This window comes from Cytobacillus sp. T106, assembly GCF_040492155.1.
GTDB lineage: Bacteria > Bacillota > Bacilli > Bacillales > Cytobacillaceae > Bacillus_AB > Bacillus_AB infantis.
Genome location: NZ_JBEUMK010000009.1, coordinates 1 through 56,670 on the forward strand (window position 1 = coordinate 1; position 56,670 = coordinate 56,670).

At 42.9% G+C, this 56,670-nt stretch carries 62 protein-coding genes (1 of these 62 only partly in view); 16 read left to right on the top strand and 46 right to left on the bottom strand.

The window, feature by feature from the left end:
• Nucleotides 1-121: 121 nt before the first annotated feature.
• Complete coding sequence (locus ABU165_RS15870) at nucleotides 122-586, top strand: glycine zipper domain-containing protein (protein ID WP_318060415.1); 465 nt, start codon at nucleotides 122-124, stop codon at nucleotides 584-586.
• Nucleotides 587-886: 300 nt separating this feature from the next.
• Here the strand turns inward: ABU165_RS15870 and ABU165_RS15875 are convergent, their stop codons facing one another.
• From ABU165_RS15875 to ABU165_RS15930, 12 genes are all read right to left on the bottom strand, one after another.
• Nucleotides 887-1,423 carry a CBO0543 family protein gene (locus tag ABU165_RS15875; RefSeq protein ID WP_318060416.1) on the bottom strand — a complete coding sequence of 179 codons (537 nt, stop codon included), beginning with the start codon at nucleotides 1,421-1,423 and terminating at the stop codon, nucleotides 887-889.
• Nucleotides 1,424-1,898: 475 nt separating this feature from the next.
• On the bottom strand, nucleotides 1,899-2,318 hold the full coding sequence (locus ABU165_RS15880; RefSeq protein WP_318060417.1) for a protein-tyrosine phosphatase family protein: 420 nt from the start codon (nucleotides 2,316-2,318) through the stop codon (nucleotides 1,899-1,901).
• Between the two features lie 14 nt (nucleotides 2,319-2,332).
• Nucleotides 2,333-3,280, bottom strand: coding sequence for a thioredoxin-disulfide reductase (trxB, locus tag ABU165_RS15885; protein WP_253616356.1), 948 nt, complete (start codon nucleotides 3,278-3,280; stop codon nucleotides 2,333-2,335).
• Between the two features lie 13 nt (nucleotides 3,281-3,293).
• Nucleotides 3,294-5,066, bottom strand: a complete 1,773-nt coding sequence (gene arsA, locus ABU165_RS15890; RefSeq protein ID WP_318060418.1) for an arsenical pump-driving ATPase — start codon at nucleotides 5,064-5,066, stop codon at nucleotides 3,294-3,296.
• Between the two features lie 15 nt (nucleotides 5,067-5,081).
• Complete coding sequence (gene arsD / locus ABU165_RS15895; RefSeq protein WP_318060419.1) at nucleotides 5,082-5,441, bottom strand: arsenite efflux transporter metallochaperone ArsD; 360 nt, start codon at nucleotides 5,439-5,441, stop codon at nucleotides 5,082-5,084.
• Between the two features lie 91 nt (nucleotides 5,442-5,532).
• On the bottom strand, nucleotides 5,533-5,952 hold the full coding sequence (gene arsC / locus ABU165_RS15900) for an arsenate reductase (thioredoxin) (protein ID WP_009792031.1): 420 nt from the start codon (nucleotides 5,950-5,952) through the stop codon (nucleotides 5,533-5,535).
• Nucleotides 5,953-5,980: 28 nt separating this feature from the next.
• Nucleotides 5,981-7,276, bottom strand: a complete 1,296-nt coding sequence (locus ABU165_RS15905) for an arsenical efflux pump membrane protein ArsB (protein ID WP_035401616.1) — start codon at nucleotides 7,274-7,276, stop codon at nucleotides 5,981-5,983.
• 17 nt (nucleotides 7,277-7,293) lie between these two features.
• On the bottom strand, nucleotides 7,294-7,638 hold the full coding sequence (locus tag ABU165_RS15910) for an ArsR/SmtB family transcription factor (RefSeq protein ID WP_009792033.1): 345 nt from the start codon (nucleotides 7,636-7,638) through the stop codon (nucleotides 7,294-7,296).
• A gap of 356 nt (nucleotides 7,639-7,994) precedes the next feature.
• On the bottom strand, nucleotides 7,995-8,516 hold the full coding sequence (locus tag ABU165_RS15915) for a hypothetical protein (protein WP_148950435.1): 522 nt from the start codon (nucleotides 8,514-8,516) through the stop codon (nucleotides 7,995-7,997).
• A 300-nt stretch (nucleotides 8,517-8,816) separates the two neighbouring features.
• Entirely contained in the window at nucleotides 8,817-9,200 is a 384-nt protein-coding gene (locus ABU165_RS15920; RefSeq protein ID WP_318060420.1) for a hypothetical protein, read from the bottom strand.
• Between the two features lie 153 nt (nucleotides 9,201-9,353).
• Nucleotides 9,354-9,512, bottom strand: a complete 159-nt coding sequence (locus ABU165_RS15925) for a hypothetical protein (protein ID WP_180827392.1) — start codon at nucleotides 9,510-9,512, stop codon at nucleotides 9,354-9,356.
• Nucleotides 9,513-9,690: 178 nt separating this feature from the next.
• Nucleotides 9,691-9,930 (bottom strand): hypothetical protein, encoded by a 240-nt coding sequence (locus tag ABU165_RS15930; RefSeq protein ID WP_009792038.1) that lies wholly within the window; start codon nucleotides 9,928-9,930, stop codon nucleotides 9,691-9,693.
• A 337-nt stretch (nucleotides 9,931-10,267) separates the two neighbouring features.
• Here ABU165_RS15930 and ABU165_RS15935 point away from each other — a divergent pair, with 337 nt between their 5' ends.
• Together ABU165_RS15935 and ABU165_RS15940 are read left to right on the top strand one after the other, a co-directional pair.
• Entirely contained in the window at nucleotides 10,268-11,164 is an 897-nt protein-coding gene (locus tag ABU165_RS15935; protein ID WP_318060421.1) for an EamA family transporter, read from the top strand.
• Between the two features lie 106 nt (nucleotides 11,165-11,270).
• Nucleotides 11,271-11,444: a hypothetical protein gene (locus ABU165_RS15940; protein WP_318060422.1), complete on the top strand. Its 174-nt coding sequence runs from the start codon at nucleotides 11,271-11,273 to the stop codon at nucleotides 11,442-11,444.
• 151 nt (nucleotides 11,445-11,595) lie between these two features.
• Here ABU165_RS15940 and ABU165_RS15945 read toward each other — a convergent pair whose 3' ends face one another.
• Entirely contained in the window at nucleotides 11,596-12,225 is a 630-nt protein-coding gene (locus ABU165_RS15945; RefSeq protein WP_318060423.1) for a hypothetical protein, read from the bottom strand.
• Nucleotides 12,226-12,569: 344 nt separating this feature from the next.
• On the opposite strand from ABU165_RS15945, the gene ABU165_RS15950 reads away from it, so the two are divergent.
• A complete protein-coding gene (locus tag ABU165_RS15950) occupies nucleotides 12,570-13,220 on the top strand; it encodes a hypothetical protein (RefSeq protein WP_318060424.1) in 651 nt (216 codons plus the stop codon).
• A gap of 184 nt (nucleotides 13,221-13,404) precedes the next feature.
• On the opposite strand, the gene ABU165_RS15955 is transcribed toward ABU165_RS15950, so the two are convergent.
• The 6 genes from ABU165_RS15955 to ABU165_RS15980 all read right to left on the bottom strand — a co-directional run bounded on the left by ABU165_RS15955 (nucleotide 13,405) and on the right by ABU165_RS15980 (nucleotide 19,136).
• The gene (locus ABU165_RS15955) at nucleotides 13,405-14,298 is read right to left on the bottom strand and encodes a sensor histidine kinase (protein ID WP_318060425.1); all 894 of its coding nucleotides are present in this window, start codon (nucleotides 14,296-14,298) and stop codon (nucleotides 13,405-13,407) included.
• 21 nt (nucleotides 14,299-14,319) lie between these two features.
• Nucleotides 14,320-15,069, bottom strand: a complete 750-nt coding sequence (locus tag ABU165_RS15960; protein ID WP_318060426.1) for an ABC transporter permease — start codon at nucleotides 15,067-15,069, stop codon at nucleotides 14,320-14,322.
• Nucleotides 15,062-15,985, bottom strand: a complete 924-nt coding sequence (locus ABU165_RS15965; protein ID WP_318060428.1) for an ABC transporter ATP-binding protein — start codon at nucleotides 15,983-15,985, stop codon at nucleotides 15,062-15,064. Before ABU165_RS15965 ends, ABU165_RS15960 begins: the two co-directional genes overlap by 8 nt.
• Nucleotides 15,986-16,082: 97 nt before the next feature.
• A complete protein-coding gene (locus ABU165_RS15970; protein WP_318060429.1) occupies nucleotides 16,083-16,775 on the bottom strand; it encodes a response regulator transcription factor in 693 nt (230 codons plus the stop codon).
• A 494-nt stretch (nucleotides 16,776-17,269) separates the two neighbouring features.
• On the bottom strand, nucleotides 17,270-18,520 hold the full coding sequence (locus ABU165_RS15975) for an MFS transporter (RefSeq protein WP_318060430.1): 1,251 nt from the start codon (nucleotides 18,518-18,520) through the stop codon (nucleotides 17,270-17,272).
• Between the two features lie 22 nt (nucleotides 18,521-18,542).
• Nucleotides 18,543-19,136 (bottom strand): ArsR/SmtB family transcription factor, encoded by a 594-nt coding sequence (locus ABU165_RS15980; protein WP_318060431.1) that lies wholly within the window; start codon nucleotides 19,134-19,136, stop codon nucleotides 18,543-18,545.
• 440 nt (nucleotides 19,137-19,576) lie between these two features.
• Between ABU165_RS15980 and ABU165_RS15985 the strand changes: the two genes are divergently transcribed.
• Nucleotides 19,577-20,698: a hypothetical protein gene (locus ABU165_RS15985; protein WP_318060432.1), complete on the top strand. Its 1,122-nt coding sequence runs from the start codon at nucleotides 19,577-19,579 to the stop codon at nucleotides 20,696-20,698.
• 39 nt (nucleotides 20,699-20,737) lie between these two features.
• Here ABU165_RS15985 and ABU165_RS15990 read toward each other — a convergent pair whose 3' ends face one another.
• The 5 genes from ABU165_RS15990 to ABU165_RS16010 all read right to left on the bottom strand — a co-directional run bounded on the left by ABU165_RS15990 (nucleotide 20,738) and on the right by ABU165_RS16010 (nucleotide 25,200).
• Nucleotides 20,738-22,054: a replicative DNA helicase gene (locus tag ABU165_RS15990; protein WP_318060433.1), complete on the bottom strand. Its 1,317-nt coding sequence runs from the start codon at nucleotides 22,052-22,054 to the stop codon at nucleotides 20,738-20,740.
• Nucleotides 22,005-22,313, bottom strand: coding sequence for a hypothetical protein (locus ABU165_RS15995; RefSeq protein WP_318060434.1), 309 nt, complete (start codon nucleotides 22,311-22,313; stop codon nucleotides 22,005-22,007). The genes ABU165_RS15990 and ABU165_RS15995 overlap by 50 nt, the downstream gene beginning before the upstream one ends.
• Entirely contained in the window at nucleotides 22,310-23,203 is an 894-nt protein-coding gene (locus ABU165_RS16000; RefSeq protein ID WP_318060435.1) for a hypothetical protein, read from the bottom strand. The genes ABU165_RS15995 and ABU165_RS16000 overlap by 4 nt, the downstream gene beginning before the upstream one ends.
• A 678-nt stretch (nucleotides 23,204-23,881) precedes the next feature.
• Entirely contained in the window at nucleotides 23,882-24,052 is a 171-nt protein-coding gene (locus ABU165_RS16005; protein ID WP_318060436.1) for a hypothetical protein, read from the bottom strand.
• Nucleotides 24,053-24,123: 71 nt separating this feature from the next.
• Nucleotides 24,124-25,200 (bottom strand): hypothetical protein, encoded by a 1,077-nt coding sequence (locus ABU165_RS16010; protein WP_318060437.1) that lies wholly within the window; start codon nucleotides 25,198-25,200, stop codon nucleotides 24,124-24,126.
• Nucleotides 25,201-25,295: 95 nt separating this feature from the next.
• Here ABU165_RS16010 and ABU165_RS16015 point away from each other — a divergent pair, with 95 nt between their 5' ends.
• The 3 genes from ABU165_RS16015 (at nucleotide 25,296) to ABU165_RS16025 (ending at nucleotide 27,848) form a co-directional block, all read left to right on the top strand.
• Nucleotides 25,296-25,484 carry a hypothetical protein gene (locus tag ABU165_RS16015; RefSeq protein WP_318060438.1) on the top strand — a complete coding sequence of 63 codons (189 nt, stop codon included), beginning with the start codon at nucleotides 25,296-25,298 and terminating at the stop codon, nucleotides 25,482-25,484.
• A gap of 421 nt (nucleotides 25,485-25,905) precedes the next feature.
• Nucleotides 25,906-27,279 carry a Sau3AI family type II restriction endonuclease gene (locus ABU165_RS16020; RefSeq protein ID WP_318060439.1) on the top strand — a complete coding sequence of 458 codons (1,374 nt, stop codon included), beginning with the start codon at nucleotides 25,906-25,908 and terminating at the stop codon, nucleotides 27,277-27,279.
• Nucleotides 27,280-27,413: 134 nt separating this feature from the next.
• Nucleotides 27,414-27,848: a very short patch repair endonuclease gene (locus ABU165_RS16025; protein WP_318060440.1), complete on the top strand. Its 435-nt coding sequence runs from the start codon at nucleotides 27,414-27,416 to the stop codon at nucleotides 27,846-27,848.
• A gap of 21 nt (nucleotides 27,849-27,869) precedes the next feature.
• Here the strand turns inward: ABU165_RS16025 and dcm are convergent, their stop codons facing one another.
• The 3 genes from dcm to ABU165_RS16040 all read right to left on the bottom strand — a co-directional run bounded on the left by dcm (nucleotide 27,870) and on the right by ABU165_RS16040 (nucleotide 31,747).
• Nucleotides 27,870-29,132, bottom strand: coding sequence for a DNA (cytosine-5-)-methyltransferase (gene dcm, locus ABU165_RS16030; protein ID WP_318060441.1), 1,263 nt, complete (start codon nucleotides 29,130-29,132; stop codon nucleotides 27,870-27,872).
• A 472-nt stretch (nucleotides 29,133-29,604) separates the two neighbouring features.
• On the bottom strand, nucleotides 29,605-31,317 hold the full coding sequence (locus ABU165_RS16035) for a DUF262 domain-containing protein (protein ID WP_318060442.1): 1,713 nt from the start codon (nucleotides 31,315-31,317) through the stop codon (nucleotides 29,605-29,607).
• A 28-nt stretch (nucleotides 31,318-31,345) separates the two neighbouring features.
• Nucleotides 31,346-31,747: a hypothetical protein gene (locus ABU165_RS16040; protein WP_318060443.1), complete on the bottom strand. Its 402-nt coding sequence runs from the start codon at nucleotides 31,745-31,747 to the stop codon at nucleotides 31,346-31,348.
• A gap of 409 nt (nucleotides 31,748-32,156) precedes the next feature.
• On the opposite strand from ABU165_RS16040, the gene ABU165_RS16045 reads away from it, so the two are divergent.
• The 3 genes from ABU165_RS16045 to ABU165_RS16055 all read left to right on the top strand — a co-directional run bounded on the left by ABU165_RS16045 (nucleotide 32,157) and on the right by ABU165_RS16055 (nucleotide 34,075).
• Nucleotides 32,157-33,077, top strand: coding sequence for a DNA/RNA non-specific endonuclease (locus tag ABU165_RS16045; RefSeq protein WP_318060444.1), 921 nt, complete (start codon nucleotides 32,157-32,159; stop codon nucleotides 33,075-33,077).
• Nucleotides 33,078-33,437: 360 nt separating this feature from the next.
• Nucleotides 33,438-33,683, top strand: a complete 246-nt coding sequence (locus ABU165_RS16050) for a helix-turn-helix domain-containing protein (protein WP_318060445.1) — start codon at nucleotides 33,438-33,440, stop codon at nucleotides 33,681-33,683.
• Between the two features lie 113 nt (nucleotides 33,684-33,796).
• The gene (locus tag ABU165_RS16055) at nucleotides 33,797-34,075 is read left to right on the top strand and encodes a hypothetical protein (protein ID WP_318060446.1); all 279 of its coding nucleotides are present in this window, start codon (nucleotides 33,797-33,799) and stop codon (nucleotides 34,073-34,075) included.
• A gap of 147 nt (nucleotides 34,076-34,222) precedes the next feature.
• On the opposite strand, the gene ABU165_RS16060 is transcribed toward ABU165_RS16055, so the two are convergent.
• From ABU165_RS16060 to ABU165_RS16080, 5 genes are all read right to left on the bottom strand, one after another.
• A complete protein-coding gene (locus ABU165_RS16060) occupies nucleotides 34,223-35,281 on the bottom strand; it encodes a PIN domain-containing protein (protein WP_318060447.1) in 1,059 nt (352 codons plus the stop codon).
• Nucleotides 35,282-35,606: 325 nt separating this feature from the next.
• The gene (locus tag ABU165_RS16065) at nucleotides 35,607-35,858 is read right to left on the bottom strand and encodes a hypothetical protein (RefSeq protein ID WP_318060448.1); all 252 of its coding nucleotides are present in this window, start codon (nucleotides 35,856-35,858) and stop codon (nucleotides 35,607-35,609) included.
• A 150-nt stretch (nucleotides 35,859-36,008) separates the two neighbouring features.
• The gene (locus ABU165_RS16070; RefSeq protein ID WP_318060449.1) at nucleotides 36,009-36,794 is read right to left on the bottom strand and encodes an ABC transporter permease; all 786 of its coding nucleotides are present in this window, start codon (nucleotides 36,792-36,794) and stop codon (nucleotides 36,009-36,011) included.
• Nucleotides 36,794-37,558, bottom strand: coding sequence for an ABC transporter permease (locus ABU165_RS16075; RefSeq protein WP_318060450.1), 765 nt, complete (start codon nucleotides 37,556-37,558; stop codon nucleotides 36,794-36,796). Before ABU165_RS16075 ends, ABU165_RS16070 begins: the two co-directional genes overlap by 1 nt.
• Before the next feature lie 4 nt (nucleotides 37,559-37,562).
• Nucleotides 37,563-38,507, bottom strand: coding sequence for an ABC transporter ATP-binding protein (locus ABU165_RS16080; protein WP_318060451.1), 945 nt, complete (start codon nucleotides 38,505-38,507; stop codon nucleotides 37,563-37,565).
• 253 nt (nucleotides 38,508-38,760) lie between these two features.
• Between ABU165_RS16080 and ABU165_RS16085 the strand changes: the two genes are divergently transcribed.
• Nucleotides 38,761-40,314: an ABC-F family ATP-binding cassette domain-containing protein gene (locus ABU165_RS16085; protein ID WP_148950477.1), complete on the top strand. Its 1,554-nt coding sequence runs from the start codon at nucleotides 38,761-38,763 to the stop codon at nucleotides 40,312-40,314.
• Nucleotides 40,315-40,470: 156 nt separating this feature from the next.
• Here the strand turns inward: ABU165_RS16085 and ABU165_RS16090 are convergent, their stop codons facing one another.
• The 7 genes from ABU165_RS16090 to ABU165_RS16120 form a co-directional block, all read right to left on the bottom strand.
• Nucleotides 40,471-41,169: a DarT1-associated NADAR antitoxin family protein gene (locus ABU165_RS16090; RefSeq protein ID WP_318060452.1), complete on the bottom strand. Its 699-nt coding sequence runs from the start codon at nucleotides 41,167-41,169 to the stop codon at nucleotides 40,471-40,473.
• Nucleotides 41,170-41,180: 11 nt separating this feature from the next.
• A complete protein-coding gene (locus ABU165_RS16095) occupies nucleotides 41,181-41,798 on the bottom strand; it encodes a DarT ssDNA thymidine ADP-ribosyltransferase family protein (protein ID WP_318060453.1) in 618 nt (205 codons plus the stop codon).
• Nucleotides 41,799-42,314: 516 nt separating this feature from the next.
• Nucleotides 42,315-43,709, bottom strand: a complete 1,395-nt coding sequence (gene rlmD, locus ABU165_RS16100; RefSeq protein WP_318060454.1) for a 23S rRNA (uracil(1939)-C(5))-methyltransferase RlmD — start codon at nucleotides 43,707-43,709, stop codon at nucleotides 42,315-42,317.
• 18 nt (nucleotides 43,710-43,727) lie between these two features.
• Nucleotides 43,728-44,573 (bottom strand): DNA-3-methyladenine glycosylase family protein, encoded by an 846-nt coding sequence (locus ABU165_RS16105; RefSeq protein ID WP_318060545.1) that lies wholly within the window; start codon nucleotides 44,571-44,573, stop codon nucleotides 43,728-43,730.
• Between the two features lie 114 nt (nucleotides 44,574-44,687).
• Nucleotides 44,688-45,485 carry a delta-lactam-biosynthetic de-N-acetylase gene (gene pdaA / locus ABU165_RS16110; protein ID WP_318060455.1) on the bottom strand — a complete coding sequence of 266 codons (798 nt, stop codon included), beginning with the start codon at nucleotides 45,483-45,485 and terminating at the stop codon, nucleotides 44,688-44,690.
• A 112-nt stretch (nucleotides 45,486-45,597) separates the two neighbouring features.
• Complete coding sequence (locus ABU165_RS16115) at nucleotides 45,598-47,121, bottom strand: fumarate hydratase (protein WP_396349983.1); 1,524 nt, start codon at nucleotides 47,119-47,121, stop codon at nucleotides 45,598-45,600.
• A 374-nt stretch (nucleotides 47,122-47,495) separates the two neighbouring features.
• Complete coding sequence (locus ABU165_RS16120; protein WP_009792096.1) at nucleotides 47,496-47,681, bottom strand: SE1561 family protein; 186 nt, start codon at nucleotides 47,679-47,681, stop codon at nucleotides 47,496-47,498.
• Nucleotides 47,682-47,860: 179 nt separating this feature from the next.
• Between ABU165_RS16120 and ABU165_RS16125 the strand changes: the two genes are divergently transcribed.
• A complete protein-coding gene (locus ABU165_RS16125; RefSeq protein ID WP_353762672.1) occupies nucleotides 47,861-48,370 on the top strand; it encodes a DUF421 domain-containing protein in 510 nt (169 codons plus the stop codon).
• Nucleotides 48,371-48,409: 39 nt separating this feature from the next.
• On the opposite strand, the gene ggt is transcribed toward ABU165_RS16125, so the two are convergent.
• Both ggt and ABU165_RS16135 read right to left on the bottom strand, forming a co-directional pair.
• Nucleotides 48,410-50,098, bottom strand: coding sequence for a gamma-glutamyltransferase (ggt, locus tag ABU165_RS16130; RefSeq protein ID WP_318060458.1), 1,689 nt, complete (start codon nucleotides 50,096-50,098; stop codon nucleotides 48,410-48,412).
• Between the two features lie 169 nt (nucleotides 50,099-50,267).
• A complete protein-coding gene (locus ABU165_RS16135; RefSeq protein WP_318060459.1) occupies nucleotides 50,268-51,131 on the bottom strand; it encodes a hypothetical protein in 864 nt (287 codons plus the stop codon).
• Nucleotides 51,132-51,287: 156 nt separating this feature from the next.
• Here ABU165_RS16135 and yfkAB point away from each other — a divergent pair, with 156 nt between their 5' ends.
• Together yfkAB and ABU165_RS16145 are read left to right on the top strand one after the other, a co-directional pair.
• Nucleotides 51,288-52,403, top strand: coding sequence for a radical SAM/CxCxxxxC motif protein YfkAB (gene yfkAB / locus ABU165_RS16140; RefSeq protein ID WP_318060460.1), 1,116 nt, complete (start codon nucleotides 51,288-51,290; stop codon nucleotides 52,401-52,403).
• A gap of 67 nt (nucleotides 52,404-52,470) precedes the next feature.
• Nucleotides 52,471-52,791: a hypothetical protein gene (locus ABU165_RS16145; protein WP_318060461.1), complete on the top strand. Its 321-nt coding sequence runs from the start codon at nucleotides 52,471-52,473 to the stop codon at nucleotides 52,789-52,791.
• A gap of 44 nt (nucleotides 52,792-52,835) precedes the next feature.
• Here the strand turns inward: ABU165_RS16145 and ABU165_RS16150 are convergent, their stop codons facing one another.
• The 3 genes from ABU165_RS16150 to ABU165_RS16160 form a co-directional block, all read right to left on the bottom strand.
• Nucleotides 52,836-53,195 (bottom strand): hypothetical protein, encoded by a 360-nt coding sequence (locus ABU165_RS16150; RefSeq protein ID WP_148950492.1) that lies wholly within the window; start codon nucleotides 53,193-53,195, stop codon nucleotides 52,836-52,838.
• 67 nt (nucleotides 53,196-53,262) lie between these two features.
• Nucleotides 53,263-54,069, bottom strand: coding sequence for a 2-phosphosulfolactate phosphatase (locus ABU165_RS16155; protein WP_318060462.1), 807 nt, complete (start codon nucleotides 54,067-54,069; stop codon nucleotides 53,263-53,265).
• A 169-nt stretch (nucleotides 54,070-54,238) separates the two neighbouring features.
• Nucleotides 54,239-55,252, bottom strand: a complete 1,014-nt coding sequence (locus tag ABU165_RS16160; protein ID WP_318060463.1) for an NAD(P)-dependent alcohol dehydrogenase — start codon at nucleotides 55,250-55,252, stop codon at nucleotides 54,239-54,241.
• Nucleotides 55,253-55,427: 175 nt separating this feature from the next.
• On the opposite strand from ABU165_RS16160, the gene ABU165_RS16165 reads away from it, so the two are divergent.
• Complete coding sequence (locus tag ABU165_RS16165) at nucleotides 55,428-55,883, top strand: AraC family transcriptional regulator (RefSeq protein ID WP_318060464.1); 456 nt, start codon at nucleotides 55,428-55,430, stop codon at nucleotides 55,881-55,883.
• Between the two features lie 42 nt (nucleotides 55,884-55,925).
• Here ABU165_RS16165 and ABU165_RS16170 read toward each other — a convergent pair whose 3' ends face one another.
• Entirely contained in the window at nucleotides 55,926-56,468 is a 543-nt protein-coding gene (locus tag ABU165_RS16170) for an HAD-IIIA family hydrolase (protein WP_318060465.1), read from the bottom strand.
• Nucleotides 56,465-56,670, bottom strand: partial view of a GNAT family N-acetyltransferase gene (locus ABU165_RS16175; RefSeq protein ID WP_311225024.1) — the end only. 280 nt of this gene lie beyond the right edge of the window; the window shows 206 of its 486 coding nt (coding positions 281-486); its start codon lies off the right edge, out of view; its stop codon occupies nucleotides 56,465-56,467. The genes ABU165_RS16170 and ABU165_RS16175 overlap by 4 nt, the downstream gene beginning before the upstream one ends.

Sequence of the window (56,670 nt, forward strand, 5' to 3'; positions counted from 1 at the left end):
ACAGACCCCCTGGCTCAGCCTCAAAAAGAGTCAAGGGCTGTCCCCTTGGCTCCTCAGAAAATTGAAACTATACCCTCAGTAAAACGTAAATAAAGATAATAACATTCTCCGGAGGGTGAATATGGATAATCAGCGGGTTGATAAACTTAACAGTTTTCTTGAAGAAATCGGACAAAAGGCTGATGCAAAAACGGCTGCGAGGCTTGAATTGGATAAATGCAAAAGAATCATACAAAGGCTAAGTTCCTTTTCATCAGATTGCGAAAAATGTGATCAGCTTTTTTTAGGTTTAGAAAATCACCTGATCCGTCTAAAAAGCAAAGCAGAACATCTTACAGAAGGTGAGATTAAACATCATAAAAAATTAATTGGCACCATTAGCTCCCATCTGCAGAAACAGCACAAACTGGTAACGCAAGGGTATTATCTGGCATTATATATGTCCATTGGCATAAGTATTGGTACAGCAATTGGCCTTGTTGTATTTGATAATCTGGTACTGGGCCTGCCGCTGGGAATGTGTATTGGTATAGCAATTGGCACAGGGCTGGATGAGGATGCTAAGAAAAAGGGGCTGACCCTTTAACTTCTGAAGGATTTGCTGCAAAGAAGCCTAATCCTCCTTATCTTTTACCGAGGGAATTAGGCAGAGTTTATTCAAAGTCATGCTAACTATATGGATTAATTTCTAATGTTCCTGTAGTGGATAAATCTTGCTATAGCACCCATTTGTTCCATACAATCTTCCACAGATAAAACTAATTACAGAAATACCGTCTCTTTTCAAATAGAACATCTGCCTATTTTGTCAGCTGACCTGCAACATTGGCTCCTAAATCGGAATTCGGAGACATATTTAGTTTAATGACTTGGAAACAATTCAAGTCTATATACTCGATTTCAGTCTGGCTATTATCACATACACAATCTGAGATAGAAGAAAAAATCCTAAGAAGGACTTTGTATGTGTCCAGTTATGTAAAATAAACATTTCTCCTTTAACAAATAGGGGCTCAAAAACATAAGCAAACAATGCCGCCCCCAGCACAGACAGAATAAAATAACTATAAAACCTTTTAGAAAGCTGGTAAATAAACATAAATAAAACAGGAATGACTGTAATATCTGCCGGAAACAAAGGAGGGACCATCGGCAACAATTTGTCTGGGTATCCCCATAGGATCAATTCTCCGCCAATGACATCAAAGAGCGAAGCCGCAGCTGCCCAGATAAGTCCATAGCTTAAAATTTCAAATGTTCTCTTTTTATCGCGAAAGCTAAGCCATAATATCCATGGGATAATTGTGGCTGCGAGTAATACCCACCATTTCCAAGTGAATAAATCATCTTGGATCCAATGTTTAAAGGCCACTTCTTTCAATAATTCTCTAGCTTCTTTAACATCTTCATATGATGGTTTCATGCCTTTTCAACCCCTACCCTAAATCTACACTTATCCTTTCCGATACTATATGCCAATATCCATATCCTCTAGGAGCTAATGTATTTTCTTACTCACTAGCCTGTCTCTAAGTTTAGGAAAACATATCGGATACCAGTTATTAAAATCCAATCGGTTAAAGAGGCAATTAAGCCACAGGATCAGACCCCTTGGCCCGTTATAAAAAAGAGCCAAGGGACCTGCCCCCCTGGCTCTTCTCGAGGTTGCAACATTCCCACCCACTTTCTAGGGAATGGTTGATTGATAATGGGTTCCCGATATGTTTATAAGGAAGAGTAAATCATAGGAAAGCAGCTTCAGGAATAAGAGTGCCTCTACTTTTGAAATAGATGTCTCTCACCGAGGGTGTTTAGAGCTGCAGGAAAAAGCAAAAAGAGCCAAGGGACCTGTCCCCCTGGCTTCAAAAAGAGCCAAGGGGTCTGTCCCCCTGGCTTCATTAAGCATTAGGGAAAAGGCGCTGAAGGGATGCTTTCATCTCTGGCTTTACATTGATTTTTGGCCGGGCGGCCTTCGCCATTTCTTCTGCTTCCCCGATCGTCTTTGCTTTCCCCAAAGAGAGTAATGTACCGATCGCAACGGTTCCTGTACGATTGCTTCCGCCTGCACAGTGGAAGTATACTTTTTCCCCTCTATTATAGGCATTTACCACATGCTCCACAGACTGTTTAATTGATTCATCCTGCTGCTCAGCATCATCTACAATCGGGCTGTGAATCCGCTCATAGTCCGCTTCTGGAGCCTCTGCCCGAAGATCGAAAATCATATCTGCTTTTTCATTTTTCATCATTTCTTCTACATCATCTGCTCCGCCAATGTAAATGCGATCTTTTATTAGTTCATGATAGTTTTTTGTCATGCTGTTCCCGCCTTTTATAATGATTTGCTCCAATCATGTGTTGCCGTTCCTTCCAGATATCGTTCGGCATCAAGTGCTGCCATGCATCCTGTCCCTGCAGCTGTAATTGCCTGGCGATATCTCTTGTCCTGTACATCCCCGCAGGCAAAAATGCCAGGGATATTGGTTTCTGCCGTACCAGGGATAACATTAATATAGCCTGTTTCGTCTGTTTCGATTTGCCCGTTGAGAAATGCTGTGTTTGGTGTATGTCCAATTGCCACGAAGATTCCGTCTGTTTCAATTACTTCTTCTTTACCCGTCTCATTGTTCCGGACTTTTAAGCCTGTTACCTTCATTCCATCTGATACCACTTCAATCGGTGTGTTGTTAAGCGCCCAGGATATTTTTGGATTCTCTTTCGCGCGGTCCTGCATAATTTTTGAGGCCCTGAGTTCGTCACGCCGGTGAACAATGGTCACTTCGGAAGCAAATTTCGTTAGGAAGCTTGCTTCTTCCATAGCCGAATCTCCGCCTCCAACAATTATTACTTTCTTGCCGCGATAGAAGAATCCGTCACAAGTAGCACATGTGCTGACTCCCCGTCCGATATTTTCTAATTCACCAGGAATACCCAGAAGCTTGGCAGATGCACCGGTGGAAAGAATCAGCGCTTCTGTCTTTATTTCTCCCAAACCGCTCACATTTAGTATAAATGGCTTTTGCGAGAGGTCGGTTTCAGTAACCCATCCCCTTTTAAACCTGGCTCCAAATCTTTCTGCCTGTTTTCTCATATTGTCCATTAATTCCGGGCCCATTACTCCACCTGCAAACCCCGGAAAATTTTCCACTTCGGTTGTTAATGTCAATTGGCCTCCTGGCTGTGTGCCTTCAATTACCAGCGGCTCCATATTTGCACGAGCTAAATAGATAGCTGCTGTCAATCCAGCTGGACCGGTCCCTAAAATAACGACTTTTTCCATCCTAATCCCTCCATTAGTGGTTGATGAACTTCTTTAATTCCTGATATCCAGTGCCTGCTTCTCCCTGAACCGGGACAATGGCGCATTTCTCGCTCAGCTCATCTGCCACCATTTCAATCCAGCTGAATTCGGCACCTGACCTTCCGTTTAGAACAGGATCCTTTGTTTCTGTCGCATACAGACTTTGGTTAATCACCCACCACTCAGGTGTGATATCCGCACGCTTCAAGTCTTCCTGCAGTCTGCCAGCTTCCAGCACAGGAGTGGCCTCAGCCAAGGTCACAATGACGACACCCGTCTCCTTAGGGTTTCTTAACCTTGGAAGAAGCATTTGGACACTTTCAGGTATATCACCCGCAGAGCGTGCAAGTTCTTTATGAAACGACTGTGCTGCGTCCAACAGCAGCAGGGTATGTCCTGATGGAGCAGTATCAATGACCACTACTTCATTCTCCGATTTTGCTACAACTTCTGCGAATGCTCTGAATACGGCAATTTCTTCAGTACATGGGGAATTTAAGTCCTCTTCTATAAAAGCAAGAGACTCATCATCCAATTCATCCCTTACATTGCACAGTACCTGGGATTTATAGGCCTCAACTTCTTTTTTCGGATCAATCCGGCTGATAGTCAATTTTTGATTCAACTGGCTGTTTTGAAAAACAAATTCAAGATGAGCAGCAGGATCAGTGGTGGTCAAATGCACATGATGACCTTTTTCCACTAACCCAACTGCAATGGCAGATGCCATTGTGGTTTTGCCAACTCCGCCCTTGCCCATTGTGAAAATGACCCGGGTGCCCCTTGTAGAAAAGTCTTTAATGACCTCACTTAATCCAGGCAAATTGAAGAACTTTTGATCAATAGCCAATTCTGTCTGCGGAAGAGTAAACTGCTTAAATAGGTAGCGCAGATTGTTAAGCCCTGTAAGGGAATATGATACAAACGGAATAGAATAAGCAGCCACTTGCTTCAATTCATCCGGCATCCTTTTTAATGCACTCCGCTGACGCTGGAAAAATGATGCTGAAACCTCATCATCAGGAATATGCGACTGCATGAACCCATTGATAATCAGACTTTGGTTCTTGATCCCAATCTCTTTTAATTCCTTGGAAGCACGGCTCGCTTCCAGCAAAGATGATTCATCCGGTCTTGACACCAGAATCAGTGTGGTGAGGCCGGGATTGGCCAGTGCTTCCATGGTTACGGAGTAAATCTGCTTCTTCTCCGCGAGTCCAGATAAAGGACCCAGACATGAGGCACCATGTGTACTTTCCTCCAAAAAGCCGCTCCAGGCTGTTGGCAGCTGAAGCAGGCGAAGGGTATGCCCTGTTGGTGCTGTATCAAAAATGATGTGGTCGTAAGCTTCTACAACTAAAGCATCCGAAAGCAAGCCCGTGAATTCATCAAACGCGGCAATCTCGACTGTACAGGCACCTGACATCTGTTCTTCCATTGTATTTACGACTGAATCCGGAAGCTTGCCGCGATAAGGCCCGATTGTTTTTTCGCGATAGGCACGTGCAGCCTCCTCCGGGTCAAGATTACATGCTGAAAGATTGGAAACTCCGGGAATGGGCATGGGTGTATTTGTTAAAGCAACCTCTAACACATCCTGCAAATTCGATGCAGGATCTGTACTGACGAGCAGGACCTTTTCTCCTTCATCAGCCAGCTTGACAGCAGAAGCGCAAGCGGCTGAGGTTTTGCCCACCCCGCCTTTACCTGTAAAGAAAAGGAATTTAGTGTTCGCAACTGCTCTTGCATCAAATGGTTGAAACATGCTTAATCCTCCTTCCTATTTCAGGTCGATCTTGAATTTAACGCTGGGCTTTTTCTCAGGCAGTGAGTCAGCATCCACTCCGAACCATTGAGACAATTCTTCGTTAGAGGGGTATCTGCCCGCCTTGGCAACTGATCCGTCCACCAGCGTGACCGGCAGGGCGCCTGGCCCCTTTTCATGAAGAACCTTGCAGATTTCTTTATTGTCCGCAAACACAGCAGGTTCATTTGCCAAATTATATCGTTTAATGTCAAACCCCTTTTTTTCCAGCAAAAATACGGCGGAAGCCATTCTGGTCAGTTCCGGATCCACACTCGGTCCGCACACCCCGGTAGGGCAGCATAGAGCCGGATCAAAAATTTCCACTTTTGTCATGAGACTCTCTCCTTTAAAATAAAATAAGCATATGCTTATATGAAAGGTAAAAAGCTAGCCAAGAGAGTAATTTCTCTTGGCTATTTTCTTTTTACTTGCCAGTTTCGGCAAAAGTTTTGATGCGGTCGCCGATTTCGTCGCGTACACGTTGGAAGAAGGCCCATTTTTCTTCTTCTGTTCCTTCCGCTTTGGCTGGATCGTCAAATCCCCAGTGTTCGCGTTTTACATGAGGAGGAGTCATCGGGCACTTGTCAGCTGCATCACCGCAAAGTGTTACGACCAGGTCCGCATTGTTTAAAATTTCAGTGTCAATGATATCAGAAGTCTGATTGGAGATGTCGATGCCGGCTTCCTTCATGGCCTTTACAGCATTAGGATTTAAACCATGTGCTTCAATTCCTGCACTGTATACATTCCACTCATCACTCAAATGCTGCTTAGCCCATCCTTCTGCCATTTGGCTGCGGCAAGAGTTTCCTGTGCATAGAAAGTAGATTGTTTTTTTAGTCATGTTGAGATTCTCCTTTTAGGTAAGTTTTTTAGATGATCAGCAACCAAATATATAACCCAACTAATGTGATGAACAATGTTGGAATGGTTAGAACAATTCCAGTCTTGAAATAGGTTCCCCAGGAGATTTTTACTCCTTTTAGAGACAATACATGCAGCCACAGCAGGGTTGCCAGAGATCCGATAGGTGTAATCTTCGGCCCCAGATCAGATCCAATGACATTGGCATAAATCAATGCTTCCCGGATCACTCCACTGGTATCCGTGTCAGCAATGGCCAGTGCGTCAATCATAACGGTTGGCATATTATTCATCACAGATGAAAGAATGGCTGCAATGAAGCCCATCCCGATGGTTGCCGCAAACAGCCCCTGGTCAGCTGTCATTTGAATCACATCGGCCAGCACATTGGTAAGGCCTACGTTTCTCAGCCCGTATACCACTACATACATTCCGATGGAGAAAAACACAATTGCCCAAGGTGCCCCTTTAATGACTGTGCGGGTATTCACGGCTGGACTCCTGCGTGCCATTAATAAGAAAAAGATGGCAACGACACCGGCAATGATTGAAACAGGCAATCCAATGAATTCACTTGCAAAGTAGCCAATTAACAAGATTGCCAGTACAAGCCATGACAGCCGGAACATCTTGCTGTCCCTAACCGCTGCGGAAGGTTCCTTCAGATGGGATAAATCATAGTTCTTCGGTATGCTTTTTCTAAAGTATAAGTACAGGACAATGATGCTTGCTGCGAGTGAAAAGAAGTTTGGAATAATCATTCTGGATGCAAACTCCACAAACCCGATTCCAAAAAAGTCAGCCGAAACGATATTAACAAGGTTGCTGACTACCAGCGGCAATGATGTTGTATCGGCAATAAATCCGCTCGCAATGATGAAAGGAAAAACCATTTTTTCATCAAACTTCAAGTTTCTGACCATTGCAAGAACAATGGGTGTCAGAATCAATGCGGCTCCGTCATTAGCGAAAAATGCTGCAACCAAAGCACCCAAAATGGAAACATAAACAAACATTCTTACTCCGCTTCCTTTTGCTGCTCTTGCCATATGCAGAGCTGCCCATTCAAAAAATCCAATTTCGTCCAGAATCAGCGAAATAATAATGATTGCAATGAAAGCAAGCGTTGCATTCCAGACAATGGATGTCACATCAATCACATCATTGAAGTCAACTACTCCTACAATCAAGGCAAGAATAGCGCCCCCACATGCAGACCAGCCAATCGATAATCCTTTCGGCTGCCATATTACCAATATGAGGGTTGCCAGAAATATCAATGATGCCAAAATTATTTGAGTCAAAACATGCTACCCCCCTCTTACTCACAAGAAATTCTTAATCCCTGTTCTTCAAGTTCTTTCAATTTATAATCCTGACTCGGAAGGTGATCCAGTACATCCTTCACCAGCGGGTAGTAGTCGCTCGCTTTGTTCAGAGAATAAATGATCCACTGGCCTCTCCTGGCCTCCCTTACCACATCTGCATCCTTTAGCTTTCGGATGTGCTGGCTGATGGCAGGCTGGCTCATTTTAAAAATCTCAACAAATTCACAAACGCAGCAATCATTATTATCCAGGATCTTCAGCATAGTTAACCGCGTTTTATCACCCAATAATTTTAAGATGCTGGCCGCTTTTTCAACTTCAACTGTGGACACTTTCAACGTCTATTCACCTCCCGCTTTACGATATCAATATATAATAATTCACTTATATATGCAACAGGTTTTGATTTTTTTTAAAACTTTACTTAATTTTAATATGTTCCTTTTCAGGTTGTTCATTCATAATACTTTTTGTACTTCTTCGTCGCCTTTTTTCTGAAGCTTATTCTTTTGGGGTCTGGGAATATCCCATCTCATCACCCTTTATTAATTTTAATCACGATATATTACGGTATCCCTTTCATCAACTGAACTGCCCTTTTTATGAAAAAACAGCCGCCTAGAATTGGCAGCTGTTTTTGGACATCGCACCTATAGTTCACATTACAATAGACAGAAACAACATCTCGATATTCTTAATTACTAACTTCCCCTTGATAGCCTTTATCTGCTGTCAAGAATCGATCAAGCTTAATAAACCCTATGAAGATGAACAGTGAACCAAGAATATTACATATAACCCTAAACCAATGGACGATTTTAAATTCCTTCACCGTTTGCTTAAGGAATTCTATAGAATGGAGGTCCGCACCTTCAATAAACATGATTTCATTCCGGGGCCATTCAAAAAGAATGGAAGCTGCCCCTTCTAATATGATTGCCAGCAGGCTGAGGAGCACCCACTTTCTTGCAGATTTCACTTTCCACACAAAAATTCCTGCCAAAACACCGGTCAGTATACTTACAAAGCCCAAAGGCGGAAAATAAGTATGTGGACTAGCAACTGCCATCCAGTCCATGGACTGCTCCAATGAAAATGGTACGTTATGAAAAATATTTGGATACACCATAAACGTATTAAGCAAAATGCTCCCCAAAATAATCCACTGAATCCAAAGGTGGGATAAAACCGTATAATACCCTACTTTCTTTGCCATGCAAAAAACTCCTTCTAATCATAAGTTTTTATAGCCTTATCGGCTAATATGCACTCATTATAAGGAGCAAATCTAAATGAATCCTTATGTAGTTCTTAAATAATTCTTAAAAAGCCATGGGGACAGACCCCCTGGCCCAATTTCAAAAAAGAAAGCCAGGGGGACAGACCCCTTGGCCCAATTTCAAAAAAAAGCCATGGGGACAGACCCCCTGGCCCAATTTCAAAAAGAGCCAGGGGGACAGACCCCTTGGCCAATTTCCAAAAGAGCCATGGGACCTGACCCCCTGGCTCCTCAAGGTCATTTAAAATCACTAGGAATTTTTACGAGTACATAATTTTCAGTCCACATTTGAGTGGTGGCAATTAGCCTCTTTCCTTCTTTTTCAAAGAACAGGCCGGCACCATCTTTTTCTTTAAATTCCCATCCATATGAGGCAACCATTTGTTTAGTATATTCATCAGCGATTGAAATACCTTTATCCTCACTACGTGTGATATACCAAATAAAGTCCCCTTCTACTGAAATTTCAGTTATCTTACTATCCGATTCTTTTAGTTTATCAATAGCTTCATTTGCTGATACATCATCAACTGGAAGAGAGGGGTAGTGTAATTTACCTGCAAAAATGAACACAACAATAGTTATTATTAATATGCCAAGTATATACCGCACCTTTTTCATCTCATCACCCTTTGTTAGTTTAAATCACGATATATTATTGTATTCTTCTTCAACTAAGCTGTCCCTTCCTCGCAAAGAACGACCACCTAATGACAGCTGGATCTTCTTAATATCACGTTTACATTCTTGTGAGCTCCAAATTCCAATCTTATTTTATATATCAAAAAGGGCATTCAATACAAGAAGTAAGAGCCATAGCAGAATAACTAGGATTCCAAATCTTCCTATTTCATTGCCTTTTTTATCTGCTCTATTCTGGTGTTTTATCCTTCTATATAAGTTTTGGACTTTCTTTTGTTTTTCTCCTTCCACTGTTTAATCTCCCCTTTAAAATCATATCTCCTGGTACAGCGTGAGCAAATAGATGTTTTAGCCATTAAGTAATTTTCAGCAAAAAAGGCGATAATCCTTCTTGGATCAATCACCCATTAGTTTAGTAAGGAACGTAGAAAAAGTGCATTTTCCTTAGTGAATAATACACTCTTCTATTTCAGTTTCCCTTTTTATTTACAACCAAAAAAATACCCAAGCCTGCAACTGCTATTAGCAAAAATAACGCAATTGCAGGCATCCCTAGATCAGAGCCCCAGCTTAATTGCTTATCTCTATCTGTTGTTGCAACGTAAGCAGCAGATGCCTTGATAGAATCAGATAAACTATTTATTGAATAAACAATAACGCCTGTGAGAATGGCTTGAGCTATAAGGAAATAACCTAGTATGTCTCTCATAAACTCCCTCCCCCTTTTACTAAATTATACAGTTTTTTAGCAAGGTGGGGAGCGAAATCCTATTGAACTACTCTCCCATTAGTTAAATAAGATTCAGCTGCCTTATTGACAGCTGGATTTTAAAGCACCTTTTAGTACAAATAACCTTCAGTATTCCTAGAGAGTGTCACCCAAAATACCCGTTGACAATAGGCACCCTTACTCTTATACTTTTTGAAGAATTGAATAATAAAACCAATTTAGGACGTGGATTTTTCTAGAGCTAGCTCTATTTTCGCCACACAATTGTCAGTTGACGGTTGTGTGGCTTTTTTATGTAAAGAAAGGGGCAGAGTAAATGAAAACTTGGCATTATGTACTAATCGTTTTTCTAGGTGGATGCTGCTATGGGGTGTTGTCTACATTTGTGAAGCTTGCTTATGCAGCAAATTATTCGGTAACAGAGGTAACGGGTGCCCAATATTTATTTGGGGTCTTACTTACCTGGGTGCTAGTTATGTTTAGAAAAAAACAAAAAATTTCTTTAAAACAAACTTACAAATTACTATTATCTGGAATTCCGTTTGGTTTGACAGGTGTGTTTTATTATCAGGCGCTGCAGACACTCAATGCTTCACTAGCCATCATTTTTTTATTTCAATTTGTATGGATTGGTACGCTTTTCGAGTGGGTCTTTCATAAGAAAAAACCAACAAAAGGGAAAATCATCTCAATTGGCATTCTTATTATAGGCTCATTTCTAGCTGCGGGCTTACTTGCAAAAAATGAAGTTGCTCTCTCCTTGCATGGGTCTGCTTGGGGGCTGCTTTCGGCTTTAACGTTTACAACTTTTATATTTCTCAGCAGTTCAGTCGGAAAAGATACTCCGCCTGTCCTGAAAAGTGCTTTCCTATCTACTGGTGGTTTAATTGTCGTACTTTTAGTATATCCACCAATGTTTCTAGTTGATTTACCTGTCTTAATGGGCGTCGCCCCGTATGGTTTATTACTCGGCTTGTTTGGTGTTGCCTTACCACCACTTTTCTTTTCAATTGGCATGCCCCATATAGGCCCAGGACTTGGCACGATTTTGACTGCTTCGGAGCTTCCAGTAGCTGTAACATTATCGGCACTTATATTAGCTGAATTTGTAAGCTTTTCACAATGGCTGGGAGTTGTCATCATATTAATTGGCATTGTCGCAGGCAATTTAAAACCTAAAGATCGAATAGAAGCTGTGTCTATACAATCCTAATCCATTTCGTGATTTAGAGTTCTCCTTATAATGAATACCGGGCCATGGGGACAGACCCCTTGGCTTTAAACTCATGCTATAATTATCCAAAAAGGGAGAGCTAACTTTGGCTGCTATCATTATTTTTATCTATATAGCTATTACACTTATATCATTATTTTTTGCTGGACCTTATTCACCATTAGTTGGTTTTGCAATAGGTTTTCCAATACATATGCTGATATTGTTAACAAAGATTCACAACAAGTTAAAAGATATAGACCGTAAACTTGAACAATGAATAATCACTCCGCAATTTTCTTCTAATACGCCATACCAGTTTTCTCAATTATAGTAATGTTGCCTGGTTTGGCAGCTGATTTAACCTCATCCTGGAGCCATGGGGACAGACCCCTTGGCCCAATTTCAAGCCATGGGCCCTGGTCCCTGGTTCATTCAAATGTAAAGTTCTTATCAACATCCTCGACATTATTTATTGCTTGAAATAAGTCAGGTGTAATAGTGATTACCTGATTTACATCTTCACTTACTTTATAGAAATGATAAGCATCATCTGCTCTTTTTTCAGGAGTTTTATTAAAATAAGCTATATTGATTTCAGCCTTTTTAACGTTTGCTTCTTCTTTTAAGTAAGAAATAAAATCAATAATGCTTTCTTTATCAACATGGGGTTCATATCTGCCTTCTAAATAAATTTTATACTCATGCTCAAGGTTTGGATCAATAGAGAGCAGGCTATCGATAGAAGCATTCTCCTTGTCGGGTAAAATTTCATCAAAGAATATTAATCCCCCATAAAAAGAATGAAATTTTTGCTGAAATAAGTTATCTAAAATAGGTTCATCCCTTTTCTGAAACTCGTCTTCAATCAAGACTTTTAAATAAGTATCTCTAAAATCCATCTCATTCTTGTAAACAAACACTGTAGAGGAAGGCCCTGATTGATTTATCGGATGCACATTTAATCGATACAAGCCTGAGCTCTTGTTAATTTTAACATTACTGATGACAAAATCTTTACCATACTTTTCTCTTAAATACTCCAACGCTTCTTCCTTCATAATGGAATCCACTTTACTAGGTTTTGTTCCACAACCGGAAATTAGTAAAACTGCGATTAAGATTATAAAAGATAACCTACTTATAGCACAAACCTCCATTTCTGGTAATTCATTACATAAATATTATAATAACAGCCCCCTTTCCGCACTAGGAACAAAGAACTTTTTTGTAGATATTCCCAGCTTTTTGTTGTAAATGTAACACTTAAAAACTATATAATAATTTTGGGTTATATTACCAAATAGAGGAGGTTTTTGGTATAAACAAGTTCGTTTTCTTATTGCCAATAATATTGTTTCTATTTACCGGCTGCCTATCTAAACCAATTAAAGAGGATTCTTCATTGAACAAAGATGCCTTGGAATACTTGGAGGAGAAATACGGAAAGGAATTTGTCATAAGAAGTGCTGAGAGCAACAGCAGTTCCGGGTTTTATAGTTTTAAGGTATATCCTAAAGATGAACCAACCATTTCATTCACCGCCTCAGCTTACAAGAATGAAAAGGATTTTAGAGATAACTATCTGAAAAGATTGACTGGTCTTCAATTTCAAGAGAGGGACAAACCTGTAATTAAAAACATGTTTCAAGAAGAATTTCATTCATTCTATGGAAACCTTGTATTTTTTGATGAGATTGTTCCCGATAAAGACAATGTATCCATTGAGCAGCTGTTATCTGTAGATCCTAATCTAGAACATAATTATATCTTGTTTTTACAAGGAGAATTTACTCCAACTGCAGATACTAAGAAGATTGTTCAATTTCTAAGCTATCTAAAAGAAGAAGTACATGTTAAAAAAGGTGATATAGATATTGTTTTCTACAACGATACCCCAAAGACATCTGCGGAGAAGGCATATCTTTCGTATATAGGAAATGAGGACGTCAGTGCAGTAATTTCTATTCCTCCAGAGGAATTTCAAAAGATAGATACAGTAGAGGACTTTAGCAAGAACGCAAATGTAGAAAAGATGAACATTAATGGAACTTGAGAAGCAATTTTATGAAAAGACATGGTGAAGCAGGCAGCCCTGTTAGAGGTGTACCCGCTTGAGGTGTGGGGTGTTAAGGAGGAGGTTTACGATGGGATAGGGTTTGAAGGATCTTTCTCTTCCCGAGGGTTAGAGATTTAACAGTCCAACCACAAAAAAGAGCCAAGGGACCTGTCCCCTTGGCTTATTTCCATTCACAAACCATAGTCAATTGATTCCCCTTTAGTTCAGCTGAGATTTTGCCGTTCATTTTTTCCATCAGGCTTTTGGCAATGGGCAGTCCGAGTCCGGTTCCTTTGCCTGTCCGGGTTTGGTCGGCTTTATAGAACCGGTCGAACATGTGGTGTACGTCCTGTTCACTCAGTTTGTCGACGGTGTTGGAAATTCTCAATACAACCGCTGCATCCCTTTCTTCCAGCCTGATGGACACGTTCCCTGTTGAGTACCGAATCGCGTTGACCACTAAGTTTTCCACGACTCTTTTAACTGCAGATGCATCGGCATCGATCATGATTTCATGATCAGGAATATGGATGTCCGGCTCTATGGTTCTCTTTTTGAATTCTTCATAAAACCCTAATAGAGCGTCTGCTATCAAGTCGTTGGCTCTGACCCTCTCCAGCTTCATCGGGTAATCGGTTTGTTCAATAATCGACAGCTCAAAAAAATCTTCCAGGAGGGTTTTTAATCTTCCTGCACTATTTTTTATCGTTGCGATGTATTCCTTTTTCAACTCGGGGCTTAGTTCGTCTGACTCCAGAAACTGAATATACCCCAGAATCGAAGTCATCGGCGTGCGGATATCATGTGAGATATGAGAGATGGCCTGTTTCAGTTCATTTTCCGTTGAGCGCTTGACTGCCTCTGCTTGTTTCGTCTGGTCAATCTGGTTATTGATTTCCTTTGCCAGCTCTTCAAAATGGCGGTCATGATAGCTGATATCGACCTTCTTGGCTGTTTTATTTTGGTTTAATTCCCGCAGCTGCCGGGCTGTCCGTTTGATTTCTTTTTTCAGCAGACAGAAACGAGTGAGGACAATGGCGAATGCGATCAGGACGATGATGAACAGATAGAGCATTTGACCTCACCCGCTTTCTGGTTACTTGATTTCTTTTCGTTTAAAAATATAGACGCCTATTCCCCAAAACAGCAGGAACGTCAGAATGGGAATCGCTACTATGAAAAACAAGTCACTGCTGTTCAAGCTGTTCACGATGCTGATGTCATAGATCAGCTTAAAAACAGAATGATTGAGTATCGGTTCAAAAAACGGCACTTTGGCTGCCAGCATTTGCAGCGGCCAGTCAGCAAAAATAAAGAATAGCAATAAAAACCCTATCGTTTTTCCGCTGTCCGTGAACAGGATTGAAAAAATCGCCATGATGGAGGCAAAGGCCGCTCCGTATAAAATAATCAGCCCTATGGTTTGAAGATAATAGGAGAGTTCAGGCATACCGTCAAATCCGAAATAGACAGCACTCACCCCTGTCATCACGATAGGTAATATCAATGATATGATGACCGTTCCAATGGAAAACACGATTAACTTCGCAGAGTAGATACTCAGCCTGCTTTTCCCTGAAGATACGATGCTTTTCATCGTCCCCATGGAGTATTCACTCGTAATAAAGAAACCGGCGAGAATACTGGGGATCAGCTTCACTATATTGGCATGCGGCCCAAGAATGCTTTCCCGGTAGAAATCACTTACTGCCGGCAGGCCTGTAGCGCCATTGTCGAATTCTAGAAGAGGAAACAGCACTGCTGCAGCAAGCAGCATCCAGCTCAGGAATCGGAATGAGCGATCTTTCTTTAGTTTATACCACTCTGTTCTCACTAAGTTACCCATGCTGGACACCCCCGATGCGATTGGTGAAATATGTTTCCAAATCTTCTCCCATCGGCATGAACTCTTCGATGATCAAGCCTTCATCGGTTAACATTTTGGAGACTTTTCGCGGTGCATCAACAGAGGCAAACAGTTTGATCGTTCCATCCGGCATCACTTCAAAATCAGGAGCAGATAACCGGCTTTCTATGATGGTTGCCGCCTTGCTTGGATCATCCACTTTGATATGCAAGTACTGCTGGCATTTTTCTTGAAGCTCTTTCGCAGATAACTGTTCCAGCAGCTCTCCTTTATGGATGATGCCATAATGAGTGGCCAATAAATGCAGCTCACTTAAAATATGGCTTGAGATTAAAATCGTGATGCCATATTCCCTGTTCAGCTTTTTCAGCAGCTCGCGGATCTCCACAACCCCCATAGGATCCAGCCCATTAATAGGTTCATCCAAAATCAAAAACTCAGGATCTCCCAGTAAGGCAATCGCCAGTCCGAGGCGCTGCTTCATTCCTAAAGAAAAATTCTTCGCTTTCTTTTTTCCTGTATCCTGCAAACCAACCAGCTTAAGCGTTTTGCCGATGCACTCTTTGCCTGGTATGCCTTTCAACAGACGGTGTGCTTCCAGGTTTTCCTTGGCCGTCATCTGGGGATATAAGGCCGGCCCTTCAATAATGGTTCCGATTCTCTTTCTGGCCTCTATGATATCCCGTTCATTGCTTTTTCCAAATAACTCAAACGTCCCTGTGGTTGGATAGGCAAGTCCTGTTATCACTCGGATCAGCGTGGATTTCCCGGCACCATTCTGTCCGATGAAACCATAAATGGAGCCTTTTTTTATCTTTACACTCACTTTATCAAGCGCCATATTCTTTTGATATTTCTTCGACAGCTGGCTGGTCGTCAATACATAGTCATTCATGAAGAGTTTCCTCCTTACGTCATTATTCAACTTTGAACACTCTTATACTATAAGAAGGAAAACATAAGAAACCCTTAAGCAAATCCTTAAGAAAACCTTAAGATTTGAGCTTGTAGCCCATTCCCCAGACCGTTTCAATATACTCTTCATCACTATTTGCTTTCGCCAGCTTGCTTCTGATATTGCTCAAATGGACATTGATCGTATTTTCATCTCCGTGGTATTTTTCATTCCACACGCTCTCAAACAAATTCGCCTTGGAAAAAATCTTATGCGGGGACCCCACCATCAGAAGCAATATTTCGTATTCCCTGGCCGTCAATTTAAGCTGAATCCCGTTCATGCTCACAGTCTTGGCGTCCACATCCAAAACGATATCCTTATGTGTTAATTGATTCGTTACCGGCGTACCCGACAGGCCGCGGTATCTTCTCAGGCATGAATCAATCCTGGCAGATACCTCTTCAATATCAAAAGGCTTGGTTATGTAGTCATCAGCCCCGGCTCTTAACGCCTTAATCTTTGATTGAGTCTCAAGCTTCGCCGAAATAATGATCACGGGGATCTTGCTCTCATTCGTCACCTTTTTCAGGAGCTCTTCACCGGATAATCCAGGGAGCATCAGATCAATCAGGATCATATCCCACTTCCCGGAATCCAGGTATATCAATGCTTCCGTTCCCGAATAAGCCGGCTTCGGCAAATAGCCGCTTTTGCTCACAATATTGCACAGCAGGCGATTAATGTCCTCATCGTCTTCGATAACTAAAATATTTACTGTATCCTTCATTGTAATCATCCTCATATTTATTAACCTTATCATTTATTGAATGGCGGGGAATGTCAAGCTGATCGAAGGCTGCAAGGATGAAGACGCTTTGTCCGGATTCCCGGAAACTCAGCGGCTTATACTGTGGTACGATTTTCGTCATTAGGTGGTAAATACTATGTCAAAGGCGGTACATTATGATGGAGTAAAAGAGCCAAGGGGTCTGTCCCCTTGGCTCAAATAATCCTGCCCAGTTATCCGATTAACAAAAAAAATCCGGCAAATTAAAGCCGGATTAAAAGACATTAGCAACCCTCCACCCTTTTTTGATCTGAACTGTGATTTTGTTATTTCTTTACCCACGATGCCAATGACTTATGCAAAGCCGACTTTAGTATCCAACTATTTCCTCATTTTCTCTGGTTTATCCTAAACACGGCATCTAAAAAAGAGCCACGGGGTCAGGTCCCCTGGCCCACCATTAAAAAGAGCCACGGGGTCTGTCCCCTTGGCTCTTAATCTGCGCTTCTAATCACTTTAGAGCGCAAGAGGTAGATGGATGAAACAACGACAATGAGAATGCCGCACAGCATCATGATAGTAGAAATGGTGAACTGCATCACGAGAGCCAATGACACAAAGGCATATGATAAGGGAACGAGTCCATTAGAAAAGGCATTAACCAGGCTCATGACTCGGCCAATTTTAGATGGAGCAGACTGTGCCTGTATGGTGGAGATCAGTGAGACATTGATAAACGAAGAGAGAATCCCCATAACAGTAAGTAAAATGATACCATGCCAGAGGAAGTCGATTTGACCAAGAAAGATTAAGCAGATACCCAGAATTCCAATCATCACAAGCATTGTCAAACCACGTTTTTTCTGCAGATTTAAAATACCAACGATGATAGCTCCTGCCAGCATTCCACCCTGATAGGAACTTTGAAGGAAACTTAAATCCAGCACTTCCCCATCGAGGACACTATCCACCAGCAAGGGAATCCCCATCAGCAGGGGGCCAAAAAAGAAGAAATTAATAATCATTAGAATCAATAAGATATTTCTCAAGAAAGGCATGGACAACACGTAAGAAATGCCATCCTTCAGTTCAGTTTTAGCAGAATGACTATTCACAGCAATTATTCTTTTATCTTCGTTAATAAGAAAAGAGAAAAGGAAAGTCAATAATAAAAAGCCTGCCACAATCCCGAATAACATACTGAATGACCCAGCAGAAATAACCCAGCCGCCTAACATGGGGCCGGAAAAAAGCGCAATCTGGTTAGAGCTTTGAATAAATGAATTAGAACGGGAAAGAACTTCCTTTTCCACAATAGATGGAAGGAGTGAAGTATTTGCTGGAGAAAAGAACGCATCAACAATCCCAAAACATAAAGCAAATAGAATGAGCGGCCATAATTCCAGCAGACTTAGCTGCAGCAGAAAAATCATGGATAATACTAACAGTAAGCGAACAAGACTGGATATCATCATGATAGTTGAGCGCCTGAAACGGTCGGCCCAGACGCCTCCAAGTGTCATAAATAGAACACGCGGTATCATGGTTACCATCATGACGGCCCCCAAGGCGCTTTCTTTTCCTAGAACGGTGATGATATACCACTGTTCTGCAAACAGGTATGTTGATAAGGCTAAGAAAGAAGCCGTGCTGGAAAGCCAGAGAAAAATAAAGGATCGATTACTCAACAGACCTGGAACAGGCTGCTTCTGCGGCTTTGTGTCTGCCACTTGCCCGATTGCCATTGGATTTCCACCTTTCCCATGCTCATTTCTCTTTCTTAAAAAGCAGGTCCTCAATTTGGAACGCAGTTGTCATCAAATAGTAATGCTGTTTCTCTGCTTCCCCGTCTGTGTCCTCTTCCAATGTTTTCAGAAGTTCACGATATTTTTTGGCAAATTCCACAAACTTTTCCTTGCTCACTGTAAATTCGGTTTGCAGGGACAGATTGTTCCATTCTTCAACATTGGCGGACTGAAGCTCAAATGATTCATCCGGAGCGGTAAGCACCCGGGTCTTGGCACGGTCAATCACTTCCAAGTACGATTGGCGTGTAGCTTCCTGGGATTCCACATATGTTAACAAATGGTCGGCTGGTATAAACCCTCTTGCAACCGCTTGATAAAATTTAAGTACATTCCCTCCACGCTCCTCTTTCCTGACAAGCTTAATGATGCCATACTTTTCTAATTCCCTAAGGTGATATAGAACTTTGGCTCTGGATAGATTAAGTTCCTTGGCCAGCATCTGCCCGGTATGAGGCTGTTCAACTAAGTGAATCAGCATTTTCGTACGCAGAGGATCACTAATCACTTTAAGCTGTTCGTAAGTTTCAAGAATAAAAATCGATTGTTGTTCCATTATAAAACCCCTTTGTTAACCGGTTAATTTTTATTAACATGATTATATACCTTTTTCACCGATAGTGGCAACCATTATCAAAATATTAAGATAGCCCAGGAACTTAGAGATAAAGAGTCAGGTCACTTGCGAACAATTAGGTCAAATAGTTTACCCTTTTCTTCCTCTCTTCAACTTCCGGTCCCTAAAGTGGTTTTGTCAAATTCGGTACATCTCAATGAATGTTATTATGGAATAAGAGGAGCCGGGGGACAGGTCCCTTGGCCAACCATCAGAAAGAGCCAAGGGGTCTGTCCCCTTGGCTCTTCATTTTCACGGATGTTATCATAGAGTAATAGATTACCCTCCCTAAGGGTATAGAGACTAATAGAGACAGGTCCCCAGCTCAACCACAATAGGAGCCAAGGGACCTCTTATAAATTTTTATTAGGTGGGATTACGTGAATAAGAGATTGAGAACAGGGGCTTGTTTGGCAGCCATCCCCTATTTGATGTTAGCAGGCTGCTCGCAATCGGTAACGTCGTCAGAAGAAGGATCAAAGATGCATGAAGAGTCGAAGCTGCCTCTTAGTGAGATGCATTATACGCTTGAGGAAGCTGCAAAGTCACCCAGGTTTGCACGTGAAGCTTCATATAAAGCAATCGAACCTTCTCAAGGGGCACAGCCGCTGAAAACCAATTATACAAGTCAGCAGCTTGAGGAAATGCCCAAGACGCAGGCACATGGGGGCAGCACGAAAAGAAGCGTTCCTTTAGGTCAGACCCTGGCAGCCGGTGCCGAGGATCAAACAGACGGACCGCTGAAGGAACATAGAATTGTTTCCTATTATGGGCATCCCAATTCGAAAAACATGGGTATCCTGGGAGAATACAGTCCTGAAGTGTTTATGGAAAAATTACTGGCCCAAACCAAGGAGTATTCCGAACTGGATCCTGAACGGCCAGCCATCCCGGCAATTGAACTGATTGCGACCGTCGCCCAGCGGAGCCCGGGAGATGATGGTGATTACATACACCCGACAGCCAATGAAGATATTGAAACATATGCGAAATTGGCCGAAGAAAACAACGCCCTGCTGATCCTGGATATCCAGCTTGCCCGTGATACCATCATGAACCAGGTGAAATCGGTGGACAAATACCTGAAACTGCCTTTCGTCCACCTAGCCATCGATACCGAATTCCATGTTAAAGAAGGGGAAATTCCCGGAGTGGATCTGGGCACAGTCGATGGGAAGGAAATTCAAGAGGCAATTGAATATGTATCAAACCTAACAGCCGAAAATGGACTGCCTGACAAAATGGTCATCGTCCATCAATTCGCCGGAAATGTCCTCATCAATAAGGACTCCATCCAACCTACAGACAACACAGAAGTCGTCATCAACTTCGACGGACATGGACTGGATGCCATCAAAAGATCCGGGTACAATGAATTTGTGCAAAAGGAGCCTATTCAGTACGGCGGGTTCAAAGTGTTTTACAAAAAGGATGAGCCGTTGATGACACCTAAGGATGTCTTGGAATTGGATCCTGCTCCGGGGTTTGTTAACTATCAATAGTAAAGAGCCAAGGGGTCTGTCCCCTTGGCTCTTTTCTCCTCACCCCCAAAACCGCCCAACCTCCTTCTCAAACCCCAACCTCACCATCCCAACCGGCCCATTCCGATTCTTCGCGATATTAACCTCCACTTCATTCCCCACCTCACTCTTGCTGTCATAATAAGCATCCCTATACAAAAACAGCACCAAATCCGCATCCTGCTCAATATTGCCGGAGTCGCGCAGATCCGAAAGCCGGGGACGTTTGTCCGCCCTTGACTCGACTCCCCTGGACAGCTGAGACAGGAGGATGATGGGAATCTTGAATTCCTTTGCCATACTCTTCAGCTGCTTGGTGATGTACCCGATGGTAAGGTCGTGGCGGTCAAAGCGCTCCTTGACGGTGATGAGCTGCAGGTAGTCAATGACGACAAGGAATGGCTCGGTGGGATGCTCGCGCTTCAGGTTCATGATATGCTGGCGGATCTCCATGAGGGTGACGAGACCGTTTTCCTCCACGGCCAAATTGGCTTTATACACGTTGTTCATGGCTTCCTGCATCCTCCCCATTTCTTCCATCGACAGGTATTTATGAGGATTATGCCATTTCATCATGTTGATGCCGGACAGGCTGCAGAGCAGCCGCTGGAAGATTTGCTTTGCGCTCATTTCCAGTGAGAAGACAAGCGATATCCCGTTCCTGCTTGCACATTCCCAGGCGAGCTGGATGGCAAGCGCCGTCTTCCCCATCGAGGGCCTTGCAGCAAGGATGATGAGTTCTCCTTCCTTCCAGCCTCCTGTCAGCCCATTCAGTGTTTCAAATCCAGTGTCCACGCCCGGGAGTCCTGTCTGCTGCTCATATAGCGATTCATACAGCTGCAGCAAAAGTTCATCTTTCGTCATTTTGTCTTTGTTATGAATGGTGTGATATTGGATGAGCGTCTTATAAAGCTCTGCCGCAGATTCAGGGGTAAAATCGCCAAGGAAATAGTGGGCAGATTTGCGAATCAGGCCCAGCTGGTAATACTTCAGGACAATCTGTTCATACTGATCAAGATTGGCTGCCGTCGGACAGCTGTTGGCGACTTCTACCAGATAACTCACACCACCGACATTCTCAATCTGGTCGCCCAGCTCTTCCACAAGCATGACCATGTCAATCTTCAGTTTCTTGCTCTCCAAGGTCCTCATTGCGGAAAAAATCTGCCGGTTCTCCGCCTGTGTGAAGTGCTCCGGCCCCAGCGTCAGCTGCTCAATCACCTGAGGCTCAAGCAGGACTGCCCCAAGGATCATGCTTTCTGCCTCCAGCAGCCTCTCCCTCGGCTGATCACTCCTCCCAAGGCGGTCGTAGTTTATCCCTATACCTTCTGTCCCCAATCTTCTTCTCCCCTTCCCGTTCCCATTCTTTCATCATGTCCAACACCGTTGTCTCCGTCTCGTCCCTCACATAAAGATGCGCCAATGCCGGCCGGTAAGAATTTTGCCTGATATAAGCATCCAGCCGCTGCTTCACGGCCAGATACCTGCATTCCGATAAATGCCGATGCCAGATCTCAAGGGTATCAAGGTCCATCCGCTTTCCGGGAAAAGCAAGATAGATTTCCTTGATCACCCTGTTGAACTCCTCCAGTGTCATGCATTCTCCACTCTCTCACCCAAGGCAGCAAGCGCCTCTTCCAGCCTCTGCTCCAGCACCTCCGGCGGTTCATACGATTCCAGGATCTTCTCCAAATATTTCGGGCTGTTGATTGTGTCATGGACATCGCCCTGCTCCACCTTGTCAAACTGCTCGTCCATAAACGCCGTCAGCTGCTCAGTCGATAGCGGAGACTCACAGATTCTTTCAATCGCTGTTAAATCCATTGCTGTTAGGAAAAATCCTTTGCCTCTCCTCACCATGAAATGTTCAGCAACAGCAACGATTTTTGCTCTCCGGACATCTTCGGAGATGCTGTTGTTGTTGTTGTTTTTATTCTTTCTTTTCTCTCTTTTATTTCTTTTCTCTATTGTGTCTTCAGGTTCGATTCGCGAGTCCTCCACGTCCGATTCACGTGCAGGCGGCAAAAAAGGATCCTGTCTGTTTTCAGCATGTACTTCTGCCGTATTTTTCGCTTCCACTTCAGCCAGTTCACGGCCATCTGCTGGTTCCTCCAAACCCATTTCAGCCAGTTCTCGCCCATCCGCAGGTTCCTCCACTCCAAGCACCGTAAACAAAAACCCATGCGGAAACCGCTCCGCCGTAATCAGACCGAGCTTCTCCAGCCGCTTAATCGAACGCTGAATCCGCGAATGACTGTAAAAATCCTTCTTCTTTACATTATAAAACCACAGATCCTCCCGCAGCAGAGTGATCGAACGAACATACTGGCCCGCATTCAGCACTAACTCACCGCACGGCACCTCATCCTTCACCATCGCATCACTCTTCAGCAGCAAATACAACCGCAAATCCTCCACATGATGAAATACCTCACTCCACCGAACCTGCCTCTCAAACTGCGTCCACCCATTCATCTGCATCAGCATACCCATTCACTCCTTTTTGTTTGTTCATCTCTTATATATAGATGTGAATGAGAAATGGACATGGTGGGCGGAACTTTTTTTGGTTGTTCCACGGTGGCTGGTCCCTCGGCTCTTTCCCAAAGTGTCTCCAGTCATGTCATCCTCCTTATCCACGATTGGGGACGAATTCAAAGTGATTGCTAACAGCTTTGATAAGTATTTGAAGGGGTTGATTAATCATGGGTTTCGGTATGTTGATGAAGAAGAGTAATCAAAGAAAAGAGGTAACTTGGGGTATAACTGCCATTCTATTTGGTGTGAGTGCGGCTAAAAGATTTTACCACCATTGCCATCTTTTTTACCACTTTACGTCAAGGAAGGTAACCAAGCTACTCCAACGCATTAACCAATAGAACCATAACGGTTTTGAAGTAAAAAAGCCTAATCCTCCATATTTTCACCGGGGAATTAGGCTTGGGTTTCCACAATAGTGCTAATTATGAATTATTATTTTTGAATAATTTTGTTGTACTATGCACAACAGAGCTGTAAAGGATAAACACTACAGCACCCGTTTGTTTAAGTAGGAGTCTTCACAATCTTCTTCATTGAAAACAAGGTCTATCCTTCTTGTTTGATAAATAAAAACAGGCCCTACAATTAAGGAAGGCCTGTTGAACATATTCTCTTCAATTTTTATTAACGTAGTACTAACGTTTTATCTTTATTCTCATTAGGAATGATCAATGAGGCGTTGTCACGTTGAAGATGTGGCAAACCAACACGTCCTTCAATGCCCACTGCTTTAAATTGCTTAAGAATTTGTTCTTGCAACGTTTTTAAATGTGTAATAACTGGTTCATTACTCATAAGTATCACCTCTAAATAATATTAACACATAATAAGAAACTTTTCTTGCCCATTTTGTTGTAGTTTACTTCCTAATTTTGTTCACTTTCACGCATTACAGCTTTAGTGTTTTTAAGCACTTTAAGTAATTGTTGCCTTATCCTATTATGTAGGTTAAGTTCTTCATAAGAATCCCATTCATCAGGCGTATTAACGGTTATTAAAAATAATAATTTTTCGCCTCGAGTATTTTCAATGATATAGGACATATACTTACGCGCTGCTTTACCATCACCGTTCCCTTTATATACAAATGAAAACCAAGAATGTCCTGAAATTTTATGGAAATTAATGATTGCATTAATTATACCTGTTCTTTTCTTCTTTTTTAGTAAATTAATTTTATCAACCTCAATAAGTGAATCAAAAACTAAATTATAGCGAAATTCAATAAAAGACATTCCTAGCTCTATAAGGGAAAATAACATCGTATCATTATCATCAAGCTCATTAATTTGTTTTTGCTTTAAATATTGAATTTTATTAATTATAAATGCAGTTAAATCTTTGGGATTTTTTTGATCAAGAGCTAATTTAGCTTTAAGAGAAAATTCTTCTAATAAATTGTTCTCATATTCATAATAAGACTGGGCTATAGCATTAAGATCTTCACCTTCACGTATATAACCATTTTGGTATTCTACTTTAAATGTAGTGATGTTTTTTGTAGAACTTCCTTCAACTGAAACAAATGGAAAAACAATCTTGGAACTGAAGACCTTATATTTATAAACTTGAATGCCACAAACAAATTCATTAGAAACAACAAAAGACTCAAGGAGCTTATCTAAATTTCGTTGAATCTCATAATTTGATAACTCTCCATAATAATTCCATAAACTTTTTGTTTCCGCTATTAATTCTTTATTTTTTGTAGCAATTATATCTTCTAACTTTCCTTGGTGAATTATCATATAAATAATAATTATTAATGTGAAAAGCAGAAGATATGGACTTAATGTAGTAATAAATGTTTTTGTTTTGTCTCCTGTAAAATACAGTATTACTCCCAAAATAGTAAAAGTTGCAGTAATAATATTGAATATCCTTAAAGCACTGTTTGATGAATATTCTTTAAGCTTTCTTTCAAACGAAATTTTTATCCCCATTAAAAGCACCTTAATATCCTTATTTGATTATTCAATTATAACTCAAATATGGATAATATTGTTACCCGCCTTACAATTTTTTTGTGTCACTGCATATGCAATTCGCAGAAAATGTCCTCACCAACAGGCACTCTATCCATCCTACGGACAACACAGAAGTCGTCATCAATTTCGACGGCCATGGGTTAGATGCAATCAAAAGAGCCGGATACAATGAATTTGTACAAAAGCAGCCTATTCAATACGGCGGGTTCAAAAGGTTTTATAAAAGGATGCGCCATTAATGACACCCAAGGATGTCTAGGAATTGAATCCTGCTCCGGCTTTTGTTAATTACAATAGTAAAGAGCCAAGGGGTCTGTCCCCCTTGGCTCTTATTAACACCGCCGTAACTTGTTATATCTTTGGAAAAACAAACGGTCAGGTTGTTTCCTTTTTCCTATTCGTAAAATAAAACTTCCAGTCCCTGTATGACTCCTACTTCCTCCATTAACTTATGTTCATCCTTTTGGTTTAGTTGTAACAGAATTTGATCTAAACTAGATTCCACCTCTTCTTGAAGGAACCTCTTACCCATTGAAAGGTCTTTTTCCCTCCCCCTAGGCTTTCACGCCTTCCTATTTTCTGGTAATATATAGATTATCTATTACAAATTTAATATCCTAAACGAATTAAATTTTTAAACATAGGTAAGGAGCAGATCAATTGATTTATGAAACTTTAGATGAACTTATGGATAAGGCCTATGCAGCCGAAGGTAAAACATTTGGAGAAATAGATAATACAGGTAGGATCAAGAATCTCAGGTCAAAAGGTACACTGGGGAACATCATCGAGGAGAGCTATTTTGGGTATAAAATCAATCCTGATTCAAGGCCAGACTTTGAGAATCTTGGAGTGGAACTAAAAGTCACACCCTTTAAAAAGAACAAGAATGGTACCTACTCTTCTAAAGAACGTTTGGTCCTTAATATCATTGATTACATGGAAGAATTCAAGAAAACATTTGAAACATCGTCTTTCATGAGTAAGGCAGCAAAAATGTTGATTATGCTTTACCAACATGAACCCGACCTTCCAATCAGTGATTATAAGATTTTCAAAGCATTTTTAAATGAATTCTCTGAGGAAGATTTGGCCGTCATGCGCCGGGATTGGGAAGTTATTGTTACTAAAATTAATAATGGAGAGGCACACCTTATCTCAGAAGCTGACACAATGTATTTGTCAGCTTGCACCAAGGGAGCAAATAAGGACTCCGTCAGACAACAGCCATTCTCCAACAAAGTTGCCAAACAGCGCGCTTTTTCACTTAAGGCTTCTTATATGTCAGGTCTGATTCGTAAGTATCTCACACCCGAACATATGGAGTCATTTGCCAGGCTGGATGAACTGCAATCAAAGTCGATCGAAGAAATCTTGGTAGAACGCTTCAAACCACACTTTGGAAAAAGAGTGGATGAACTTTGTGATGAAGCTGGTGTTAAGTACAATCCAAATAATAAGTCTATGATACCTCATCTAATGGCCCGCCTGCTTGGTGTCGCAAAGAATGATATATCCGAGATTGAGGAATTCTCAAAGGCTAACATCAAATTTAAGACTGTCGCCAGGGAACCCAATGGCAATATACGTGAACACATGTCCTTTACCAATATAGATTTCGACAGCTTACTAGATACGGAATGGGAAGAAAGTGAGCTTTATGAGTTATTTTCAGAACAAAAATATCTATTCTTGTTATTCAGGTATACTGAAGAATATGTCCCTAAAGTAAAACGGGTTCCTTATTTTGAAGGAATCAAGCTATGGAATATGCCACAGGATGTCATCGATGGTCCCCTTCATGACCTATGGACTGAAACACGTAAGGTCGTAAGTGAAGGCGTAGAATTAGTTCCCAAAGGAAAACGTGTGATGAACAACCTTCCTGGTTCGAGATTCAATAATATCTGTCATATCCGTTCAAAGGCGAGAGATGGAAATAATAAAGTTATGCTTCCAGATGGCCAATGGATCACCAAGCAATGCTCCTGGCTGGACAAGGATTATATTAAGGGAATATTAGAAAGTAACTGATATTATGTCACAAAGACCACAAGAGCTCGTCCCTTGTGGTCTTTGCTTGTATATTTTATTTTGTTTATGTTTATTCCTTTTAATCCCCAGGTAGTATAGTCATATAACTCATCTTTCAAAAGGAGTAACTTTCCATGAAGAATCCAAAAACATCAGAGGAAAGAAGCAAGATAATGGGCTCCATCAAAGCAGTATCCAAATTGGAAACAATGGTGACTAAAGAGTTATGGGGACGAGGCTATAGAGTCCGCAGGAATGTACGATCATTGAAAGGTACGCCAGACATCGCCATTCAGAAATACAGGGTTGTGATTTTCATCGATTCCTGCTTCTGGCATCACTGTCCTGTCCATGGAAAAATACCAAAATCGAATGTTGAGTTCTGGACTGAGAAGCTGACAAGGAATCAGGAGCGCGATAAGGAAGTAACCGATTATTATAAAGAAAAAGGTTGGAATATCATGAGATTATGGGAGCATGAAATAAGGAGTGAGTTCGATTCAACAATCGAAAAAATCAGCGCCTTTATTGATGCCTCCAAGCTTGCATACGAAAAAAGACTCCCCTGAAATTCAGGAGAGCCTTAAAATTCAATTGTTCTCGATATCTTTGAATATCAAATCCAGTTCGACTTGATTGCCAACCAGACATTCTTTTTCAATTTCCTTGATTTCCATTCCCATTCGCCTTACCAGACCGACCACCAATGCATTTCCCATACAGAAATATCTCATCCGCTCGGTCATACCTTCCGTCCAATGATCAGGGAATCCGTTCAACCTCTCACATTCAACCGGAGTTAAAATACGCAGCCGTTTTGTCTGCGGATCTTCCACGACGTGGGAGCTCCTATTTACAGTACCCTCACTTGTCAACATGGTCCTGCCCGGTTTATCCAATGGCTCAGGGAATGCCATGCCACCTTCGGAAAAAACATATTTATGTCCTGTGGCAGAGGTCCTTTCAATCCGCTTGGGACCCTTTAAGTAAGTGAACTTCTCAATGGCAGCTTCGGACAAGTAATACTTTTCATCGACATCGGATTCCAGTATTTTTCCCAAAGGGATGAAAGTCTCCTCCTCAGGCAGCACTTCTTCTGTATAAACCAGATTATCCCTTAAGATACCCGCATTATAATAATCCATAGAAAAATCATCAGAAATCTCCACCAAATCATTCTTCATTATGAAAGACTTAGGTTTTTTCTTTTCTGATACTACATCTTTGACAGGGAATGCCTTCGCAAAAAAACCTTCCTTGTGAATGAGGCTACTCTCATCCATACCCATTCTATTGAAAACATACGAAGTTTCATTTCTTATAGCGAATATAAAGACTCTTCTCCTTCTCTGGGCTTGTCCATACTCAGCGGCATTAATGACCCTCCATTCCACTGAATATCCTAAATCCCGTAGGCTCGCCAACATAATGGAGAAGTCTCTTCCTCTCTGTTTCGATGGCGATTTTAGCAGACGATCTACATTTTCCAACAGTACATACCTAGGATTAGTTTCCTTCATAAGACGGATTATTTCCCAAAAAAGGACGCCTTTCTTCCCTTGTATACCCTTTTCCCCACTCAAACTCCTTGCCACGGAATAGTCCTGGCAAGGGAATCCCCCAACAATCATATCTATATCTTGACCCTTAAAATCTTGGGCATCGACTGTACTGATATCTACATTAGAGTGTATTCCTTTACCCTCAAAATGGTTTGCATAACAATCAAACGCGTGCTGTGTCTTCTTTGATGGTTCCCATTGGTTACCCCATACAATATCGAATCCACCCGCGGCCTCCAAGCCGAGACGAAATCCACCAACACCAGCAAATAGTTCAATCACATTTATCATTACCGAACATCCTTTCGGTTTAATCCTTAACTATATTATAGTAAAAACCCTATAAAAGATCAACTATTTTATATGCGATATAAGGAGAAATTTCATTTTCAATAAATAATAATTATATCAAATTCAACCCTTCCATATATATAAATATACTGATATAAGCAAAAAAATAAATGTTAAATTATTGAAATCAGATGCACTACTTAGCGAGATCAATGATTTATTGTACATGGAAAAATGGACGCATTGATAAAAGAATTGTACCTGACCTCACACACTTTAATACTTTTATGGATGTAGGTTCTACATTGTAAAATCAATAAAAGAATTAAACTATATAGAAAAGCAGCTAGTTTTAGATAAACTAACTGCCTCTCTGTCAGGAGAATACAATTTATTGCCGTACATCATAAATCCGTTAGCGAACAGGCTTGGAATGTAATATGATGAGGAATATGGAATCAGGCCCTGACTTTTAAATACCCCATATTTTAAGTGCCTTCGTCGAAAGGTAAGCTGCTCTATCCTGAATTGCTGCTTCGTCCCAGACATCTAATTCAAGATATGCAGAGAAAGTTTCAATGCCTTCTGCGTACTTCCGTAGCCCCCCCTTATCGCCTCGTCCGGATTTCTTTGTTGACCAGTCAGAATCACGAATGGAGGCATTTAACGCCTGAGTTATAATCGTTAAGTTTCCAAGAGTAAGTAGTTTGCGGTCACGGATATCAGCAGCTGCGTTATCGCCAGAAAAAGCCCAGTGATTACGCCATTTTTTAGGCATCATATGTTCAAGGCTATATTTGCTAATCCCGAGCAATTGTGTAGAATGACGGCGTCTGTCTCGGATTTTAGATTCAATCATGTAAAGAACACCTGTGGCATACTTATTAGTTAGCATCGACTCGTTGAACGCGTTCTTGACATCGTTATCTGTCGGCATACGATTTACCTTGTCGCCTTGTCTACTTAGATAGCTGATGAACCCTTGTTTTGTCAAAATGCGGTTTAATATCAATCTATCAGTAAAAAGTTGGTTATAGTTTTTAGTGGTTTGACGTGTCACAAGTCGGCGCATTAAGTATGATTCTATATAATCATACAGTTCGTTCCGCACCGATACGTCTTGCACATTGCGCTCGACAAATAGAACATAAGGAACCAAGGTCGTGGTGTCCAACGCGAAAATAATTGCATTAAGGCGCTCAATACCCGCCGTCGGAGACAGTTCGGCATCTATAATATTCGCGTTAATCGCCTTTCTGAATACGGAGGCGTACTCACGTATTTCTTCGAGAATAGAACGCTTGTCATTTGCATAGTAGTTCTTAATGAAGAGTTTGTAGGAATCGAACACCTTCTCAACTTTAGAGAATGATAGTTTGTCCTCGGTCTTAACGTCTATAGAACTGTCTTGTACTTTTATCTGTAAGAACGAGAAGAAAAACAGATCAATAAAAGTCCTTTTCTTCCTTCCAGTTGTAATCTCTCTATCCCAATATTCCTTTGTTTCGTCGTCTTTCTCAAAAACATTCCGCCAATATTTCTCGTATTCGGCAATGTCGTCACGTCCGAAAAAGTAATTTTTCAGGAGTTCGGCAGTAGTAAGACGCACTCCAAGTGAGTTAATAGTATCAAAAATCTGCTGCTCGTCCTCGTCGGTTGCAAGGTCAATTCCTACAAACAATATAGCATGGCAAACTGTATCAAAATCTACCTTGCTCGGATTAAGGTTATCTAGAAAGTATTGATAGGCCTGAGAAATGTTGTCCTTGCGGTGGATAGGTACGGCGTTTTTTAAATCCATAATCGTATTGTATGCTTCAATATCGTTGTGATTATGCTGTAAAACGGGTTGGTCATCGTCAAGGCGAAAACGCTTATCGAACTTCCTTAAGCTGTCGTTTTTAAGACAGAGTACCTTAAGTAGAATACTCATTGTAGTAAGCCGTTGCTGCCCATCAATAATGGTTCGAACATCCCCTACAGTGCTTGACGTGTCCGTCAATTGCTGCTTTAGTATCACCGCCCCCATGAAATATGGTGTTCGCGTCCGGCTAACCGTTTCAACGTCTTCAAGCAGCCGTTCCCACTGGGGTTCACCCCACACATAAGCTCGCTGAAAGAACGGAATCTCAAGCATTCGGCTTCCGTTAAAAATTTCGTTGATTGTGCGCTTTCCTGCGTCCATTATTAAATCCTCCTGTTTCTCTCTTCGACTATCTATTTTTTTCTAATAATAACTTTTCTAAGGACTTGTATTGTTCTTCAGTTAATGAGAAGAAACTCATATCTTTATGAGGTTGGAAATACTCTACGATGCTTTGCACTTCTCTTATAGTTAACCCAATCCCATCATTTGGAACTTCATAATCCATTATTACCGGAAGTTTTATTGGATAGCCTGGGCTTGAAGGGTATTTTTCTCCATCTTTCCAGGTTCCTTTTACTGTATTTATACCCATTATCATTTGTTGCTCTGTAAGATACACCAGCATCTTTGCACCAACTGGGAAATTGAATCTTTTATATCTACCTGAGAAACCCATTCTTTTTTCCCTAAGCTCATCTACGACCCAGTCTGGATATACTAATTTTATAGTATAATCTAGCTTTGACATAATACCCTCCCCTTATTTGATTTGAAATTTCACTCAAATACTTTATAAATTATTAGTTTTACGAAAGACTGTGCCTAATCCCACCTGATTTAATGCCTAGTGTGGTGTCAGGCACTATTTTCTGAAACTCCTATCCAAACAACTAAAAAGTAAATTCATTTTGGGATTAAAACTCTGTTCACACATGATACTATTTTTTCTTACTTTTCTAGCTCCATATATTTCCCTTTCTTTACCAACATAATATCATTTTAACAATTGTGAGGTTTAAAGTTCTATAGTTTTCTCTTACATAGTTTAATAACACTCACTACTAAGTATTTTGTATTCCTTGTATAATATAATTAAAAATATATATCACCATAAAAGAAGAATTTATTATATGAAAACATTATAGGAGAGTCCTAATATGAAAAAGAAAATGAACTATTTAATCTCACTTCTAACAATCATCTTTATTGCTGGTTGTACCACCCAAGAAGATACATCCAATACAAATGCAGATAAAGTTCCACAAGAAGAAACTACAGTTACTGTTAAACCAGAAGCAGAGAAAACGGCAAGTGTTCCAGCTGCCGAGGAAACATCTACCCAACCAAATAATGAACTGTTCTCAGGATACAAACTTGTTGAGGTTGATGGCGGTGATGTATCTGGTTATCGTGAATCCAAAGTCGTTGTAGACATTGGTTATGGGGATCGGGAATATTGGGCATTTACGAATGAATACGGGCAGCTAGTTCGTGTCATTGCTGATGAAATCATTCTGCAAGATGACAGTACCGAGCCTGTATTATCGACTGGAAGGTACTATTCTGATGAGGCAAAGGTTCCTGGTGTTGAAAGTGACGTCCTAGATGAAGGACATATCATTGCTGATTCTCTTGGCGGAGTATCAAATGCTTATAATATTACTCCACAAGACAGTACGCTCAACCGGCATGGCGATCAAGCCTACATGGAAGATGCGATTCGTAAGGCAGGTGGAGCTACTAACTTTGAAGCAATCATCACATATCCGAATACGGAAACGCAGATTCCTTCAAGTTATCAGTATACCTATACTTTAATGGGTAATGAGATCGTTGATACATTTGACAATGTGAACCCTGATGAAGTAAACGAATCACTCGGACTAACGAGCAGTGAGCCAACTGAAACAACTAGTTCAAACACAAGCGGTGATATTTCCAGTGTTGATACAAACGGTAACGGACAGGTGACGATTAATGAAGCTAAAGCAGCAGGTTTTAGCATGCCAATAACGAGTGATCATTGGTTATACCCATATATGGACGACCGTGATGGCGACGGTATGGTAGGTGAGTAATCCCCTGGGACTTTGAGGCAAATACAAGAAAGAAAGTATAATATTTTTCACTAAAGGGTGCGATTCTTCAATAAGGAAATCGCACCCTTTTTATTGAGCAATAATGAAGTTTAAACTATTTGCCTTTCCTGAACTCCATCCTGGTAAAAGGCCGACCTCTACTCTTATGCCTTATAACCAAAATTGATTTAAAACTAGCATCCCAATCTAAACGTGAGTTACGCCTTCGATATCCAGTTAAGACAAGCCTTCCCGTGCTAAAACCTCCACTTTATAAAATTTCACATTTTATGTGAACTATCGTTCATAGTGTTTCTGTCTGCTCAGTTATGTAATTACTGTAAAAAGGAGAAATTTCCTTTGGACAAAGAGCAGATCCTTTACATCGGGAGCACAATCAAACGACTAAGAGCCGAGCAGAAACTCAGCCAGGAGGACCTCGCTGGATTAACCGGCTATTCACGCGAGTACATAAGCAAAGTGGAACAAAACCATATTGATCCCAGCCTCGGCGCTGGTACCGCTTCAATCGCCAAAGCACTTGGGTTGAAGACATGGGAATTAGTAAAGATAGCTGAGGAAAATAGTGACCTGGAAGAGAAATAACGACTGCGGCAATGTTGAGTGATTGAGGAGTAAATGCTGTCATTCTATTTAGTTAAGAGTGTTCATTAGAACGGGCTGCCACATAAATCTAATCATTGAAAGGAGACAAATTATTGATAACTGGATATCGAAATTCTCGAGTTGTACGGTTAAAGAACGAGCACGGGGATGAGGTAGAAGTTGAGCTTATGCAATTCCCTTCTTATTACAAAGTAACAGCAACCATTTGCGAGGATGCTCCGCCCTACAAAGACTTTATAGGGATTGGAGTGGACGATGACAATGAGAGCAGTGCTTTAAGGAAGGCACTTCGGGAGTTGTACCTGGATGCTTATGGAGGAGCCCCTTCACTATTGTTCTCAAGACGGGTTTTAAACAAGCTCCTTTTGTGAAATCAACTTAAAAATAAAACCTAGAGAAAAGCAGTTAGTTTTGATAAACTAACTGCTTCTGTCCCCTCCCCTCTCTTTAAGGGAATGTAATTTATTGTCGAGAAGGGTAAATTTATCTATATCAATAACCCAGTTACAGTTAATAGACTAGTAAATTTCAGTTTCAATACGTTTTACTTCAAAGTTTGCTGGTAAATAATCTAAACCGATGGTAAATGTAAACTCAACCTTTTGATTCATTCCCATAGAGCCAACATTGAGAGTGTCTTCTTCAACTTTATCACGCTTTACTAGGAAAAGTGATACATCGCTCCAAATATTTAAAGAGCCATATATAATAATCTCATTTGAATACAATTCTCTTTCATACGTTGCTAAGTTCACACTCAAAATACCGTTAAATTCTGCTTGACTATAATCATCGTGAGTGGATGCAATATGCCTAATTTCATGCGCATCCAGATGATTTACAAAATAGGACAATTCATTTGTTAATTCATCCACAAATTCAGTTTTAATAATATCTTCAACATATTTCTCTTCTAAATGTACTTCTGCCCAATCTAACAGTTGCTCGTATTGCTTTTCCTGCTCTTCCAATAAAGGTTCCACCTCATGCTTCATAAAATCTTCAATTGATTTATAAGGTTTAATACGTTGGGTGTCCTCAAGAAGGTCAGGATGCAACCTAATTTTATCACTATCATAATAATCACTTGTATTGTTTGATATAAAAAAGCAATTTGATAATTCATTTTTCTCCACATAGTTAGAGTATGATAGCCAAATAACTGTATCTTTAAATTCCTCTTTATGATGGTCGAAAGGTTTTTTAGGTATTAGGGAGCGTTTTATTATCTCATCAAATATTTCAAAGTCATTATATGAAACTATTTCTAGAAATCCTTTATCAATCATATCTTGATAATAGTCTATAAATTCTTTCACATAAAATTCATCATCTTTATAAGTATTTTCCACTTCGGTGATTAATATTTTATTTAATTTATGTTTTATCTTCCCTAACTCTTTTCTTCTTTTTTTTATTTCTCTTCTATAGTTATTCTTGGATTCCTCGTAAACTAAATTTGAAATAACCAGATTACCTCTTAACTCTATCATCGCATCAACAAACTTCCTTGAAAAGTTGCCTTTAAAAAAAGGATCGGAGAATATTATATTTGAATCCAGAAAAACTTTTAACACAACTTTCACCTTCCAATTGGATACATTTTACTATATAAATTACCATATATGGATAAGGAACTCTTAAAAGAGTATATTGCGAGATTCAGCCTTATAAGGATACTTTGAATCATTAATTTTATATTTTTCAGCAAAAATAACAATATCTAGCATGTGATAAAGAGTATTTCTATTTAAGAAATATTAAGACTTTCATGGGATCATACACTCATCTAAAAAGAAGGTGCCTGGCCCTGCACGCTTTTAGGCATTAGTTAATGTAGGATCAAGCACCTATTTCTCATAAAATATCCTACTATGAAGTTTCTACCTCTAACCTTTTAATTCAAAAGCATTTTTTGCATTTTTCCATCTTATCAAATGATTTTATTACTAGGAATGGATCCTCAGTAAAATAGTACGAACCATTTTTTCTATTATTGATTATAACCTTTTGATTAAAATATCTTTCGTTCACTTCGTAACAAGATGTATGATGAATACAGTTTTTAGGTAAGTTTTTATCTGTAATAGCTATATACCCAAAACCTTTGCTTTTCACTTCTCTAAAATGCTCTAAACTCAATAACTCGTCCACTCTTAAAACCTCCTTTTTGGTATTACGTACTTTGATAATTTAATCCCTTTGCTCAATTGCATAAGAAGGTTTAATGCCTGAAGCAATACAATTTCACTTACTTTATAATTAGAAAGAAACTTGGCATGTTTAATTCTGAAAAATAGGTGCCTAGATATTCCTAAACAAAGCACCATTCCGCCTTGCAAGCTTTTCCATCATAAAAACCATCAATATCCCGATGAATAAATAGCCTATCCCGATAAACACCTCTCTTGCAAGAAGAGGATATACAGGTTGGGCTTCCAATCCATATATGGCCCGGAGTGCTTCAATTCCATGGGTAAGCGGCAGCAGGCGGGCAAAGGCTTCAAGCGGAGCCGGCAGCAATGCCGCCGAAAAGTTGACTCCACAGAATATCTGAAAGAAAGCGAGCGATACATTCAGGAAAAGGTTCACATTTGAAAATAAAAGGCTGATCGACGCGAAAAGCAGTGAAAAAGACAGTACCGAGAATAGAATGGCGATAAATGTAAGAAGAAGGTTCCCTGTTTGGTCCAGCGGAAGACCGATCCCAAATATCAGGCTGCCGATCAGGAGTCCTGCTGCAAAGACAAATAGACCATCCAAAAGCGGTACGACGGCTTTACGGAAGATGATTAGGATGGTTGGCTCCGGGGAAGCTATGTTCAGCTCCAGGGTTCCATACCTTCTTTCAAGCCGGAACATATTCATGAAATTAATCATGATGGTCTGGCTAGTATAATAGGCGATGTTGCCGACAACCACATACTTTAGATAGTCTGTACCTACAACCGAGCTGGCTAAAGCTGCAAAAAAGAGATAATGCATCACAGGATCAACAAGCCGGAAAAGGATGAATAGCTTCAATGTCTGAAAGGAATAAAGCGATTTATAAGACAAATAGGTGAATCCGAACTTATTAAAGAGGAACATCAGATTGCCCCCAGACTGCCGCTCCGGCGGAGGATGCTTTCTATTTTTTTTACAATAAAATAAGCGAGAGCCAGATATACCAGGCTGATCAGGATGGATACCGTCATCGTTTCAGGCAAAGACGGCGAGAGATCCAGAGCATCGTGGACGGTTTTGATCCCCCATGTCATCGGAACAAGATAGGCAACCCACTTTAGTATGAAAGGAAAGCTCTCGACGGGAATGAACACCCCGCAAAGAAGGATCATAGGCGTCAAAATGAGGTTCTGAAAGTCGTATACATTTTGGGATGCGACGAATACGACTGCCAGAATCAGTCCTGCCACACTTAGTGAAAGGATCAGGACAAGCACAGACATAAAAAACAAACCGTAATCGCGGATATCCAAATTGAATCCGAAAATGAATTTGGCATATACAAAGCTAAGGATCATACTGATCAGTGCAATGAAGGAATTGCTTAAAGCCTTTGTAAGGATCACCGAAAACAGAGACGTTGGTGCTGCCATCAAAAGCTTCAAAGTATCATTCCATTTTTGGGACATGAGTGCTGAACCAGATGAATATAGCACATAACTCCACATACTGATCAGCGCCGCAGCCACAACTGTTTTTCCAGAAGCAGCATCCCCTCTCACCTGATTCAGGAAATGGATGATGGTCAAAAACATAAGCGGCTGAAAGAAAAGCAGAAATTGATACATTTTATTATTAAAATTGGTGAAATAGCGGATTTCCCTTCCAAGCAGAAAAATGATATTCATTCCGTCACCCTGCATCTTTCATATGATAGATATAGGCATCCTCAAGAGAAATATCCTTTTTCCTGATTTTCAAAATCTCCCCATAACGGCTTAAGTATGCTTTGGCTTCCTCAAGCTCCATATCATTTGCCTCAAAATTCAATTGATAAAAAGGCTCTCTTATGACTTCGATTTCAAGATTTGCAAGCAGGCTGTCTTCCTTCAATTTTCCTATATCAAGGACACTCATTGCTGCTTCATATAAATTGAGATGATTGCAGCTTTTTTTAATGAACTCCGGCTCGCCGATCAGGCTTAGTCGGCCTTCCTTTATAAAAGCAATCCGGTCACAAAGCTCATCCGCCTCCTGCATATAATGGGTCGTAAGGATAATCGTGATTCCTCGGGCGGACAGATCTTTCACCAGCTCCCGAAGCAGCTTGGCTCCGACCGGATCAAGCCCGATCGTCGGCTCATCGAGAAACAGGATTTCGGGTTCATTGATCAGGCAGCGTGCGATATGAAGACGCTGCACCATCCCTTTCGAATAGGTATGTATCTTTTGGTTTTCAGCCTGCTCCAGCTGGACCAGTTCAAGCAGCTCTTTAATCAGTCCCGGCTGCAGCTTATTCTTGATTTTATAAAGCGTACAGAAATAATGGAGATATTCTTTAGCAGTCAGCCTTCCGTATACCCCTCTTTCCCCGCCATAGACAAAATTGATCCTGTCCCGGATTTTCTGGCTCTCAGAAACCACATCAAAACCGAATACTTTTGCACTGCCGGCCGATGGCAGCAGCAGTGTCGTCAATATCTTAATCGTCGTTGTCTTGCCTGCTCCATTCGGGCCAAGAAGACCAAACACCTCTCCCTTGTAGACCTCAAAAGAAATATCATCCACTGCCTTTTTATTACCTTCTTTCATTTTATACAGCCTTGATAGACTCTCAACTTCAATCACTTTCTCCATATTCATCCCCCCATCTTTTAACCTGATAAATTTTACCATATCACTACCGGAAATCTATATATAATTTTCAATTTTCTCATTATTTATCCGGTCGATAGGTTGGGAAAATAAAAAAGATTTTTTGAAAGGTTTTCTTCGTATACAGTATTGCTCTGCTTATTTGGATTTTGCACTTGAAATAACTTCAACTATAAAATTCAGTCTAAATCAAGTAAAATATCCACTAGAGGCATTTATACATGGGGGTAAAAAAATGAGCGTATTATATGTAAAAGATTTAAGCCACGGCTTTGGTGATCGTGCGATTTTTAATGATGTGTCTTTTCGACTTTTAAAAGGTGAACATGTTGGACTTGTTGGGGCAAATGGTGAGGGTAAGTCTACATTCATGAATATTGTAACTGGCAAGCTGCAGCCCGATGAGGGCAAGGTGGAATGGTCACGAAAAGTTCGCGTTGGTTATTTAGATCAGAACTCTGTACTTCAAAAAGGGACGACGATGCGAGAGGCTTTGAGTACTGCCTTTCAATATCTGTTTGATGCTGAAGCAGAGATCAATGAACTTTATGGAAAAATGGGTGATGAAGGTGCTGATATCGAGGCACTGCTTGCTGAAGTTGGAGAGCTGCAGGAAACGTTGGATAGTAACGATTTCTATCAGATTAACTCAAAGGTTGAGGAAGTTGCGCGCGGTCTGGGGTTGGACGACGTCGGACTGGATCGGGATGTAGATGATCTTAGCGGCGGGCAGCGTACGAAAGTGCTGCTGGCTAAGCTTTTGCTGGAAAAGCCTGAAATCCTCTTGCTGGATGAGCCTACGAACTATTTGGATGAACAGCATATCGAATGGCTGAAGCGCTATTTACAGGAATATGAAAATGCCTTTATCCTGATTTCACATGATATTCCATTCTTGAACAGTGTTGTTAACCTGATCTATCATATGGAAAACCAGGAACTGAATCGCTATGTTGGTGACTATGATAACTTCTTAAATATACATGAAATGAAGAAGCAGCAGCTGGAGTCTGCTTACAAGCGCCAGCAGCAGGAAATTGCCGGTTTAAAGGACTTTGTTGCCCGTAACAAAGCAAATGTCGCGACTCGTAATATGGCGATGTCCCGCCAGAAGAAGCTCGACAAAATGGAAGTAATTGAGTTGGGGAGAGAAAAGCCGAAGCCGGAATTTCATTTCAAAGAAGCCCGTGCAGCCAGCCGCTGGATTTTCACAGCTGAAGATCTTGTGATTGGATACGATGAACCACTGTCCCGCCCGCTGAATTTAAAAATGGAACGCGGACAAAAAATTGCCTTCGTGGGTGCAAACGGTATTGGTAAGTCCACTCTTTTAAAAAGTATTCTCGGGCTGGTCAATCCGATTTCGGGTAAAGTCGAACGCGGCGAATATCAACACCTCGGTTATTTCGAGCAAGAGGTTAAAGAGTCCAACTATAACACTTGTATCGAAGAAATCTGGAGCGAATTCCCAAGCTTGAATCAGGCTGAAGTCCGCGCTGCACTTGCAAAATGCGGATTAACAACCAAGCATATTGAAAGCAAAGTCGAAGTCCTATCCGGAGGCGAAAAAGCCAAAGTCCGCCTGTGTAAAATTTTAAACACAGAAACGAACTTACTCATCCTAGATGAGCCTACCAACCACCTGGACGTCGACGCAAAAGAAGAACTAAAGCGTGCTCTAAAAGCCTACCGCGGAAGCATATTAATGGTATCCCACGAACCTGACTTCTATCGTGAAATTGCGACAGATATTTGGAATTGTGAGGATTGGACTACGAAGGTGTTTTGATTATTTTTGGGTGCCTAGCGGATTTGGAATAATTTGCTTAGGTACCCTATTTTTTTATTGGCCAACATTTGATAGTAGCCCATCCAAACCAATGTTTGAATGAGCTTTAAATTCGAATGTGGGGTCAGGCACCCAATTTTCCAAATAGTATTTTTTCTAATCAAATAAGCCTAGTTGTTGATCAGGATTTATTTTTTTATTTTTATCACTTTTACTTAGAATTTGGATGTAATTCTCTGTGGATGTAAGTACATAATCCAATAAATTTAATTTGTTTAACGATACATATAAAGCTGCTGCTTTTGCTTGACAATTTATAGATTTACCTGGATTGAATTCAATATCTGTAAAAGCATCGTATTTTACTATCTCTTCACTTAAGCTTTTATTTATCGCTAAGGCATTAATATAAAGCCAATCGTAAAATAAAGTTTTAGGCTCAAGGGGCCAAGTACGATTAAAATATTGAAACCGTACCAGGTTCCCACTAGTTTTTAATCGCGGGTCCCTTTTTGCTATTCTCGATGTACTTTCTATAAGGTCAACATATGGACCACCTTTTTCAAATACTTTGCTAGACTGAAATGCCGATTCTACACTGAATTCTTTATCATTTTTCGTGCGAATCATTAAATTAAAAGCACTTAACGCTACTCCCAGCTCTGTAGGTGATTTACTTGATATTTCTAAGATTTTGGTATCTGGATTATCTCTTAAAAAACTCATATGTAGAGACTCGATTGATTTTTGTTTTTGTTTTACTGAGAAACCAGGAAACCATTCGAATTTTAAATTTTTAATCTCCACAAATTCTTCCTTGTTAATATTAGAAATAAAAATTGGTCTTTCTGCCATATTTCCTCCTTTTACCTCCACCACTCATAATCTGCTCTGTAACTAAATAAATCAGGAACAATACTTGATTTTACTCCAACTGGTATTAAATTAGAATATTTATTCAATAGGTTTTGATTCAGAAAAGCTACACCCCAAATGTAACTTGTTTCAATCTTATCAAATACCAATACCTCCGCTTGAGGATTAGTTGGAAGAGATTTATCAATGGCTAATTGCTGTCTTGATGGTTTTCCAGGATATTCTTCATACATTTTCTTAAATGCTTCTATTCCCAGTCGCTGAGCTATTGAAGAACTACTTATATTAGAACTCGCTGCATTCTCAACACAAAATGCACACTTCTTTTGCCACAGTATTTCTTTACGAAGCCCTAGAACCACCCAATCGACCTCCCTATTTTGTTCTCTATATTTGTAAAACATTCTGTAATTTGGAAATTGTATTGATACAGAAGTGGCATCCTCACACCCATCAAATCTATATTCGTCATTTCCATTATAATTAATTCCTTTGTTTTGTAACTCTTTTATTGGAAGTAAACCATTTTTAAAAATACTTTCTAAATTATCTGCTTTTGTAAAATGAACTAAGTAATTAATTCCATATTCTTCAACTAATTTGTCCATAGTGCTATTCCTCTCATTTTTAATATCTTTATACAAAATATCTCCAATACTCCAAGCTAGATTTTAGATTAAAAGAGAATATCTACTTTAAGATTACGACAAAAAAATTGAAAAATCGACCTTTATTGGTTGTTTTTGGAATAAATTTTTCACCCACTTTTTTTATTGCACAATCCCAAGAATAATTGTCAGGATAATAATTAACCTAAGTGGGGAGCCGCCAGCATATATATACATGAGTGAAAGTAAGATTAACGTCTATTAGGAGACGCTAATCTAAAAAAGTTGGATTGTGTATTCTTCAAGTCCGTTTCTCGTTTTACTAGAGACCTAAAAGAGGGAATCGATATAAAAAAGGAACTTGGAATTATTGGCATCCGATTAATTTAGTAAAAACAGGGATGCCCCCTTACTCATTAAAGCTTTAAAGCATTCACTTTACATTACTTACAATAAAATCTCCCTATTAAATAAAAGTATTATAAAATCCATTGTATAAAAAAACAGGCCCCCTCCTCAGGAACCTGCTCCACTCCTCAATACCAATTCACTTACAACCTCAACATGCGCCGTCTGCGGAAACATATCCACCGGCTGCATATACTCCACTCTATATTCCGGATCCAGCACCGCAATATCCTTCGCCAATGTCGACGGATTGCATGACACATAAACAACCTTCTTAGGCTTTACCTTCAAAATCGTTTTCAGTAGTGCCTGGTCAAGTCCGGTCCTTGGCGGATCAACTACGATGACGTCCGGTCTCCACCCTTCTTTCATCCACTTCGGAAGCAGGACTTCGGCTTTGCCTGTTTCGTATTTGGCGTGTTTGATGTTGTTGCGGGCGGCATTTTTCTTGGCGTCCTGGATGGATTCCGGGATGATGTCCATGCCGCGGATTTCGCCTGCCTGGTCGGCGAGCCAGAGGCCGATGGTGCCTACGCCGCAGTAGGCGTCTGCGACTTTTTCTTTGCCTGTGAGGCTGGCGGCTTTTTTGACTTCGTTATAGAGCTTGACGGTCTGCTCGGGGTTGAGCTGGAAGAAGGTCCGGGCGGAGAGCTCGAAGGAGAGGTCCCCGAGTGTTTCCTGGATGTATTCTTCCCCGTGCATATGGCGCGTTTCTTTTCCGAAGATCAGGGATGTTTTTTCGCCGTTGATGTTTTGCATGATTGATTTGACCTGCGGCAGCCTTTTGGTGATTTCTGATATGAGCTGCTCTTTTTTCGGAAGGTCTTTGGTTGATGTGATGATGACGATCTGGAGCTCGCCGCTCTGGATGCCGGTCCGGGCCATGATGGTGCGGACGGTTCCTTTTTTCGTCTTTTCGTTATAGACAGAAATGCCAATCTTGTTCATGACCTTTTTGACGACACCGATCGCTTTGTTGGTGTGCGGATGCTGCACGACGCATTGCGGGATGTTGATCAGGTTATGGGAGTTGAGCCCATAGAGGCCGGCGATGATTTTTCCATCCTCCTGGCCGACCTGGAAGGCCGCTTTGTTGCGGTAGTTCCATGGATCCTCCATGCCGATCGTGTCGCGGATATCAAGCCCTGCAACCGGAAGCTTGGTATGGCGTTCGAGCGCCTGGATGACGATGTCGCGCTTTTCCTGGAGCTGACGGTCATAGCGGAGATGCTGCAGCTGGCAGCCGCCGCACAGCTCATAGACCGGGCATGGCGCCTGGACGCGGTACTCCGACTCTTTGCGGATCGTTTTGATTTTGGCTTCGGCGAACTTCGGGCTCACCTTTGTGGCTTCGACGACGACCTCTTCGCCAGGCAGTGCGCCTGGTACAAAGACAACCTGTCTTTTAAAATAGCCGACGCCCTCGCCATTGATGCCGAGCCGCTTGATTGTGAGCGGGAAGGTCTGCTTTTCTTGTATTTTCACGGTTTGTTCGTTTTTCATCGTGCTGCTTCACTCCATTTATTCAATGCTTCGCCATAGATACAGGGAAGCATAGGTTAGATAAGGATCCCAACCCAGCATATATTCGTCCATCTGCTCGTGGGTCGGCTTTGCTTCAAGTTGATATAATTTCTTCAGGGCATTTTGCAGCCCGATATCTGCCTTCGGGAAAAGGTTCGGGCGGCCGAGTCCGAACATCAGGAAGTTCTGGACCGTCCATGGGCCGATGCCGCGGATCTTGATGAGCTTTTTCATGATCAGTTCATCCGGCTCTTCTGCCAGTTCCTCGAGATTCAGCCTTCCCTCGGTGATTTCTTTTGAGAGGCCAATGGCGTACTCGGCCTTCCTGCCGCTGAATTGGAGCTCGCGGAGCTGTTCCACCGTCAGTGCTGCCACTGTTTCGGGGCGCGGGTAGAACCAGACGCCGTCTTTTTGGAAGCCGAAAGTCTCCACAAATCGCTTGGTCAGCGTGAAGGCAAAGGACAGGTTGAGCTGCTGGTGGATGATGCATTTCAGCAGGCAGCCGTACGGATCGAAATCCAGCACAACCGGTGTGCCGTAATGCTCGTCGAAAATGGCCTTCAGCTCTGTAGCCTGGAAATGGGTATGGATATCCTCAAGCGGGATATGCCATTGGAATATCCTCGCAAGGCGCTCTTCCGCTTTTTCTTTATGTTTTCCCTCTATGCCGTTTATGATGAATTCGGGATGCTCAGTGGTTCCCGTCGCTATTACCTCGGCAGCGACCGGTTCATTTTCAATCATCAAAGGAACCTTCACGCTCCGCTTTTCCTTGTCCACAGCATGAAGCGGATCAAGCGAAAGCCTGTCCAATACAAGATCAAAGTTATAAGGTCCTTTCATTTGAAAAATAGCCAACTTGCATCCATCCCTTGTGTTTTTTACCCTTATTATAACACCGGGAGGTATGCTGCTCCCAAGAAACAAGCCCAAATCCATGATGATTTGGGCAGATGTCTAGTACAGCATATCATGTTCGAACGCTTTATTCATCTCCAATTGATCAAGGCTTTTAAACGTATAGCCCCTTTTCTTCAGATCCTGGATCGCTTTTTCCAGCGCATCTGCATTGTCCTTTGAGACGGTATGCAGCAGGAGGATGCAGCCGGGGTGGATTTGCTTCATGATGTTGTTATAGGAATATTCCCAGCCCTTCTGAGCATCCCTGTGCCAGTCGACGAAGGCAAGCGACCAGAATACATGGGTATAGCCCTGCTTTTTCGCAAGGTCGAGTGTGCGCTCGCTGAAAACCCCGCGCGGCGGCCTCAGATACGCCATCTGCTTGATACCTGTCAGCTCCTCTGTCTTGGCACGGACCAACTCCAGCTCCTTCGCCAGCTTCTCATCGCTGATCCGAGTCATATCCGGGTGGTGCCACGAGTGGTTGCCGACAATATGGCCTTCCTTCGCCATCCGCTTGACGAGTTCCGGGGCGCTGTTCAAATAATGGCCTGTCACGAAAAAGGCGGCCGGCACCTGTTCTTTTTTCAACACATCAAGAACCTTCTCCGTATAGCCATTTTCATAGCCGTTATCGAATGTCAGGTAAATATCCTTCTTGCTTGTATCGCCTTTATAATAAGACCCGTACCGCTCCAGCAGATCATCGAGCGGCTTGCCTGCCTCTGCCGGCACTTCATTGCTCGCCTTCTTGAAGCCCCAGTGGATCGGCGAATTGGCGGTTCCTGCCTGGGCAGAAGCACTCCCGGCAAAAAACAGCACAAGGGCCAGCATCAGCTGCTTCCCATATCTCATCCCATTTCCTCCTTCAAACCTTTTAGGTTTAGTGTTTGTGAAAATGGGCGGGAGCATTCTGTCAAACATTAGAAAAAGCGGGAAGCACCTGGCTCCCCGCTTTTGTTTCTTATTAATAAACCCGTTCTTTGAATTGGGACAGTTTTTCGAGTGAAGACTTATCCACATCCTGGTGGAGGCTGTTGCCGTGTGAGTCCATCGTTACGACAGCTGTGAAGCCTTCAACCTTTAGATGCCACATGGCTTCCGGAATGCCGAATTCCATCAGGTCGACTCCTTCGACTTTTTTAATGCAGTCTGCATAATACTGGGCTGCGCCGCCGATGGCGTTGAGGTAAACACCGCCATGCTCCTGGAGGGCTGCCAGCGTTTTCGGCCCCATTCCGCCTTTGCCAATCACGGCGCGGATGCCAAATTTTTTCATGATATCGCCCTGGTAAGGCTCCTCGCGGATGCTGGTCGTCGGCCCGGCCGCTTTGACATGCCATTCGCCTGCTTCATCCTTCATCATAACCGGACCGCAGTGGTAGATGACCTGGCCATTGAGGTCAATCGGTGCATCATGGTCCATCAGATGGTGATGGATCGCGTCACGGCCTGTGTACATCATGCCGTTGATCTGTACGACATCGCCGACGTTGAGAGCGCGGATCTGCTCTTCTGTGATCGGCGCCTGCAGCGTGACCACTTGCTGAGCTGCTTCTTCTACAGCAGCCGCTGTTTCAAGCTCAGCTTCTGTCGGCGCGAAGTCAATCTTCTCGCCTTCTTGATACATCCACTCATTGATTTCGCCTGTTGCAGGAGAAATGCTGATGCCTAAGCGGCGGAATGCCCAGCAGTTGTATGCTACAGATACAAAGAAGCTGGCCGGGATGCGGTTCATGACACCAATTTTACAGCCAAGCAGCGTAGTTTCGCCGCCGAAGCCCATTGTGCCGATGCCAAGCTTGTTGGCATTTTCGAGTACATATTCCTCAACCTTCTGCAGGTCAGGATGCGGGTTCACATCATCCACTGAACGAAACAGCTGCTCTTTGGCAAGATCATAGCCTGAAGAGCGGTCGCCGCCGATGCCGACGCCGATGAAGCCGGCGCTGCAGCCCTGCCCCTGTGCCTGGTACACGGAATGCAGGATGCACTTGCGGATGCCGTCCAAATCGCGGCCCGCGCGGCCCAGTCCATCCAGCTCGCAAGGAAGGCTGTATTGGATATTTTTATTTTCACAGCCGCCGCCCTTTAAAATCAGGCGCGCGTCGATATAATCCTTTTCCCATTGCTCAAACTTGATGACCGGCGTGCCGGCGCCAAGATTGTCGCCGCTGTTATCCCCTGTCAGCGAATCCACAGAGTTCGGGCGCAGCTTCCCGTTTTTCGTCGCAAGGGCGATTGCGTTCTTGATCGCTTCCTTGATTTCCAGCTGGTTCACGCCGACCGGCGTCTTGATTTTAAAAGTCGGCAAGCCTGTATCCTGGCAGATCGGCGATACATTATCGTCCGCCATCTTAATATTATTCGTAATCGTCCCAAGGCTCATCGCCGAACGCGTGCCGGCACTCTCGCGCTCCTTCGCACTCTTGATCGCGCGGCGCACATCCTTCGGCAGGTTCGTAGAAGTCTCCACAATCAACTGGTACATGCTTTCCTGTAATGTCTCGAAATTCACAGCAAGATCCCCTTCCCTTTCGTTCCCCTCAAAAATCTTCTGTTTCTGTACGAATTTTCACGATTTTATTATACTCCTATCCTTTGGTGATTTAAAGGGGGAGGTGAAATCGGTTACAGGGGAGGTTTTGGTGGGCGGCGGGGTGTGGTGCGGGGGGCGATATTTGCGGGATTTTCGTTTTATTTGCGAGTTTCGGGATATATTTGCGACTTTTCATTTTTATTTGCGGGTTCTGGTTTTTATTTGCGACTTCAACCATATCGCGGCCTTCAAGCTTCTATTTGCGACCAGCCACCTGACAGCCGCACAGCCTAAAACAAAAAGAGCCCTCAAACCAGGGCTCCCTCCTACTCTTCGCGGTTATTAAATTCTTTACATTTAGATTCCAGTTCGTCGATCATTTCGATCAGACGGTCTATGTCTTCAAGCTCTGTGTCCTCTGGATCTATCGCATCCAGGACATCCATGAACATATTTAAGCGGTGCTTCAGGAATGTAACCTGCTGGTTTTTATCTTGTATTGGACTGCCCAAAGCAATCTCTCCTTTCATACCGGTGCCTGTCGCAGGCACCCGAAATGCTCTTTTTACTTTACCGGAAATATCGATTTTTCGCAAATGCTGACGAATTTTAGTATAACCCAAACCTCCTGGATGTTTCAGCGGCAATCTGGGAGGAAAAAGGCTAAGTAAAGACTGCTGGGAGGTATATGATGTTTTTTAACAGCTGGGATAATGTATACAGAACGGTGATCGTCGGGATATGCAGCTATCTTCTGCTCATTCTTGTGCTCCGTATTTCAGGAAAACGGACCCTGTCGAAGATGAATGCCTTCGACCTGATTGTGACGGTCGCACTCGGTTCGACGCTCGCCACAATCCTTTTGAATAAAAAAGTGGCATTGGTCGAAGGATTCACCGCTTTTTGCGTCCTCATCGGGCTTCAATACCTGGTGGCCTGGACTTCTGTCCATAGCAAGACCGTAAGCAAGCTGATCAAATCGAATCCGACGCTTTTATACTATAAAGGCAGCTATCTTCGCGATGAAATGAAGAAAGAGCGTGTTCTGGAAGTGGAGATCCTCCAGGCCGCAAGGAGCCAGGGCCTCTCCTCGCTTGAACAAGCAGAAGCGGTTGTGCTCGAGTCCGACGGATCTTTTTCGGTCATTAAGAAGTCGGATAAGGAAGGATCATCCACCTTGCAGAATATCGATAAAAAATAACAGAGAACAGGCTGCCGGGAAAGGCAGCCTGTTTCTTTATCATTCCAGCCCGACCGCTTTTCCCTCGCGGCTCGAATCGGCCGCACCGTAAAGCTTGCCTGCTTTCTTATCAATCTTAATGGCCTGGACATTGCCGATCCGGCTCGGCTTGTCCCCGAATTCATAGCCGCGGGACTCCATTTCACCCTTCGCTTCCATACTGATTCCCGGCTCCCATTCAACGAGCGGGCCGGTGGCTGCGAAAATGCGCGGCTCTTCAACAGCATCCTTCAGATCCATCCCAAAGTCGATCACATTGACGATCGTCTGGAAGACAGATGCGATGATTGTCGGTCCGCCCGGTGATCCGAGGGTAAGGACCGGTTCACCGTCCTTGAAAAGAATCGTAGGACTTTTACAGCTGACTGGACGCTTTTCAGGTTCTACCTCGTTGATGCCGCCAGGATTGGCATCAAAGTCAGTCAGTTCATTATTCAGCATAAAGCCATGGTCCGGTACGAAGATCCCTGAACCGAATGGATGCTCAACGGTTGAAGTGACAGCGGCAATATTGCCCCACTGGTCGCGGACGGTAAAGTGCGTCGTTTCGCTCTTTTCCAGATCATCCGGCTGGCGGATTACCTTTTTCGGCTCGCCGTCTTCATATTTCCACGGATTGCCGAAATCAACGGCGTCGTTTCTTCTTTCGAAATTGATCAGCTTCTGGCGCTCTTTTATATAGTCATCATGAAGAAGGCCCTTGATCGGCATATCCTCGAACTCCGGATCCGTGTTGAAGGCGATTTTATCGGAAAACGCAATCCTCATGGCTTCTGTGAACAGATAATACTTTTCCCATGATTTCGGACCATATTGCTTGAGGTCAAATTTTTCAAGAAGCTTGAGAATCTGGATCACTGTCAGTCCGCCGGCGCTTGGAGGCGCTGAAGAAGCGATCTTATAGCCGCGGTATTCGCCCCAAATCGGCTCATCAACTGTTACCCGGTAGTTTTTCAGATCATCCAGTGTCATAAAGCCGTCGAGATCATCCAATGCCCCAATGATAGCTTCGGCAATTTCTCCTTCATAAAAAGCCTCGACACCTTTTTCCTGCAGGGTCCTGAATGTGTTGGCCAGCTTCTTTTTCACCAGAATGTCGCCTTCCTTCAGGGCTTTCCCTTCAGGCATAAAGAAATCCTTCGCATGCTGGCCGAGGCGGTAGTGGAAATTCTCGAGCGCTTCAGCAAGCACCCAGTTGACTTCAATTCCTTCTTCCGCAATATCGATTGCCGGCTGGATGAGGTCTGCCAGCTTCATGGTACCGTGCGCTTTGAGGGCTTCATCCATCGCCTTCAGAATGCCGGGAACCCCGACTGCTGTGGCATGTGTGCTCCGCTCACGGAACGGGATGACCTCGTCATTTTCATCGAGGAACATTTTCGGATGTGCCGCTTTAGGCGCTCTTGTATGGCCGTCGTAGATTTTGGTATCCTTCTTCTCATTATCATAGACCATCATGAAGCCGCTGCCGCCGATCCCTGTCATCATCGGCTCAACCACGTTGAGGGCAAATTGAATGGCGATGACCGCGTCAACCGCGTTTCCGCCTTGTTTTAGTATCTTCTCGCCAATGTCAGCTGCCACATGATGCGGCGCCGCCACCATTGCTTTCGTTCCTTCTGCACTCTCCCTTTCGTGTGAAGTTTTTTCATCCTCCGCTGTCATGTTCTTGCCTTTGCGAAACATCATCTATATTCCTCCAGTACAATTGGCTTTACTCTTGTATCAATCAATACCCCTTCTCTTCAAAAGAGAAACGAAGAGCGGCAGTTAAGAAGTTTCCAGCGCGGCCAGATAATGTAATTCACGCACAAAAAGGCGGCATCTGATTGATGCCGCCCCTGGATGATATGATCTATTAAAGGTTTTTGCTGTTCTTTTGAGTAGATGGAGTTGCAGTTGCTGTGCTCTTGCTGGAATCACTTGAGAACGCAGTTGTTCCATTTGAGCCAGTTGAGCTTGAAGTGTTTGACTTGCTGCTGTTTGAAGTTGAAGATGAGCTGTCAGAGCTGTTTGACGAGCTTGTGCTGTCAGATGAGCCTGAACCGCCCACCGGGCTTTCAACCAGTTCAGAGCCGGCATCTTTTACCTTGCTGCCGATATCCATCAGATCGTCCTTTGCGTCCATGAGACCGCTCTTCGCGTCTTGGAAGTTAGACTTCGCATCACCTGACATGCCCTTAAACTCATTTACTTTTCCGAATACGTCATTGTTAACGCGCTCGTACAGTTTCTGGGCATCGCTGATCGCTTCTTTCAAAGTCGAAGATGCAGACTTGAATTGGCTGATCATATTATCCTTGGCTTCACCAGGGTTTTCCTTTACTTCATTGAACATTTTCATAGAAGAATCCTTCAGGTCAGTCGCAGTGCCCATCACTTTGTTGCGTGTTGAAGTATCGAGCAGGGCAAGGGCTCCGCCGACAATCCCGCCAAGCACAATCCCTTTCAGGAGCTTGCTGTTGTCATTCGTTGAACCATAGTGGTTGCTTGAATTTGAGCCTGAGCTGAAGCTTGAACTTGAGCTTGTACCTGTACTAAAGTTTGAGCCTGTACCTGAATTGGTGCTCGAAGTGTCAGGGGTCACGCTTGTTGACATGCCTGTGTTTGAGCTTGTACCTGTTCTTGATTCCGCGCTTGTTCCAGTTCCTGGTACAGATACACCCGCGCTCGTTCCAGTATTTTCAGAATTCGTATTCGTACTGCCAAATTGCTGTGCCATCTTGCATTCCTCCTCTTGATTTATGCTATCATTACTAGGTTATTTCCCATTTTGAGAGATTCATAAACTATGATTTTTCAGAGGGACGCAAAAAATCATTGACATAGTCTTCACGGCATAGTAATGATTAAGGACATTTTTAGAAGGAGATACCGCATGATTATTGAAAAAACAAGCATTACACCGAGCCACGATCCATGGGAAGCTTATATGGATATGGAACAATATAACAAGCTGACCTTAACCAATATTGAATTTACGACCACAGTTCTCTGCAATATGAGATGCGAGCATTGCGCGGTCGGCTACACACTTCAGCCCAAGGACCCAAATGCCCTGCCGCTCCCATTGCTGCTGAAGCGCCTTGAGGAAATCCCTGCCCTCCGCTCAATCAGCATCACAGGCGGAGAACCGATGCTTTCAAAAAAATCGGTGGAGAATTATGTGCTGCCACTTCTCAAATATGCATCCGAGCGCGGCGTCCGCACCCAGATGAACAGCAATCTGACACTTGATATGGAAAGATATGAAAAAATCGCTCCTTACCTCGATGTGCTGCATATTTCCCATAACTGGGGAACAGAAGAGGACTTTATCGAAGGCGGATTTGCGATGATGGAGCGGAAGCCGACAAGAGAGCAGCGCGTCAGGCTGTTCCACCGGATGGTTGAAAACAGCCGCGCCCTGGTGGATGCAGGTGTGATGGTGTCTGCGGAAACGATGCTCAACAAGCGTACCCTCCCCTATCTGGAAAGCATACATAAACAGATAACTGAGGAAATGAAATGCCAGAGGCATGAGATTCACCCTATGTACCCATCAGATTTTGCTTCATCACTGGAAACTTTGAATCTTGATGAAATCAGGAAGGCAATCCACCACCTCCTTGATGTGAGGGACGAAAACACCTGGATGCTGTTCGGCACCCTGCCGTTTTATCCGTGCAGCACGAGCGACGAGGACCTGGATCTCCTGAAGCGCTTGTACAGCAGCAAAAATGTCACCGTCCGCAATGACCCGGACGGCCGCTCCCGGCTCAACGTCAATATCTTCACAGGCGATGTCATCGTAACCGACTTCGGCGACACCCCTGCGCTTGGCAATATCCAGACGGATGCCCTGCCTGACATCTTCAACAGCTGGCAGGAAACAAAGCTCGCAGCTGAACTCAACTGCCACTGTCCGGCCGTCAAATGCCTTGGCCCGAATGTATTGGTTAAGAACAGTTATTATCAGGATATTGATTTTCAGAAGAACAGTTCGCGGATATAAACGGTTTTGTGAAACTTTACCAGGCGGCCGAACGTATGAATAGTAAGACAAACTTGGGAGGCCGCTTGTGGTTGATCATATAGTTGAAGCATATCTGCTTATTGTCTTCATGATCCCTGTCTATGCCTTACTGCTGTGGACTTATTTTAACGCTGAGGAAAGTATGCTTTGGGGGAAGCGATGGATGTATAGTTATAGTGAAGAACCTGAAGTTTCCGAAGCTGCAATCCGCTATACTAAATTTGCTTCAGTATTTATGATGATTGCACTGCCCGTTTTTATATTGCTCATGACACTGGATATCGGCCCTTTCCGATTGGGTGTGGTGATTCTTCCGGTTGTGTTTGTCATTGGGGCATTACGGATTTATACAGATGAGAAGGATTGAAAAAAGCTCAGAGCGCTGTGTTCTGGGCTTTTTTTGTGGAGATATCAATCTTTCGTTTCCGTAAACTCAACCTTACAGCTGCCTCTAGTATCAGCACCTATCAGGTTAATGCCATGAAGGCGGTTTGAAACCTCTGCTGTAAAAGTTTTCTTCCCGCTCTCATGGAATGTCTCTTTCCATATAATCTTTCTTCCGTCATTCCATTCAATCGTCAGTTCTCCCCCCTCAACCACTGCCTCACAGGAGATCGTAAGCTCGGCTCCCTTTTTGAAAGTGAAATTATAAAAATCTGAACCGGTAAAGGTTTTGTAGAACACACTTACACCATTGCCTGACTTGTTGTAGGTGTAGCCCCATTTCTTTGTTGTTTCGAGTTTGATGTATTTCTTAAGCCATTTTAGCACCTGATTTCCAGCCTTTCTTTTTTGCAGCAGCTGCTGCAGCTCTTTGGGGGTATTTTAACCGAAGCAGTCATAGTGGTCTAAAATTCCAGCTGCCTGTTCCATTTTGCTTTATATACCCCGTTTGCGGCAAGGAAACAAAATGATCTCCTCTTAAAACAGGGACAGTATCCATGGCATCCAGTCTGCTGCAATGGACCACATCCTGTTCAAACCCGCGCGCCCGCAGCTCCCTGCCGCTGCCGCATTCCCATAAGTATTCTGCCAGCTTAGGCTGTGCAGCTTGAAAAGCTCCTTTACATACCGCTGCCTCTGGTGATTTTTCTCCGTCCAAGTAAGAGAGGATGGCACCGGCCCCCAAATAATCCTCTACTGCTGGCCTGAGAGCATCTTCATGCTCCCCGGAATCAGCCCATTTTTCTCCACACGGAATGATCGTGATTCCGGCGCCAAGCTGCTTTTGCAGTATATTAGCCGCAGCAGCAGCGGCTGATGCATTAAGCAGAGACCCTGCAAGGACGGCCGTTGCCTTAGCACCGATCCAGGTGCAATAGGCGCCATTCTGGGAAATCAGCACGTATTTCTTCCCGGCATGCTCTTCACTGAAAGAAACAGGAGACAATGTCGGCTTCCCCAGCTTCGCCGCCTCCGCCCTCCCAAAGATATAGTCAGCACCCACTCTCTCCGCATATTTCCGCCCATCCTGATCCGGAGGAAACGGAAAAACCTCGGCACCAACAGCCGCTGCCGAAACTACAGTCGATGAAAATGAAAGAACATCGATTATAATGACAATATCGCCCCGGGCAGCAGCCTCACGCGCGCCCCGCTTTCCCCATTCCACCCGGCACTGATAAGGAGATTGATCAAACAGCATAACGTCACCCTCTATTTATTTTTATAGGCACCTATATGCTTTATTTTAATGAAGAGAGAAATAATATATAGACTTATAATTGGAAAAATTTTATAATGATGATTGAGTTCTGCGTGAAAAACCCCTTTCTTTTTTAGAGAGGGGTTTCTTGTTTCCAGCATACTCTTCCTTAATCAAAGCTAGCCGCATCAGGCCCTGCCCTCTCTTCGTCCCGGCTCACTACCACCGCCACATTCCCCTTCTTATGCCCGCCATCAACATACCGATGGGCATCAACTATTTCATCCAACCTATAGCTTCGGTCAATTTTCACCTTAAGCTTTCCCGCCGCCGCCATTTCTCCTAAATAGTCTAAGGCTTCAGGTGTTTCCGGCGCATTGCGGCTCAGCAGTATTTTCGTGCCGCCCTTCCATTTAGCCCACAGCATTTGCGTGCTGGGGAGCGGCTCTGTGACATTTATATAGGTGCCGCTCTTTTTCAGCCACTTCATGCAATCTTTAAAGGAACTTTTGTTCACTGCTTCGAATATCAGATCATAGGCACCGTCCGCCACTGGGAGGTTCCCTGAACGATAATCCAGGACCCTGCCGGCCCCAAGAGATTTTACCCATTCAAGATTTTGACCGCTGCAGACACCATCAACCTCTGCCCCCAAGTGTCTGGCAATCTGTACGGCATAGCTGCCGACACTGCCGGAAGCCCCGTACACCAATACCTTCTGGCCCTTCCGGACATTGGCTCTCTGCAGGAAATACAAAGCTGTCCGCGCGCCGATCGGAATGGCGGCGGCTTCTTCAAACGTGATGCTGGCAGGTTTGATTGATACAGGCCCGTCCTCCCGGAGGCAAATATATTCAGCATAAGCGCCGAAATCCTCCAGTGAAGCGGCAAAAACCATATCTCCTGCCTTGAATTTCTTTACTTTCCTCCCGACTGCCTCCACTTCCCCGGCAAGCTCCGCTCCCAACATCGCTTTCTTCGGATGCCGGAGTCCAAGGGCTATGCGCGCGGGCAGCACCACTGAGCGGGGCACTGTAAAGCTCCGCGCCCGGATATCCGCTGCGGTGACCGTTGTGGCCATGATCTTGATCAGTATCTCATGTTCTTTTGGGACCGGCTTTTCCATTTCTTTCAGCTGAAGGACTTCTGGAGGACCGTACTTTTTATATACAATTGCCTTCATATCTCCACCTCGTATTCATTAGTCCATAATATATACGGAGTTTCCCGCAGATATAGTCCTTCCGCCCGGGGCTTTATCCCACTATCAATGATCTATTTTTTAAAAAATAGCTGTGAATATTTTTTTATATCATGCTAGCATCAAAGACAGTACAGGAAAGAGAGGAGAATGTAAGATGGACTTCAAAACTGAAATGGTGCCTGAATATCGAATCGCCTATGTACGCCAGACCGGCCCTTATGGACCTGCCAACCAGCATGTGATGGAGGAATTGAAAAAGTGGGCAAATGAAAAGAGCCTGCTGGACGAATCCGCCATCATACTCGGTATTTCCCATGATCATCCGCAGACAACACCAGCTGAATGCTGCCGGTATGATGCCTGCATTGTCATACCAGAAGATTTTCGGATGGACGCATCACTTGAAGAAGGTGAATTTCCTGGCGGAGAATACGCTGTATTCCAGGTCCAGCATACAGAAGAAGAGATTCAGACACTCTGGGCAGAAATCCTTCCAGCCCTCCATAACCTCGGATTCCAGCTCGATAACAGGCCGGCTTTTGAAAGGTATACCGGTGCCATGCTATTGAATCATCAGTGCGAGGTATGCCTTCCAGTCAAAGAATTGTAGCTTGAGCACGAAAGGACGGGAATATCTCCCGTCCCGGTTCTTCTATGTAGGAATAGCAGCCCCCTGCTGTAGATACAGCCACTCAACCGCAGCCCGCAGATCTTCAGCAATATACTCAATTTCAATTTCTTTCAGTTTGTCACTATGCTCGTTCAGTGCGGCCATACCGGCTCCCGTTTTCACAAGGATCTTCATGCTTTTTGTCTTGGATGCCGCCGCCATATCGCTCCATCTGTCGCCGATGACCACGCAATTCTCCAGATTCACATGATGTTTCTCAGCCGCGCTGAGAAGCATGCCTGCCGCTGGCTTCCGGCAGCTGCAGCCGTCATGATGGGCATGGGGGCAGATATAAACATCATCAAAGCCGAAATCCTGCAGCTCGTCAAAAAAGTCCTCAACAGCCGCTTCCCCCCTGGCAATCCCCGGCTGGTTCGTGAAGGAAAATACTTTGATCCCGCTGCCCTTCAATTTCTCAATCAGCTCGCGGGAATAAGGAAATAATTCAAACTTTCCTGGATAATGCACGGTATCATCCCCGCCGATTGTTCCATCCCGGTCGAGGAATACTGCTTCTATCTTCACTTTTCAGCCCCTGCCTTCTCATACCGCGAATGGCTGTCTGTCACGCCTTTCAGCACAAACCCGAGCCCCTGATAATAAGCATTCAGCTTCTCATTGTCACCCACACAATCGAGTCTCAGCGGTGTGCCGCTGTACTTCCTGCAGATCCAATCGACTGCTTTTTTTCCAAGTCCATTCCCCATGCTATCAGGATGAACTGCAA

What these genes read in the sequence shown, in the direction of transcription:
- ABU165_RS15870 (WP_318060415.1), top strand. Translation starts at nt 122, where the DNA reads ATGGATAATCAGCGGGTTGATAAACTTAACAGTTTTCTTGAAGAAATC.
- ABU165_RS15875 (WP_318060416.1), bottom strand. Translation starts at nt 1,423, where the DNA reads ATGAAACCATCATATGAAGATGTTAAAGAAGCTAGAGAATTATTGAAA.
- ABU165_RS15880 (WP_318060417.1), bottom strand. Translation starts at nt 2,318, where the DNA reads ATGACAAAAAACTATCATGAACTAATAAAAGATCGCATTTACATTGGC.
- trxB (WP_253616356.1), bottom strand. Translation starts at nt 3,280, where the DNA reads ATGGAAAAAGTCGTTATTTTAGGGACCGGTCCAGCTGGATTGACAGCA.
- arsA (WP_318060418.1), bottom strand. Translation starts at nt 5,066, where the DNA reads ATGTTTCAACCATTTGATGCAAGAGCAGTTGCGAACACTAAATTCCTT.
- arsD (WP_318060419.1), bottom strand. Translation starts at nt 5,441, where the DNA reads ATGACAAAAGTGGAAATTTTTGATCCGGCTCTATGCTGCCCTACCGGG.
- arsC (WP_009792031.1), bottom strand. Translation starts at nt 5,952, where the DNA reads ATGACTAAAAAAACAATCTACTTTCTATGCACAGGAAACTCTTGCCGC.
- ABU165_RS15915 (WP_148950435.1), bottom strand. Translation starts at nt 8,516, where the DNA reads ATGGCAAAGAAAGTAGGGTATTATACGGTTTTATCCCACCTTTGGATT.
- ABU165_RS15920 (WP_318060420.1), bottom strand. Translation starts at nt 9,200, where the DNA reads ATGAAAAAGGTGCGGTATATACTTGGCATATTAATAATAACTATTGTT.
- ABU165_RS15930 (WP_009792038.1), bottom strand. Translation starts at nt 9,930, where the DNA reads ATGAGAGACATACTAGGTTATTTCCTTATAGCTCAAGCCATTCTCACA.
- ABU165_RS15935 (WP_318060421.1), top strand. Translation starts at nt 10,268, where the DNA reads ATGAAAACTTGGCATTATGTACTAATCGTTTTTCTAGGTGGATGCTGC.
- ABU165_RS15945 (WP_318060423.1), bottom strand. Translation starts at nt 12,225, where the DNA reads ATGAAGGAAGAAGCGTTGGAGTATTTAAGAGAAAAGTATGGTAAAGAT.
- ABU165_RS15955 (WP_318060425.1), bottom strand. Translation starts at nt 14,298, where the DNA reads ATGCTCTATCTGTTCATCATCGTCCTGATCGCATTCGCCATTGTCCTC.
- ABU165_RS15960 (WP_318060426.1), bottom strand. Translation starts at nt 15,069, where the DNA reads ATGGGTAACTTAGTGAGAACAGAGTGGTATAAACTAAAGAAAGATCGC.
- ABU165_RS15965 (WP_318060428.1), bottom strand. Translation starts at nt 15,985, where the DNA reads ATGAATGACTATGTATTGACGACCAGCCAGCTGTCGAAGAAATATCAA.
- ABU165_RS15970 (WP_318060429.1), bottom strand. Translation starts at nt 16,775, where the DNA reads ATGAAGGATACAGTAAATATTTTAGTTATCGAAGACGATGAGGACATT.
- ABU165_RS15975 (WP_318060430.1), bottom strand. Translation starts at nt 18,520, where the DNA reads ATGGCAATCGGGCAAGTGGCAGACACAAAGCCGCAGAAGCAGCCTGTT.
- ABU165_RS15980 (WP_318060431.1), bottom strand. Translation starts at nt 19,136, where the DNA reads ATGGAACAACAATCGATTTTTATTCTTGAAACTTACGAACAGCTTAAA.
- ABU165_RS15995 (WP_318060434.1), bottom strand. Translation starts at nt 22,313, where the DNA reads ATGACACTGGAGGAGTTCAACAGGGTGATCAAGGAAATCTATCTTGCT.
- ABU165_RS16000 (WP_318060435.1), bottom strand. Translation starts at nt 23,203, where the DNA reads ATGCTGATGCAGATGAATGGGTGGACGCAGTTTGAGAGGCAGGTTCGG.
- ABU165_RS16005 (WP_318060436.1), bottom strand. Translation starts at nt 24,052, where the DNA reads ATGAGTAATGAACCAGTTATTACACATTTAAAAACGTTGCAAGAACAA.
- ABU165_RS16010 (WP_318060437.1), bottom strand. Translation starts at nt 25,200, where the DNA reads ATGGGGATAAAAATTTCGTTTGAAAGAAAGCTTAAAGAATATTCATCA.
- ABU165_RS16015 (WP_318060438.1), top strand. Translation starts at nt 25,296, where the DNA reads ATGCAATTCGCAGAAAATGTCCTCACCAACAGGCACTCTATCCATCCT.
- ABU165_RS16025 (WP_318060440.1), top strand. Translation starts at nt 27,414, where the DNA reads ATGAAGAATCCAAAAACATCAGAGGAAAGAAGCAAGATAATGGGCTCC.
- dcm (WP_318060441.1), bottom strand. Translation starts at nt 29,132, where the DNA reads ATGATAAATGTGATTGAACTATTTGCTGGTGTTGGTGGATTTCGTCTC.
- ABU165_RS16035 (WP_318060442.1), bottom strand. Translation starts at nt 31,317, where the DNA reads ATGGACGCAGGAAAGCGCACAATCAACGAAATTTTTAACGGAAGCCGA.
- ABU165_RS16040 (WP_318060443.1), bottom strand. Translation starts at nt 31,747, where the DNA reads ATGTCAAAGCTAGATTATACTATAAAATTAGTATATCCAGACTGGGTC.
- ABU165_RS16045 (WP_318060444.1), top strand. Translation starts at nt 32,157, where the DNA reads ATGAAAAAGAAAATGAACTATTTAATCTCACTTCTAACAATCATCTTT.
- ABU165_RS16070 (WP_318060449.1), bottom strand. Translation starts at nt 36,794, where the DNA reads ATGTTCCTCTTTAATAAGTTCGGATTCACCTATTTGTCTTATAAATCG.
- ABU165_RS16075 (WP_318060450.1), bottom strand. Translation starts at nt 37,558, where the DNA reads ATGAATATCATTTTTCTGCTTGGAAGGGAAATCCGCTATTTCACCAAT.
- ABU165_RS16080 (WP_318060451.1), bottom strand. Translation starts at nt 38,507, where the DNA reads ATGGAGAAAGTGATTGAAGTTGAGAGTCTATCAAGGCTGTATAAAATG.
- ABU165_RS16085 (WP_148950477.1), top strand. Translation starts at nt 38,761, where the DNA reads ATGAGCGTATTATATGTAAAAGATTTAAGCCACGGCTTTGGTGATCGT.
- ABU165_RS16090 (WP_318060452.1), bottom strand. Translation starts at nt 41,169, where the DNA reads ATGGCAGAAAGACCAATTTTTATTTCTAATATTAACAAGGAAGAATTT.
- ABU165_RS16095 (WP_318060453.1), bottom strand. Translation starts at nt 41,798, where the DNA reads ATGGACAAATTAGTTGAAGAATATGGAATTAATTACTTAGTTCATTTT.
- rlmD (WP_318060454.1), bottom strand. Translation starts at nt 43,709, where the DNA reads ATGAAAAACGAACAAACCGTGAAAATACAAGAAAAGCAGACCTTCCCG.
- ABU165_RS16105 (WP_318060545.1), bottom strand. Translation starts at nt 44,573, where the DNA reads ATGAAAGGACCTTATAACTTTGATCTTGTATTGGACAGGCTTTCGCTT.
- pdaA (WP_318060455.1), bottom strand. Translation starts at nt 45,485, where the DNA reads ATGAGATATGGGAAGCAGCTGATGCTGGCCCTTGTGCTGTTTTTTGCC.
- ABU165_RS16115 (WP_396349983.1), bottom strand. Translation starts at nt 47,121, where the DNA reads ATGTACCAGTTGATTGTGGAGACTTCTACGAACCTGCCGAAGGATGTG.
- ABU165_RS16125 (WP_353762672.1), top strand. Translation starts at nt 47,861, where the DNA reads ATGTTTTTTAACAGCTGGGATAATGTATACAGAACGGTGATCGTCGGG.
- ggt (WP_318060458.1), bottom strand. Translation starts at nt 50,098, where the DNA reads ATGATGTTTCGCAAAGGCAAGAACATGACAGCGGAGGATGAAAAAACT.
- ABU165_RS16135 (WP_318060459.1), bottom strand. Translation starts at nt 51,131, where the DNA reads ATGGCACAGCAATTTGGCAGTACGAATACGAATTCTGAAAATACTGGA.
- yfkAB (WP_318060460.1), top strand. Translation starts at nt 51,288, where the DNA reads ATGATTATTGAAAAAACAAGCATTACACCGAGCCACGATCCATGGGAA.
- ABU165_RS16155 (WP_318060462.1), bottom strand. Translation starts at nt 54,069, where the DNA reads ATGCTGTTTGATCAATCTCCTTATCAGTGCCGGGTGGAATGGGGAAAG.
- ABU165_RS16160 (WP_318060463.1), bottom strand. Translation starts at nt 55,252, where the DNA reads ATGAAGGCAATTGTATATAAAAAGTACGGTCCTCCAGAAGTCCTTCAG.
- ABU165_RS16165 (WP_318060464.1), top strand. Translation starts at nt 55,428, where the DNA reads ATGGACTTCAAAACTGAAATGGTGCCTGAATATCGAATCGCCTATGTA.